Source organism: Sphingomonas sp. (genome assembly GCF_025353885.1).
Lineage (GTDB): Bacteria > Pseudomonadota > Alphaproteobacteria > Sphingomonadales > Sphingomonadaceae > Sphingomonas_O.
On sequence record NZ_JANXNX010000096.1, the window covers coordinates 1 to 49726 of the forward strand.

The following is a 49726-nucleotide window of genomic DNA, read 5'->3' on the forward strand; positions in this document are numbered from 1 at the left end:
CCTTTCCGGGAACATAAGGCGTTGGACCAATGACCGATCAGCCTCCCGTATCGATCGACGACCAGATCATCGAGACCCCGGAAGGGCCGATGACCTGGGCGGCGTGGAAGAAAAAGAACCCGGTGCAAATTCCCTCCCGCCGCACGAAGGGCAAGGATTTGCCCAACAAGGTCAAGCGTTTCACCGAGAAATGAGCAGTAGCGAAGTTCAGGTCGCCGCGCTTTACCGGTTTGCGCGGTTCGACGACCCTACGGCCCTGCGTGCGCCGCTGGAGAACGTGTGCCAAGACGTCAGGGGAACGATCCTGCTGGCACCAGAGGGCATCAATGGCACGATCGCCGGGTCTGAAGCCGCGATTGCCCGTGTGATCGACCACATCCGCGCCCTGCCCGGTTGCGCCGACCTGGAAGTAAAATATTCGACGGCGCCGAAGATGCCGTTTTATCGGACGAAAATAAGGCTGAAGCGTGAGATCGTAACGATGGGCCAGCCCGATATCGATCCGTTGCAGGACACCGGGCATTACGTCGCGCCCCGGGACTGGAACGCGCTGATCACCGACCCCGACACGGTCGTCATTGACACGCGCAACGATTACGAAGTTTCGATCGGCAGCTTTCCGGGTGCCATCGATCCGAAGACGCAGAGCTTCGGTGAGTTTCCCCAATGGTTTCGCGAAAACCGCGCGTCGGTGATCGCGGGCAAAACCAAGGTCGCGATGTTTTGCACGGGTGGTATTCGCTGCGAAAAGTCCACCGCGTTCCTGAAGGCCGAAGGCATCGACCAGGTCTATCATTTGCAGGGCGGCATCCTGAAATATCTTGAGGATGTTCCCGCCACCGAAAGCCTGTGGCGCGGCGAATGTTTCGTGTTCGACCAGCGAGTCGCGGTTGGGCCGGGGCTGATCGTGGGCACGCATAGTATTTGCCATGCCTGCCGACTTCCCCTGAATGCAGTGGATCGCGCCTCGCCGCTGTATGTCCAGGGGGTCAGTTGTGCGGCCTGCCATGGCACACGCAATGACCGCGAGCGCGCCGGATTTGCAGAACGGCAGCGGCAGGCCGAACTGGCCCAGGCGCGCGGAGACGCACATTTCGGGGCGCGACCGATGCCAGAACAACCGGATTTTACTGACACCGAAACGAACGAACGCTAAAGTCGGGCCTGTCTGCAAGGAGGATTGCGTTCATATGGCATCGACGGCCCCCCGCTCCCCCTCCCCGCGATCACCCTATCGCATTCTGATATGGTTGGCGGTCGCCGTTGCGGTCGTGGCGGGACTGGCGCTGCTGGTTCCAAGGAGCGTGTTTGCGCCCGCGTTGAAGGAACATGCACCCAGCAGCGGTGCCCCGCGCAGTTTCAGTGAGGCCCTGTTGCGCGCCGACCAGAACCTGGATGGGGCGAAGGTGCTGGCGGCAACGCGCAGCGACGAATGGCTGATCGACGAGAAACTGGCGACGAATTATATTACTCGTGCGCGGCTGACCGGATCATTCGAGGATTTTGCGGCGGCGCGGTCGGCGATGGAACAGGCATTCAGGGTTGCCGAACCGAATACCGGCCCGCACCGAACGCTCGCCGCGCTGGAATTCACGATGCACCGTCTCGCCGCAACCGAGGCTGCGCTGGATGCGATTGACAAATATAAGGTCGAACCGGACGAAGGATTGCGATCCGAAGCGGCGGCGATTCGGGGCGATATCGCCTTTTATCGCGGACACTATACGGCTGCGTTGAAACAATATCAGGCGGTAGGTGCAGTCATCGACGGACAGGGCATCGCGTTCCGGATGGCCGTCTATCAGGGCAAAACCGGTGCCATCGACGACGCCATCAGGGGGTTCAGCGTGTTGGCGGCACAACCACTGCTGCCGTCAGCGCAAATGCTGTCTAGTCTGGCGTCGATCCGGGGCGGGTTGGAGTTGCAGCACGGGAACTGGGACAGGGCGACGGGCTACTACATTCGCGCCGACACTGTATTCCCCGGCTATTGGCTGGCACAGGCCCAGCGCGCCCAAATGCTGGCGCTGGCAGGCGACCGGGCCGCAGCGATCCGCATCGACGAGGCCATTGTCAGGCGCGGTGACTATCCCGAAGTCATGGATGCGTTGGCCAGCCTGTACCGTGCCAACGGCGATGCGGCCCGGTCGCGACTGTGGGCGGATCGCGCGGGCGCATCTTGGGCGCGGCGTATGACCTTGTTTCCAGAGGCGGCGGCGGGCCATGCGGCCGAACACGAACTAGCGTTCGGTGACCCGAAAAGGGCGCTGGCGTTCGCCCAGATCGACTTCGCGGCACGACCCTATGCCGCGTCGGCGATCGCGCTTGGGTGGGCATGGCTGGCCAATAACCGACCCGCCGACGCCCTGAAAACGATCTTGCCGGTGCTCGATTCAGAATGGGTTTCGGCCGACCAGCATCTCGTCGCGGCGCAAGCTTATACAATGCTGGGTCGCGGCGACGAGGCCGATGCCCAACAGCAAAAGGCGCTGGCGATCAACCCGCGCGCGACCGATACCGCGACTGCGCTGATCTGGTTCGGGCATTGAGGATCGCGATCGCCCTGCGGGCCATCCTGGCGATCATCGCGCTGGCGTTCGCGCTGCCGGCCGCCGCGCACTTCACGCCAAATTCGGAAATCCAGCTCGATTTCGGGCGGACGCGAGCGGTTGCCGAACTGATCGTTCCGCTGAGTGAGATCAGCTATGCGCTTGGGCGTGACCTGAAAAGCGCGGACCAGACCGAAGCCTATCTTCGACAGCATTTGCGCGTCGTCGCCCCTGACGGCAGGCCGTGGCAGATCGCCTTTCGAAACACGATAATCACTCAAGAAAGCGGCGGACGCGACGTTCATGCCCGCGTCGACCTGACACCGCCGGCCGGTGCCCCCCTGCGGGTGTTCGACCTGAACTACACCGGCGTCATCGACCGCGTCCCGAACCATTTCGTCGTCGTGCTGGCGCGCAACGATTTCGATGCGGGCCGCCTGTCCGACCGTCCCCGGATGATCGGCGGATTGCAGGCAGGGGCGCAGACGCTGCGGGTGGACCGTGGCCCGGGCAGCGCCTGGCGCGGGTTCGTGTCCGCCGTGGGCCTGGGCATGCACCACATCGCGGAGGGGCATGATCATCTGCTGTTCCTGTTCGCGCTTCTGCTACCCGCACCGTTGCTGGTCGCGGCGGGACGGTGGGCAGGGTTCGGCGGATTGCGCTATACAGCACACCGGCTGCTGCTGGTCGTCAGTGCCTTCACGCTCGGCCATTCGCTGACTTTGATTGGGGGGGCGTATCTCGGCTGGCAGTTGCCCAGCAGGCCGGTGGAAGTCCTGATTGCGGTGTCGATCCTCGCGTCAGCGTTACACGCCTGGCGACCGTTGTTCGCGGGCAGAGAAGCGATCATTGCGGGGGGCTTCGGGCTGATCCACGGCATGGCCTTCGCCACACTGATCGGGCGTTTCGGGTTGGACCCGTGGCAAAAGGCGCAATCGATCCTCGGGTTCAACCTCGGCATCGAACTGGTCCAGGTGATGGTCGTCGCCGCCGTGATGCCCGCGCTGATCCTGTTGGCTCGGATGCCGGCCTACCCGAAAATCCGCAACATTGCCGCCGGGTTTGCCGGGTTCGCCGCACTGGCCTGGATTGTCGAGCGCGTGGCGGGCAAGGACAATATCGTCGGGCGCGCCATCGATGCGGGTCTGGGGCAGGCGCCGTGGCTGGTGGCCGCTGCCACGATCGCGGCGGCCACCATTACCCTTGTTGGTCGGTCTAGGTCTTCGGCGTCGCGCAGGTCGTAAGGTTCGCGGCTTTCAGATCGTCGACCAGTTCGTTCTGGAGGTCGACCAGCGATCCCGTGAATTCCCCGCCCCATTTGCCCGGAGCATCGTCGGCTGGGGAATCGTCGTTGAAGGCAGTTTTATTACCCGCATGAACCAGCACGGTAGCCACGGCGGGCTGTCCCATGCGGTCGACCCGGACATACGCCGTCGTCGGGTCGCTCCGGAAATCGAAGTTGGTTCCGGCCGGGGCAGGTATCGGCGGTGTGCCTTGCGGCGCCGCGAGATACGGAAAGTCCGGCCTGAACGGCAGGTCGTTCGCTGCAGGGTTAAGCGGCAACAACGCCAGCGTCCCGGGATTATGTTTTTTCAGGTCGAGCAACAGGACGGCCAGTTCGATGTCGATCACCGGATCGGCCAGCTTGCGACCATTGGGGAAACCCGCGGGAGCGGCAAAGTTGATCGACAACGTGTCGGGAATGACGAGGCTGGCAACGGTGACGCCCGGCGCCACCTCCTGCGACAGACACTTGCTGACCTCATAGCTTGCGGGGGTCTGCATCGGCGTCGGCACTGTGGCAGTGGGCGCGTCATTACCACAAGCAGACAATGCGACCAGCGCGACGAGCGGCGCGGCGATGATGAAAGGACGGTTCATAGCTGGGCTCCGAAACGGGCGGTGGTACCCCAGATCCGGACTTTTCCGGTTCCCCCGGCAACGAGCGCGCGTGGCATCTGGAAAACGACCGAGGTCAGGTTCTGACCGGCAAAGAAATTGCGATTCTTGTCGAACATCAGCGTTCCTGACGACTTGGTCGCCTTGAACCCCTGAAGATCGAAGAAGAACGGGTCGTCATATAGCCCCGCCCGAACCCTGATCGCATTGGTCGTCAGCGTCTGTTCGACCGGCCCGGTCAGCGGCACAGTTTCACCCGGCAACCCCTCGACCTTAATACCGACGTTGCCCTGAGCGTCCCGGCCGAAACGAAACTTAATCGCGAAAGACGGATTGGCGAGCGACCCATCGTTGGAGATGTTCAGCGTATAGAGCACGTCGCGATCATAAGTGCCGGGCAAGGTCGTCGCCTGCGGTCCTGCAAAGTCATAGGCGACGATCAGGTCGGTATCGGTGTGCCAGGCATAAATGTCGGTGATGTCCGCTGGTTTGTCGGGGGTCGTGTCGACCGCCGGATCGGTGCGCTGGGGTGGATCCAAGTGATCGGCCGCACGAGCAGGTTGGTCGGTCGGTGTCAGCAGCAAAACGCCGCCGAGAGCGACGACGGCCCCGCCTGAAAACAATTTACGCAATAAGGTCATGATATCGGTTCCCGTTCGATAACAAAGACATTTCCACCGATTGCGGAAGCGCCGTCGCAAGTGATTCGCGGACCCAATGCTCACCGGTCTGTCACGTCATCAGCCTTTCGAAAGACCAAAACGAATCGCGGTGTGCTGACGCCGTTGTAACCGCGCGAAATCGCATTCACCATGCCCGTTTTGAATTTGCCGCCGTCTGAATGTTCGACATGACGGTCAAGCGGTGTAGATAGGCTCGCATAACAGTCCGATTCGACGGGCTTCGGGGCGCGCACATTTCAATGACGGTAAGGAGCCAAGCTCCCGCCGTTCCGCTTGAGAAGCGGGGGAGATCGACGTGCCTGACATAAATGATTTTCGGCGTTTACTGGCTCGCTCCGTTACCGGGGCATCGATGGTGGCCTGGGCCGTCGTCGGGGTGACCTCCGCGCCCGCCGCGGCACCCAGCCTCCTCGACAGCTTTCGGCTGGGCGACGGCGGTGGCGTTCTTTGCCAGGTCCAGACGCGCAGCCACGATCCGGCGCTGGGCAACATGTTTGACCGGGCCTGGGCGATCGTCTGTCGCGACGCCGCCAAGCCGGTCGGAACGTTGCGGGCATTACGCAATGCCGATGCCGACACCAAACTCGCAGCCAACCGTGCAAACGACGTCAACTGTGCCGGAACCTCGACCGCAATCATCAACGGTCTGGGAAGTGTTGCCGTTCAGCAGTGCATGCTGAAAGGCGCGGCCGTTGGTTACAAGGTTTATTCCTATCGCAAGGGTCCGGTCCTGTGGGTCGCCGAAGGTTTGGAGGGCTACGACTCGGCCCTGCAACTGGGCCTTCGCACCGTGGTCGCCGACCGCATTGTGGCGGGCAAGGTCACGGTGGCGACGACTTCGGTCGACGATCCGGTAGCCTTTGCCCGCGTTCAGGCCGGCACGCTCGACCCCGACCAGGCGCTTGCGGAAGGGTATCGCCGTAACAACAGCGGCGATTATGCCGCGGCCGCGGAGTTCTTCGACACGCTCCAGAACCGCGCAACCAAGGGATCGGCCGAAATCGATCATGCGGGCGAATATCTGATCAATCGCGCGCTGCAGAAATCCAATCTCGGTGATTTTGCCGAGGCCGATGCGCTGTTTGCGCAAGCCGACAAAATACCGACAACCGACAATGTTCAGGTTCGGCTGCGCCGTAACTTCGGGGCGCTGCACCAGTTGAACCAGCAACACTATGAAGCAGCGCTCGCCGTGCTCGACCGACCGGTTGCGCCGGTCGGACAAGCGATCGGCCAGCCTGGCAGCGCGATCGAAATCGGCGCTCAGGTCGCGGCAGAAATTAACAGCGGCGTTCCGGTCGCGCAACGGCTGGGCGCCACCGATTCCTCGACCCTGACCCCCGATGAACGGGCGCAGATCATCGATGCGCAGGCGCTGCAAATCCGGGGCACGCTGTCGCGGCTGGAGGGCAAGCCGGTCGAGGCGCGCGCCGCCCTGGACAAGGCGATGGTGCAGGCAGTGTCGGTGCGCGATGGCCGCGTCCTGTCGATCACCCGATTGCGCGCGCAGATTCTTGCGGAGACTGGTCTTGCGCTGGAGGCATCGGGCGATGTCGGCGGTGGCGAAGGCCGGATGCGCGCGTCGCTCGCGCTGCTGGAAACACGGTATCCGTTGACCGTCGCTGTGAATGGCGCGCGTGCGCGCCTGGCTGCCTATCTGGCGCGCCACGGGCAGATTCCGGCGGCGATGGCCGAGTTTCATACCGTGGTCCAGACCGCCGCTGACACGCATACCCCGGTGACCGGGCTCGGCAATCTGCTAAGCCCCTATTTCCAGATCCTTGTCGATCAGATGCCGCAGGCCCCGGCGCTCTCAAGTGACTTTTTCCTGGCGACCCAGACGCTGGTACGGCCCGGTGTCGCCGATACCCAAGCCATTTTGTCGCGCGAATTGAGCGAGGGAACCGGCGAGGGTTCGCGCCTCTTCAGGCAGGCGCGGACACTGGAGCGCGACATCGAGCGCAGCCGGATCGAACTGGCCAATCTTGTTGCATCGCCGCAGCGGACGCCTGCCGTGGACACCGCGATCGCCGCGACACAGGCGGACCTGAACCAGTTTAGCAGCGAACAGGTGGCGACCCAGGCGCAATTGGCTGCCTATCCCCAATATCGCGCGCTGACGCCGAGCGCCCTTTCGCTGGTTGAATTGCAAGCGGCGCTGAAACCGGGTGAAGCATATTACAAGGTCACTGCCGTCGGGCGGTCGGTCTATGGGCTTTATGCCACCAGCGGCTATGCGACGGCGTGGCGTGTGCCGCTGACGCCTGACGAGCTGGGCCTGACGGTCGACGCTTTGCGCGATACCATCGTCAAGGACGAAGGAGGCCAGCTCAATACCTACCCGTTCGACGTCGATGGATCGCACCGGCTGTTTGTCGCTCTGTTTGCACCCGTCGCCGACCGGCTGGCGAGCGTCCGCCATCTGATCTTCGAACCCGATGGCGCAATGCTGCGCCTACCGGTCAACCTGCTGGTCACCGATCAGGCAAGCGTCGATCGCTACAACGCGCGCACTCGTGCAGCCAATTCGGATCAATTCGATTTCACCGGAATTGCATGGCTGGGCCGGAAAACCGCAATCAGCACCGCGGTTGCCGCCCGCGCCTTCCGCGATGCGCGCAGCGCACCCCCGTCGACTGCGAAGTTGCAATATCTGGGCTTCGGACAAAACGCTCCGATCAGCAGCGCGGTCCGGTTCGGATCGTCGCGTAGCGTCAGTGGTGTCGGCAGCGTCGATTGCAACTGGCCCCTGACCGAGTGGGACAAGCCGATCTCGGCGATCGAATTGCGAGAGGCCAGCGCGCTAGTCGGCGCAAGCCGGTCGGGTATCGTGACCGGCGCAGCCTTTACCGACACCGCCGTGATGGCGCGCAAGGACCTTGGCGACTATCGTATCCTGCATTTTGCGACCCACGGGCTGGTAACGGCACCGCGCCCCGAATGTCCGGCACGTCCTGCCCTGCTGACCAGCTTCGGCGGTGGAGAGTCGGACGGATTGCTTACTTTCCGCGAGATCTACGACCTGAAAATCGACGCCGACCTGGTGATCCTGTCCGCCTGTGATACGGCGGGCAAGGCAACCGTGGCTGCGACCCGGGAAGCTGGCGTTACGACGGGCGGCGGCAACGCGCTCGACGGCTTGGTGCGCGCGTTTATCGGAGCGGGCGGACGCTCGGTCCTCGCCAGCCACTGGCCGGCTCCAGACGATTTCAAGGCGACCGAAACGCTGATTGCCGGGCTGTTCCAGGGCAACCAGACTGCCAGCGTTGGAGAGGCGCTCGAAGCCGCTGAAAACAGGCTGATGGATGATGTGAAGACCTCGCACCCCTATTACTGGTCGGGGTTTGCGATCGTCGGCGATGGCGGGCAGCGATTGATCACCGCCCGTTGATAAATCGATGGTAACGACCCCCCGTCCGACGGGCGGTGCACGACGGCGACATCAGGTTGCGCGGCAGCTTGGGCCGATGCGACTGATCGCGACGGGTATCTTCATCGTGCTGGCGCTGCTGGTGGCGCGGTTTAGCTGGCACACGCCGTTCATCCTCGATGCCGAGGGCGTGTTGTTCGATTTTCGCAGTGCGCTGGCGTCGCCGATGATCGACCAGGACAAGCGCATCGCACTGGTTGTGTATGACGAAGATACTCTGCGCCTGACGGGCAAACGATCTCCACTCGACCGTCTGGTGCTGGCGAAGGCGTTAAAGCGGCTCGACACCATGGGTGCCAAGTCGATCGGCATCGATATTCTGATCGATCAGCCACAGGCCGAGGACCCAGTGCTGATCGACGCGTTTCGCCGCATGAAGACGCCGACCTGGCTTGCTTACGCGTCCAGCGCGACTGCCGAGGAAAAGACGACCTATTCGCAGCAGAAGTTCGTCGAGCAACTGTTGCGCGACGTGGCGCCCGGCAATGTCCACGCGACGAGTATCAGACTGGAAGCCGATGCTGGCAATGTGCTGCGGCGTTGGCCACCCCGGATCAATGGGTTGCCGCCAACGATGCCGAATGCGGTCGGGCCACCCAATCCGGCCTTCGGCACCTACAACGGCAGCGTGCAATTCAGGCAGCCGCGTGACCCCGAGCGCGGCGTGTTTTCCGTCATTCCGATCCAGAGTTTCGCCGACGATGCGATGTTTGCCATACCCGAAGCCGCGGCGATGTTCGGGGACCAGATCAGGGGGCGTCATGTCCTGATCGGTGGTCATATCCAGGACATCGACCTGTTCCTGACCCCGCTGACACGCTTGACCGGCAGGCAAAGCTGGGGCCTCGACATTTTCGCGCACATGCTGGCGCAACAACTCGACAACCGGCTGCAGACCCGCATTCCGTCGTGGGTGTTGTGGCTGGCTGCTGTCGCGGCGGTCGGATCGGGGGTGCTGACGGCGCTGGGGAGCATACGGGCGACACCCCTCGCCGTGCTGATGGTGCTGCAAATAGCACTGATCGGCTACCTGCCCTTTTATCTGCAGCAAAATCTGGTGGACACCTATGGACTACCGATGTTCGGATGGGTGGTCGGATGGATACTGGCGTTCACGGCAGTGGGAACCGCTGCGCGCGCGGTCGGCTCGGAACAGCGCAAGTTTGCGCAATCGGCACTCGGCAAATACCTGCCCCGTGACATTGCCGCCGAAATATTGCGCGATCCCGACGGGCTAAAGCTGCACGGTGAAAAACGCGAGATATTCGTGGTGTTTACCGACCTGGAGGGGTTCACCAAATTGAGCCATGCGATCGAACCTGAAATGGTCGCGACCCTGCTCAATACTTATCTGGAAATGCTTTCCGACATCGTTCTCGACCACGGCGGAACCATCGACAAGTTCGTCGGCGACGCTGTTGTTGCGTTCTGGGGCGCGCCGATTGCCCGTCCCGACGATGGCGAGCGTGCTGGGCGTGCAGCCTGGGCGATGTACGAGGCAGGAGAGGTATTTCGCAAGACCGTCCCCGATGGCGTTCCAGCGATTGGCCGGACGCGCGTAGGTCTTCATCACGGCGAAGCGATCGTGGGCAACTTCGGCGGCGAAGGGCGCATTCAATACACCGCGCTGGGCGACAGCATGAACACGGCCGCACGGCTGGAGGCAGCCAACAAGCAACTCGATTCGCGAATGCTTGTCAGTCGTGAGGCCGCCGAACTGTCAGGGCTGGACTGGTATCGCCCCCTGGGGCGTATCGTGCTGCGGGGACGCTCCACGCCGATCGACGTGTTCGAACCCGCGCCGCATATTAGTCCCGAGGAGCGGGCCGAGCTTACCAGAATCGTTACGCTCGCGGTAAAGAATGACGCACAAGCCATTGAAGACCTGAAACAATATTCCGTGCTGCATCCGGATGATGCAGCAATACGTAATTTGGTGTATCGAACCAGCAACCAGTCTGACGGAGGTTATTATGTCCTGGACTAATAAAACGACTAAATTCGCCACGACCATATTGACACTCAGCATTGCCGGAAGCGCGATTGCGGGGACGATCGTTATCCGCGCCGATGGCCCGTCGAAGGCCATGTATCAGCCGGGCAAGGCACTCACCGGGCGCATCGCGTTGAAGTCGGGCGACACCCTTGTCGTGCTTGATGGGCGCGGGACGCGGACGCTTACCGGACCGGCCAGTGTGGACCTGAGCGTCGCGCGGACGGCGTCTGCTGCTCCGTCGGCAATGACATCGTTGATCCGCAACGCGGGCGCGCGGCAGGTCCGCACCGGGGCGGTACGCGGTGGCAACAGCGTGCAGGCGAGCAGCCCGAACCTCTGGTACGTGGACACCACCCGCGGTGGTAAAGTTTGCCTGCCCGATACCACTCAGGCGACCCTGTGGCGCAAGTCCATGAACGAAGCCGCGACATTGACCCTGACCCGAAGCAGCGATCGTAAGGCCGTGCCGCTGAACTTTGCGATCGGGCAAAGCGTGCGGTCATGGCCAGTCGCCGAACTGCCGATTGCTGCCGCCACAGACTATTGGCTGAGTGGACCCGGCATCCCGACACCGCTCGTCGTCCGTTTTGAAGCGATCGGAAATACTGAAACCACGCCCGATGCCGTTGCCTCAGCACTGATGAGCAAGGGTTGTTCGCATCAGCTGGATATGCTGGTTGCCGCCGGGACATAGACTGTAGTCAGCGGTTGTAAACCGGCCTGCAGACTGGTAGCAAACGCCCATGCGACGGCTTAACGCCGCGCATGAAATTCCTCGGGGGTCGTCGGGGTAGATCAGCAAGCAACACGGCGACGGGCCGGGTTTGCGGGGTCGGACTTGGACGACACCGATAAGGGGATATCATGCGGTCAGTTGCGTCTTCTTCTTTGTTCGTGGTTTCGATGCTGTCGGTATGGCCGGGTGCCGCTTTGGCGCAATCGGCGGTCGGCGCTCCGACCCGCGAGGAAGTGCAGCGCGCTCCGCTGGCGACCGCGCCCCCGCCTGGTGCAAGGATTACGGTCGAGGGTGAGGTCGAGCGCGCGCCCTGCCCGCTCGCCGATCCCGCCTACAAGGACATTACGGTCACCATATCTGGGGCCCAATTTACCGGCCTTGGCGGCGTCCCGGTCGATCTGGTGCGCCCGGCCTATGCGGACCTGATCGGCAAGACCGTGACGATTGCGAGTGTCTGCGAAATCCGCGATCGGGCGGCGACGATTCTGCGGCGCGCCGGTTATCTCGCGGCGGTCCAGGTTCCGCCGCAGCGAATCGAAAACGGCATCGTGAAATTCGACGTGCTGATGGCCAAGCTGGTCGGGTTTCAGGTGCGCGGTGACGCCGGAAAGTCCGAACCGGTAATCCGACGTTATCTGACCGCGATCCAGGATCAGCCGGTCTTCAACATATTGACAGCCGAGCGTTATCTGCTGCTGGCGCGCGATCTACCGGGCTTCGATGTCCGGATGACCCTGCGGCCTGCGGGCACGGCTCCCGGCGAAGTCATCGGCGAAATCCAGGTGGTTCGCACGCCGATCGAGTTGGACGTAAACGTGCAGAACCTTGGTTCCCGCGAAGTCGGGCGGTTCGGCGGGATCGCGCAGTTGCGACTGAACGGCCTGCTGGGATGGGGCGACCGCACGACGGTGGGCTTTTTCTCGACTGCCGACTTTAAGGAACAGCAGGTTGCACAGGTTTCGGAGGAAATCCGCGTTGGTCGCGAAGGACTGACCCTAGGCGCAGACTTTAACTACGCCTGGACCAACCCGACCATCGCAAATTTCACGTTGCGGTCACGGACGCTCGCGGCAACGTTGCGCGCGCGCTATCCCCTAATCCGTCGTCAGACCCACAATCTTTTCCTCAGTGGCGGGCTGGACTTCGTCAACCAAGCGAGCCGCCTAGTCGGTACGACCGGCGCACTGCCACTTTCGCGCGACCGTCTACGTGTCGGCTTTATCCGGCTGGACTACCAGGCGATCGATCCGGCGAGCGTTGCCGGAACTACGGGCTATTCGATCAGCGAGCCGCGCTGGGCAATCGGTGGATCGGTCGAGGCGCGACAGGGTGTCAATATCTTTGATGCCAGCCCCGATTGCCGGAGAAACCCCGTTGCCTGCACGACCGGTGGCGCCACGCCGCCGAGCCGCCTGATTGCCGATCCTACCGCCTTTGTGGTTCGCGGAAGTGCCGACGTCACCTTTCGCCCCTTCCCTATCATCAGCTTCAGTCTCCAGCCTCGAGGTCAGTATTCGCCGCACGCGCTGTTGAGCTATGAGCAGTTTTCCGCGGGCAACTACACGATCGGGCGCGGTTTCGATCCGGGGACATTGCTGGGCGACTCGGGCGTCGGCGTCCGCGGTGAAGTCACCGTCGGCAGCATGGTACCCCGGTCGCGCAATGATCTCGCCATCCAGGGGTACGGATTTATAGATGCGGCGTGGACCTGGGATCGCGACCCCAACTCTTCCGTGCGCTATCCGGAAAAGCTACAGTCCGGCGGCGGCGGTGTTCGCCTAGCGTTTGGCGATCGTTTCCAGGCTGATGCAGGGGTCGCTACACCCTTTCGCGCCGCTGGATTGCAAACCCGGCGCGGGGATACGCGCTTCCTGATTTCGCTTACCGCCAAATTGCTGCCGTGGGGTCGTAACTGATGAACCGTCCTTTTGTAAAAAGCGTGAACCGGACCGACCCAGCAGGCAAGGCGCGCATTTCTCGCTACCAGTTGCTCGCCAGTTGCGCTGTCGCCATCACGTTGGCGGCCACTGCTCATGCACCAAAGGCAGCGGCGCAGGCTTATCTCGATCGCGCGTTGCAGGGATCGTCCACGGTAGTCGCGGGCAGCGCAACGATCACGCGCAGCGCCACGCTCGACACGATCAATGTCAACTCGCCGCAAGCGATCATAAACTGGAATCCCGAAACCGGAGGACCGCTTGCCCCCGGAACGATCAACTTCCTGCAAACCGGAACAACCGCCACGTTCAATGGCACAGCCGATTACATCGTCCTCAACAGGATCATTCCGACCGACCAGACGCGTGCGATTTCTATCAACGGAAACGTGAATTCGACAATCACCATTGGCAGCAGCCTGTCGGCGCCTGGCGGATCGGTCTGGTTCTATTCGCCCGGTGGCATCGTCGTCGGTGCGGGCGCGGCGTTCAATGTCGGCAATCTTGTCCTGACTGCGGCCGACATCGAACTCGGTTACGGCAGCGACCTGTACAATACAGCGGGGTCAAAGACGATCCACTTCCGCGGTGGCGATACCAATTCCCAGATTAACATCATGCCGGGTGCGAGTATTACGCAGACCAAGGCAAACTCGTATCTCGCCGTATTCGCTCCGGTGATCAATCAGGGCGGCACGGTCCAGGTCAACGGCCAGGTCGCCTATCTGGCGGCCACTCAAGCCGATGTGACCATCGACCTCGGCCTTTTCGCCGTCAACTTTATCGCGGGTTCGACCGGTGGCAATTCGATCACCCACACGAATTCGACGACCGGCGCCACGCAGGACCCCGCAGCATTTAACAATATCTACCTCGCGACGATCGCAAAAAACGATGCGATTTCCAGCCTGCTGGTGTCCGGAACACTCGGTTATACGCCCGCTGCCAACGCCGGGATCGTCAACGGACAGGTCGTGCTGTCTGCGGGCTACAACGTCAGCAATGCCGATCGCGCCGTGTCGCCGATCACCACCAAATTTGCCGGCACCGGCGTTGGCAACATCACGCTCGGTAATTCACAGTTCACGGTCAACACCACCGCACAGGCAAGCAATGCCTTTGTCGCGAGCCCGGCACTTGGCGGTGTTATTAATTTCGTGGCAAATGCAACGCTTGGCGGTGCGAAGTCGGCAACGCTGACCGCGAACCGGAACGAGCGTATCCAGTCCGGTGGTTCGCTTTTGCTCAACGCCTTCGACGGCGCGGTCGGCGGGACTGCCACGGCAACCGCCAGCTTCGAACTCGGCTACGGCGCGACTGCCGGTGTCATCAATGTCGGCGGTGGATTCAACCTCGATACCACCGGACTCGGGATCGGCGCGGTAGGAGGAACAGCCACGCTGAACGTCGACGGCGGCCAGGTCTATGCCGGTACGATCAACCTGTTTGCTGACGCACGTGTCGGCGGCACCGCTGGTGGTAATGCCACCGCTGGGTCAGCGCTGCTAAACGTAACCGATTCGCGGTCTTACATCCAGGCAATGGGGCTTGGACTCAACGCGAGCGCTGTGGGCGGGGACAATGTGGCGGGCGCTGGCGGCAGCGCCACCGGCGGCACGGCGGTCGCCACAATTTCGGCCGGTACGATCGCGCTGGCACCGTCGCTCGGCGTGTACGCCCTTGGCATTGGCGGAAGCGCCAGCACGGGGGTTGGTGGCAATGGAACGGGCGGCACGGCATCGGTAGCCGTCAATGGCGCGACGCTGACCATCGGCGACGGCCGGATCGATGCCAGTGGCATTGGTGGTAATTCAGACAATCAAGCGGGTTTCGGAAAGGGCGGCAGTGCAGCGCTTTCGGTATTGAATTCCACGACACCGGGCCAAGGCCTGATCGCCAACGATCTTTTCATCACGGCAAATGGTGCCGGTGGTGAATATGGGTACGGCGTAGCGTCTGCCTCGACGGCTGGCCCTGGCACTGGCGGCATTGCATCGTTGACGGTCGACAGTGGTTCGTTTGCGGTTCGACGCACGACCGTCAGCGCCGGAGGGTTCGGCGGTTACGCCTCCGACGGCGGCGTCGCTGGCAACGGCAAGGGTGGCACAACCAGTTTCAAGGTGACGGGCGGTAGCGTTCTCTCGGTGGAAAGCGCCAGGTTCCTTGCCGAAGGTGGTTCAATCGGCGTCTATTCAGGCGCGCCGGTCGTCTTCGCGGCAAACGGCGGGCGCGGTGATGGTGGCGTCGTCAATGTTGATTTGCTTGGCGGCACGACGACCTTTGCATCGGCCAACAGCACTCCGCTGTTCGACGTATCGGCTGATGGATACGGTGGGAACGCGTTCAGCACCGCGGCGAACCCAGGGCTAACTGCCGGCGCGGGCACCGGCGGCACGATCAAGTTTACGGTCGGCGGCGGGACCGTGAGTGCGCCAACCACGTCAATCCACGCCGACGGGTTCGGTGGAACGGTTGCGCAGTCTTTCGACTTTGCCACCGTTGGCGGCGCTGGCAAGGGCGGAAGCGTCACCTTCGATGCTCCCGCTGGGAGTTACGCTGGCTCCTTTACGATCACCGCAAATGGCGAAGGCCAATCCGGCGGTAGCTCGGGCAACGCTGGTAGCGGTGTGCCGGTTGGCGCGGGCGGAGCCGGCATCGGCGGCGGCGTCGACTTCACCGCAGGCGGCGCGAATTTCAACACTGACAGCCTGCAACTCCAGGCCCTTGGGAATGGTGGTAACGGTGGCGGTGTCGAAACCGGTTACGGCAGCGTGGGCGGTAGTGGCGGCGCCGGCGGAAATTCGTCAGGCGGTAAGGTGACGCTGGCCATCACCGCCGGCAGCTCACGCTTCAGCTCGATCTCGGGCACGGTGCGCAGCGCTGCTGGAAGTGGCGGCAATGCCGAAGTCGGCTATGGCGCGTTGAATGTGGTCGGGGGCAAGGGCGGCAACGCCTTGGGTGGCGGCAGCGTCGCGGTCGCAATCAATGGCGGGGTGACGCAGGTCAACCAAATCTCGGTTGATGCAGGTGCCAGCGCTGGCAGCGGCAGCTTCATTCAGACGGGATATTCGAATTTTGAAACGGCAACGGCAACGGCAGCGGCAGGTGGTAATGCTACTGCCGGGATCGCCACGGTCACGCTGGCAGGCCAGGTCGATAATCTCGACAGCGTCTCCGTCACCAGCAATGCGCGAGCGGGAAGCGGCGGAAACGGCGATCTGGGCAGCATCGGCGGCAATGCTATCGGCGGCTCGTCGCGGCTGATAATCGACGGCACCGGCGTTCGATTGGGATCAGTCGATATTTCCAGTGCGAGCTTTGGCGGCGCAGGCAATTACGCGAAAACTGGCTCTGGCAGCTCTGGCGGAAACGCTCTCGGCGGTGCAACGAGTTTTGAACTCACGAATGGCGGCTCGCTGACCTTTACCGATACCCGTCCTAGTTTCTCGATGAACTCCAGTGCCGAGGGAGGGTTCGGAGGCTCCGTCGGTGAGGCATTTGCCGGCGGCAACGGCGGTAATGCGCAAGGCGGACAGATAAGCATTATCGCGACCACGGCTTCGCTCGATTTGACCGGTCCAACGCGCAATCTCGTCGCAACCGCAACCGCAGGCTCGGGGGGCGACGGCGGATCTGGCGATGGCCCGATACCGAGCGCTGGTGGGGCTGGCGGAAACGGTGGCGATGCATTGGGAGGCAGCATTGCCTTGCGCTCGACGGGGGCGGACGCGTCGTTCAATCTCGGCGATGCGGAATTTGGCTATGGCGTTGCCGGATACGGCGGCGTCGGCGGATTGGGTGGCGCGGGAGGACGGGGCACCAACGGTATCGACGGCGGGATCGGCGTCAGTGGCACCAATGGCGGTGACGGGTTTAGCGGCGGATTGGGGGGCGACGGTGGCCGGGGCACCGGGGGTTTCTTGAACATCGAAGCCAGTGACTCGGGTTCGTTTTCCTTTGGATCGCAAACGCTTGAGGCATCGGGCTACGGCGGCGACGCGGGAGTGGGTGGACCGGGCGGCAACGGCGGCTTCGGCGGGGCAGGCGGGAGCGGCATCGCCGGAGCGCTTGGCCAGAATGGCGGCGCGGGCGCCAGTGGCGGAAACGGCGGCTTTGGCGGCAACCAAGGCAATATTGGCCGAGCCGGGCCAGGCATCGGTGGCGTTGTCGTCTTGAACGCGTTGGGTGGCAGCCTGTCGGGCGGCGACCTAACGGTCAAGGCGGCCGGAAATTCAGGATTCGCGAGTCCTTTTTTCGGCGGTGAGGGCGGCGGGGGCTTTGGAGGCTCCGGCGGAGCGGCAGGAGCAGGCGGCGCGCCAGGTGGGCAAATCGGAGGCAATCCGGCACCGACCACCGGTCCCCGTGGCACAGACGGACAGAATGGCCTGAACGGATCCAGCAGTGAGTTCGGCTCGATAGACCCGAACAGCAGCGGCGGCGCCATTGTCTTTGCTACCAGCAGCAACGGGGACTTTACTGGCTCGATGAACTTCGGCCAGGTTGACGCCACTGTGGAGGGGGTCACCAACACCCCATTCGGTGCGCAGCGTAACGGCAATTTCGGGACCATTGAGTTTAACAACATCGGTCCCAACCGGATTGACCAGACCATCCAATTTGCGGGACTGAACGCCACGGCTGGCTTCTCCAGTCAGGAAGACAGCAGCGGTTCGATTAAGTTTCAGTTGGACAATCCGCTGCTGGTTTCCGGCGACGTCACGCTCAACAGTTCGGGGACAATCGGCATTGCGGCAACGGGCGGCGGATCGCTGCAGGCCCTTGGTGCCGTTTCAATTGCGACGGGCAGCGATATCGCTATCAGCCATGCCACCCCTTTCCTGAGCGATACCCTGCCCGCTTTCGTCACGCTTCGTGGCGACAGCATTTCGCTGACGTCAGGTACTGGTATCAACGCCGGCGGCAGCAGCATTGTCGGACTGAACGACATTTTCATCCAGTCCTACGAATCGGTCGCTCTCGGACAGGTGAAGTCGGGAGGTGAACTTAGGGTTTTCGGACGCGGCCTGACCTTCGATTCATTATTGTCCGAAGGCGACATGCGCATCGTTGCTTACGCTGACGATCTCGTCGGCGGCAGTGCGACGGCCACCAACGGCAGTTTCCAGGCAGAAGCAGGATATGGCAGCATCAACCTTGGCACCGTGACCGCAGGCAATGCCGCCACGCTGTTTACGCGCGGTGCGGTCACTCTTGGCGCCGGGAAATCAGGTTATAACTTTATCATCGATGCCGGAACGACAGTCGATGCGACCCGGATCACGACGACCGGCATAGGCAATCTGGACGACACCGCCAATGTCCAGATAACCGCTGGTGGCGCCGTCAACGTCGGGCACGCCGAGGCCTTCAACGATATTCTGGTCAACTCGGCGAGCTTTGCAACTGGCGGCAACACGCTGATCGCAGGCGACAACATCAACATCGCCACTTTGGGCGACTCGGCGCTTGGCGTTTCGACCGCAAACGGACGAATCGATGTTACCGCAGGGGGCGCTATCGCTTTCACGTCCATCGGCGCTGGCAGCGATGTAAACCTTTCGGCCGCAAACGGTGACATCGCCGGCGGTGCTGCAACGGCAGGCGGATCGATGTCGTTGCAGAGTGTTAGTGGCAGTGTCAGTTTCAGCGACATACGCGCTGGCCTCGGCATTACAGTAACAACACCTGGAACGATTACGGGCGCCAGCGCCCGACTGGATGGCGGCACACTGCGTTTGAACGGCGGTCGAGGGATCACCGTATCGACCGTGGCTTCGGGGGGACGCGTCGAACTGCGCGCACCGAACGGTGCGATCATTGTCGACACCGACCTGTCTGCAGGCACTCGCTTGTTCGCCTTGGGGCAATCCCTCCGGTTGCAATCGAAGGGCGCACTTTCGGCGGAGAGTCTGATCGCAACCCAAGGCGGCATCGATGTCACGACGTCGGGCAATTTGCTGACCGACATTACCAACGCCACCGGTGACGTGTTCCTGACCAGCACGGGCGGCAACGTTGCTGTCGATCATGTCGGCGATAGCGACAATGGTCTGCCCACGCCTTCGAACCTCGCAATCACCGCGTTCGCAGACGTCATCCTCGGCGCCAAGGTGACCACAAGCGGTCGCCTGGTCGTCCAGTCGGGCGTGCTTGGCGCGACCGGCCAGTCACCCGGGGTGACGACGATCAACGGTATTGCTTCGGGTGCGACGATGAGCTTCGGGTCGACCGATATCGTCATCTCCCCGAACGCGCGGGTTGGCACGGCCGGGACGACCACTTCGGTCGCATTCCTCAACCGGTCGATCGCCACGACCACGATCGGCGGCAGCGCCACGACCACCGGCTATGTGCTGGACAACGCCGAACTGCAGCGCGTGTTTTCCAACAATCTCGGGGTGTTCCGCAACCTTCCGCCTACTCCGGCATCGACGGGAAGCCAGACACCTGCTCGAGTGATGTCAAACGCCGCGCCGAATGTCATCATCGACACACTAACTCTGAACGGCGGCACCGGTGGCGCGTTCTCCGGCGGGACCTTCGCGATTAAGTCCGATGGCAAGGTGCAAATTGTGGGTGCCGTCGCACTAACAAACCTGACGACCGGCAATCGATTCGAAATCAACGCGGCTGATGCGATCGAAGCATTGCCGACCGGTTCGGTGACGATGACCGGCTCCACGAACGTGTTGACCGGAACTCTGGCACTGAATTCCGCCGATATCTTTGCCGGATCGTCGGCGGCGCTTGCCGACATTGCTGCTGCCGCCGATCTTGGAGCGGCCAGCACCCGGATCGACCGGAACGATACTACCCCCGCGAGCGACAATGGCTATTTCGCCGCAGGTGGGATCATCGCGACGGTCGACAACAATATATATATCCAGAACACCGGCGCTTCGACGATGGCCAACACCGATTTCGATGCGCGGCGCGGTTTCACCGTCGGCGCTGGAGGCTTCACCGTCGTCCAGAATACACCCGGGGTAATCAAGATAGCCGTGAACGGTCGCCAGGTCGTCAGCACCGCTCAGGGCGAATTCTTCACAGGCTTCGACCTCGTTCCGCGGATCAACATCATTGGCTACGATAGCGCGTCGGCCAATGGCTCGGTTGTACAGACGCGGGGCAGTTTCGATCCGCTGTCGACGATCAACGGTTGCCGGATTTTGGCGACGAGCTGCAGCGGTGCCGGCGTGATCGTGCCGGACCCAGGCACCAGCATCGCGCGCGACACCATCGAACACGCGGTCGAACAATTCCAGGCTGAGGGACAGTTACTGCCGATTGCGCTCGTCCAGTTCCAGGATTTCAAGGGCTTCATCGACCAACCCGTCATCGACGAACCTGTCACGGGTGCCGGCAACGACGATCTGTACTCGCTCGATGACTCGCAGCTTTGCGATCGCGACCAGAAGCCGCCGTGTAAATAGCAGTCGGCCTCTTTAGCCGGTTGACGGGGGCGGCGCGATTGCCGCAACGCCCCCTTATGACAGCTATACCGATCCGCCTTTTCAATAGCATGACCCGCTCGATTGAAGCCTTCGTGCCGATTGAGCCTGATCACGCCCGCATCTATTCGTGCGGACCGACCGTGTATCACTACGCCCACCTCGGCAATCTGCGCGCTTATGTGTTCACCGATACCTTGCGGCGGACGTTAGAATATAAGGGGCTGGAGACGACCCATGTCATCAACATTACCGACGTTGGGCACCTGACCTCCGACGCGGATGTCGGCGACGACAAGATGGAGGCGGCCGCCGCGCGTGAACAAAAGACTATCTGGGACATCGCCGCCCATTACACTGCCGCATTCAAAGCCGACGTCGCGGCACTCAACATCCGCCAGCCGACGCGCTGGTCGATCGCCACCGACCATATCGAGGACATGGTGAATTTCGCCGAAAAGATCGCGCCAGAGCATTGCTACGAATTGCCGACCGGCCTGTACTTCGACAGTAGTTCGGTGGCCAACTACGGCAGCCTCGCTCGCGCGCTTACCGACGAAGGCGAAGGTCGCATCGCCGGGGTCAGCGGTAAGCGCCATGCGTCGGACTTCGCGATCTGGCGCAAATCAGCGGTTGGCGAACAGCGCCAGATGGAGTGGGATTCGCCATGGGGCAAGGGCGCGCCGGGCTGGCATCTCGAATGTTCGGTGATGAGCATCAAATATCTGGGACCGCAATTCGACATTCATACCGGCGGCATCGACCATCGCGAGATTCATCATCCGAACGAGATCGCCCAGAACCAGGCTTACACCGGCACGGCGGCAACGGGCGCTAACTGGTGGATGCACAATAACTTCCTGATCACGCGCACGGGCCAAAGTGCGGCAAAAATGTCGAAGTCGGAGGGCCCGATCGCGACGCTGCAGGCGCTTGTCGATCGCGGCATCCATCCCCTCGCCTATCGCCTGATGTGCCTGTCAGCCCATTATCGCAGCGAGCTTGAGTTTTCGGGTGAAAATTTGATGGCCGCGCTCACCCGCCTGAAACGGCTCGTGATGGTGGTGGTGCCCCTTCGCGGGAATGAGGATGAGGTGATCCTTTCGCCCGCCGCAACCCTGCTGCTCGACAGGTTCGACGAAGCGATCAGCGACGATCTGGCGCTGCCCCGCGCGCTGCCGTTGATCGAGGAAGCGGCCACCACAAAGGCATTTAGGCCTGCCGTCCGACTTCACCTGGTAGAGCGCATGGATGCGGTCCTCGGCCTACGCCTCGACAGCATCGACCGCCTCGACCTGCGATTAAGGCCGGTTGATGCCGCATTGACCGACGACCAGGTTGAGGCGCTGCTGGCCGCGCGAAAAGAAGCGAGGGCCGCCAAAGACTTCGTCGAATCTGACCGCATCCGCGACGCTCTCGTCGCTGCCGGGATCGAGGTCATGGACGGAGATGCGCTGGGCTGGGACTGGAAGCTCGACCTGACATGACCACGGCCGTACTCAGCGCCATGGTGCGTCCCTTTGTCGAGCCATATCTGCCCATCGACATCGATGTGAACTGGTTCGCAACCAAGGCTGAGGCGCTCGAATACGCGCCGGGCGCGGAGATTGGCTGGTTCGACCTGTACAAACGACAGGACATGCTGCCGATCATCCACGCCGCAACGAAAATGAAGTGGCTGAACTCGCTCTACGCCGGGGTCGACGGCCTTCCGCTCGATCTGCTCGCCGATCGCGGCGTCGTATTCACCAACGGCGCGGGCATCAACGCGATCACGATCGCCGAATATGTCGTCATGGGGATGCTGACCATCGCCAAGGGCTATCGGCAAGTCGTCCAGGCACAGGACCGGCACGAATGGCTCAGGATCCCCCCGGGCCGGGCCGAACTGGCAGGCAGCAAGGCGTTGCTGATCGGCTATGGCGCAATCGGCAAGCTGATCGAAAAACGATTAGCCGCATTCGACGTGGACATTAGCAAGGTGCGGCGAACCACCGGTGACGCGACCACGCTGGGCCCTGACGACTGGCGGGCGCGACTGGGCGAATTCGATTGGATCATTCTTGCCCTGCCGGCCACGCCTGAAACGGAGCACCTAATCGGACGACCGGAGCTTGATGCGATGAAGCCGACTGCGACGCTGCTGAATATCTCGCGCGGGTCAGTCATCGATCAGGACGCGCTGGTGGATGCGTTGTCCAGGCGGCGGATCGCTGCGGCGTTTCTGGATGTTACAACGCCCGAACCGCTGCCGCCCCACCACTCGCTGTGGACACTCGACAATGCGCACATCACAATGCACCTTTCGGGTCAGTCGCAGGACAAGATGGCAGCGCGTGCGGCCGCCTTGTTCCTTGAAAATCTGAACAACTATCTGGGCGGGAAACCGCTCGCAAACGTCGTGGACCTTCGGCGCGGATACTGATACCAACCCGCTGCTGATGCGGGAGCCTACCCGCCCGGGTCGCTGACAAGTTATTCAACTGGGGGATACGCGACTCATGACCAAGGCTTCGGACCTTTTCATTCAGTGCCTCGAAGATGAGGGCGTCGAGTATATTTTTGGCGTGCCCGGAGAGGAAAATCTTGATTTCCTCGATTCCCTGTCGCGGTCGACCAAGATCAAGCTGATCCTGACACGGCACGAACAGGGCGCTGGTTTCATGGCCGCCACCTATGGGCGTCACACCGGCAAGACCGGCGTGTGCCTCGCGACGCTGGGCCCCGGCGCAACCAATTTCGTGACGGCGGGCGCCTATGCCCAACTCGGTGGCATGCCGATGATGATGATTACCGGGCAAAAGCCGATCAAGAAGTCGAAGCAGGGCCGGTTCCAGATCCTCGACGTCGTTGCGATGATGGGACCCATCACCAAATATACCCACCAACTGGCAAGCGCGGACAATATCCCGAGCCGGGTGCGTGAGGCGATCCGGCTTGCCGAAGAAGAAAAGCCGGGCGCGGTCCATCTAGAACTGCCCGAGGATATCGCCGACGAGCAGACCGATTCCACCCCCATTCCGCGCAGCATCGCGCGCCGTCCCTCTGCGGATGCAAAGGCGGTCGCCGCTGCGGTTGAGAAGATTCAGGCGGCCAAGGCTCCGGTGCTGGTGATCGGCGCGGGCGCCAACCGCACGATGACATCGAAGATGCTGCTGGAGCTGGTCGAAAAAACCGGCATCCCTTTCCTGACCACCCAATTGGGCAAGGGCGTCATCGACGAACGTCATCCGAAATTCGTCGGGTGCGCCGCGCTCAGTGCGGGCGACTTCGTTCATCGCGCCGTCGAAGCCTCAGACTGCATCGTCAACATCGGTCACGACGTCATTGAAAAGCCGCCCTTCTTCATGCGCCCGGGCGGCCCGCACGTCATTCACATCTCGTCGAAATCGGCCGAGGTCGATCCCGTTTACTTCCCGCAAATCGAAGTCATCGGCGATATCGCCAATGCCATCTGGCAGATCAAGGAATCGATCGTCGTTAATCCCGCGTGGCAGTCGGACGTCATGTTAAAGGCGCGGGCCGCCGAAGTGGCGCACACGGCCAGCCTGTCGGGGGATCAGCGTTTCCCGATTTACCCCCCCCATCTGGTCGAACAAGTGCGCTGCGCAGTGCCAGACGATGGCATTATCTGCCTGGATAATGGGGTTTATAAAATCTGGTTTGCGCGTGGGTATACTGCGTACAAGCCGAACACCGTGTTGCTCGACAATGCGCTGGCCACGATGGGCGCGGGCCTGCCCAGCGCGATGATGTCGTCGATGGTCTATCCCGATCGCAAGGTCATGGCGATCTGCGGCGACGGTGGGTTCATGATGAATTCGCAGGAGATGGAAACGGCGGTTCGGCTGAAGCTGAACCTCACCGTGCTGATCCTGAACGACAATAGTTATGGCATGATTCGCTGGAAGCAGGCGAACATGGGCTTCAAGGACTGGGGCCTGACCTATGGCAACCCCGACTTTGTGAAATATGCTGAAAGCTATGGCGCGTTCGGTCACCGGGTCGAAAGTGCTGCCCATTTGGACGAATTGTTGCGGCACACTATGGCGACGCCGGGGGTTCACCTCATCGACTGCCCAGTTGATTATTCAGACAACGACCGCATCCTCAATCACGACATCAAAGAACTGGCAAAAGCGGTTTGAAGAGCCGGGTAAACGGAGACTGAAATGGCCATATTAAAAGACGTTTACCCACTCTATCTTGCAAACGAAGCCAGGCAGCCGAATACCGATCTTGAAGTTACCGACAAGTTCACCGGTAAGGTCGCGTTCCGCTGTGCGCAGGCCGATGCCGCGACCATCAATGCTGGAATTGCAGCCGCGGTCGAGGCTGCGGAACCCATGGCACGCATGGCCGCCTATGAGCGGCAGGCAGTCCTGATGCATTGCGTGACGCGGTTTATCGAAAGGTTTGGCGAACTGGCCTATGCGCTGTGTGTCGAGGCGGGCAAGCCGATCAAGGACAGCGAGGGTGAGGTCGGGCGGCTGATCGACACGTTCCGCATCGCTGCCGAAGAGTCGGTTCGCATCACCGGCGAGGTCCAGCCCCTCGACATCGCGGCGCGGGCAAAGGGCTATCAGGGCATCTGGAAACGCGTTCCTATCGGACCGTGCAGCTTCATTTCGCCATTCAACTTTCCCCTCAACCTCGCCGCGCACAAGATCGCGCCAGCGCTCGCGGTCGGCTGCCCGTTCGTCATGAAACCTGCGAGTCGGACCCCCCTGGGGGCGCTCATCATCGGCGAGGTGCTGGCCGAAACCGACTTGCCGAAGGGCGCCTTCTCGATCCTGCCGGCCCATCGTGACGGGGCGGACCTGTTTACCACCGACGACCGGTTGAAACTGTTGAGCTTTACCGGATCGCCGGCGGTCGGATGGGACTTGAAGGCAAAGGCGGGCAAGAAGAAGGTCGTTCTCGAACTGGGCGGGAATGCCGCCGTCATTATCGACCATGATGCCGACCTGGACGACGCGCTGGAACGCGTGATTTTCGGGGCTTTCTATCAGTCGGGACAGTCTTGCATTGGCGTCCAGCGCATCATCATTCACGAGCGTGTTTACGACCAATTTCGCGACATGCTCGTGGCAAGGACCCGCACATTGGTTTCGGGCGACCCCAAGGACCGCAACACGTTCATCGGTCCGATGATAGACGTGAACGAGGCCACGCGGCTCGATAACTGGATACAGGAGGCGGTGGCCGCTGGCGCAACGCTGTTGTGCGGCGGTGGACGACAGGGGGCGATGCTGGAGGCGACGCTGCTCGAAAACACGCCGCGCGACACCAGGGCTTATCGCGAAGAAGCGTTCGGGCCGGTCGCGCTGTTGTCAAAATTCAGCGACTTTGACGCGGCGCTGGACGAGGTCAACGACAGCAAGTTCGGATTGCAGGCTGGCATCTTCACGCGCGATCTTTTCAAGACGCTTGACGCATGGGACCGGCTCGAGGTCGGGGGCGTGGTGATCAACGACGTGCCAAGCTACCGCGTCGACAACATGCCCTATGGCGGCGTCAAGGATTCGGGGCTGGGCCGCGAGGGGGTGAAGTTCGCGATGGAGGACATGAGCGAAATCCGCAATCTCGTGATCCGTCGTACCGAACGGGCTTAGGCGCCGCGTCCGGAGTGACGCCGGGCGACGACTGGGGCTTCACAGACTGGGCCGTAAATCTATGCGGCTGGCCAGATCAACCCAATTCCCGCCTTGCCACGGAGGTCGTTACGCCGTTAAAGTCCCCGCAAATAAGGGGTCGCACGCTAGTTTTCAGGTCTAATCGACCGACCCCATGCGGGGCCGGACGGGGGGTTATGCGGTGCGGGAGTTTTTCAGTGTAACGATGCGCCACCGCGCGGCAGCCTTTTGGGCGGCGCTGCTGTGCATTGCGCTCGCCACATCGGCTATCACATTTGCGTTTATCGGCGCACCGGTAAAGGCAGCGTTGCCCAACGACAATGTCCACATGGGTGTCGCTTCGTGCGGCGGCACCACCTGCCACGGCCGACAAGAGGCGGACGGCAAGGTCGTTCGCCAGGACGAGATATTGCGCTGGCAGGAACCTTCTTCACCGACCGGCGCTCATTCGCGCGCCTATGCAGTCTTGTCCGAACCTCGCGGGCGTGAAATCGCGGCCCGTCTCGGCATCGGCCCCGCAACCTCTGCCGGAGAATGTCTCGGCTGCCATGCCGACGCCCCCCCGGTCGGCAAGCGCGGCGCACAATTCCGCATGAGTGACGGTGTAGGCTGCGAAGCCTGTCACGGCGGCGCTTCGGAATGGCTGGCGAGCCATCGCGCGGTCGGCGGCACCCATGCCGCCAATGTTGCGCGCGGCATGGTCCCACTCGATCGCACGCAGGTAAAAGCCGCCGTCTGCCTTGACTGCCACTTCGGCTCTGCCGATGGCGGGCAGTTCGTGACCCACCGCATCATGGCCGCCGGGCACCCGCGCATCAGTTTCGAACTCGACCTGTTCTCGACGCTCCAGCAACATCATAATGAGGATGCCGATTATGCCGCGCGCAAGGGCCGCACGAACAACGTGCGCGTTTGGGCCGTGGGGCAGGCAATGGCGCTCGATCGGGCCTTGTCACTCTACGCAAACCCGACCTATGGGACTGAGGGCGCATTTCCGGAATTTTACTTTTACGACTGCCACAGCTGCCATCGCCGGATCGAGGATACCGACAACTTCAAGCCGACCGCGCAGGCAAATCCCGGACGACCGATCGCGCCGGGCACGCCGCCGTTCAACGACGAAAACATGATCATGCTGTCAGCGGCGGCACGGGTGGCGGCCCCTGTCCTCGCTGCACGCTTCGATGCCGACAGCAAGGCCTTTCATCGCGCCAACACTGAAAGCCGAGCCGCAGCGCTTGCGGCGGGCAGTCGACTGCGCTCGACCGCACAGGCGCTGGCGGCGGCGTTCGGGTCGGCCAGCTTCGACCGTGCAAAGACTATGGCAATCATCGAGACGATCTCGGGAGAGGCCATCACGCCGCGCTTCACTGATTATACGGGCAGCACGCAATCTGTCATGGCGGTGGACACATTGCTGAACGCGATGGTCAATGCGGGCCAGGTTCCACCGGGATCGGCACAGGCAATCCGTGGCGACATCAACCGTGCTTACGCGGCGGTAAAAGATCCCAACGACTATCGCCCGCTCGATTTCCGCCGCGCCTTGGGCAGCGCGGTCCGGACAATCCGGACACTGCGATGATGATGTTCCAGCGCACCGCCAGTACCCTGGCCATATCGGCTTTGCTGCTGGCCTCCTGCGGCGGCGGGACCGATAACAATGGATCTCCCGCCGCGACGCCGCCCGCCTCGCCCTCTCCTCCGGTCGCGGTCTATGCGGTTCCAGCCCAGGAGTCGCTGTCGGTCACCGACGTGCAAACGGTGTTGGCAGGGGCAATATCCGAAGCACAGGCGCGGTCCGCCCCTGCCGTCATCGCCGTGACCGACCGGGTCGGCAACGTGCTTGCGGTTTTTAATATGACCGGAGCGCGTCCCACCGCATTCACCGGGTCCGCTCCGAACGGCGACAACATCGATGCGCAGAACCTGCTCATTCCGGCGGCGGCGGCGGCTATCGCCAAAGCGGTCACTGGCGCCTATCTGTCGAGCGGGGGCAACGCGTTTTCCACGCGGACGGCTTCGGAAATTGTTCAGGAGCATTTCCCGCCCGCGCCCTCGCTGACGGCAGGGCTTGAGAGCGGTCCTCTGTTCGGGGTGCAGTTCAGTTCGCTGCCCTGTTCCGATCTTTCGGCGCGGTTCGGTGCCGCCGGGACGGCTGCGCTGATCGGCCCGAAGCGGTCGCCGCTCGGCCTATCCGCCGACCCGGGCGGCTTTCCCCTTTACAAGAATGGCGTGCTGGTCGGCGGGGTCGGCGTCATGACCGACGGCGAATATGGTTCTGATCCCAACATTATCGATATCGACAGCAGCGACGAAGAATTTATCGCGCTGGCCGGCACTGCGGCTTTCAATGCTGCGGCCAACATCAGGGCCGACCGCATTACGGTGGACGGCACGCTGCTTCGATACAGCGACGCGACCCCCGCAGGTTTCAAGCGAAGCGGTGCGGCTCCCGCTTTTGCCGCACTTGCGGGATTGGGAACATTGGTTGCGGTGCGCGGATATAACCTCGCCACGATCATCGCAGGCACTGCCTATGGCACCGAGGCATCGGGGATACGCGCCTCGACGTCCGCCGAATTTGCCAACCCCGACGCCTTCGTCCTGACCGATGGCGCAGGGACCGACCGGTATCCTGTGCGTGGCGGGACCGATTCTGCACCGATTACCATCGCCGAAGCGCGCGCTCTTCTCGAGGAAGCCTTTACGATCATGAGCCGTGCGCGGGCGCAGATCAGGCAACCGCTCGACAGTCGCGCGCAAGTGTCTATCTCGCTGGTCGACACCAATGGTGCTGTACTGGGGCTGGTGCGCGCACCCGACGCGCCGCTGTTCGGCACCGATGTCGCGCTCCAAAAGGCGCGCACCGTGATGTTCCTGTCGAGTGCAAGCGCGGGGACTGAACTGCAAACCGACCCGTCGCAGGATGTCCGAGACTTTGTTCCCCGGTTTCGCACCTTCCTGAACGACCCCGCTGCGCTTACAGGCAAGACGGCGTTCGGCGATCGATCGATCGGCAACCTCGCCCGGCCTTATTTCCCCGATGGTGAGATCGGTCGTCCCAACGGCCCGCTGTCGCGGCCCATCGGACAATTCAGCCCCTTTTCAACGGGCCTCCAGTCGGCACTTATCCTCCAGAACCTTGCCGAACATTTTCTGTTTATCGCCGGCAATCCCAATGATACGGCGCAACGCTGTACGCGAATAACCAATTCGACCAAGCTCGCCAACGGCATCCAGATCTTTCCGGGCAGCGTCCCCATCTATCGCGGGTCGCAACTGGTCGGTGGGCTTGGCGTATCGGGCGACGGCATCGACCAGGATGACATGATTTCGTTCCTCGGAGCCTTGAACGGCGGACTTCGCGTCGGCACCGGTATCGGCAACGCAGATAAGGCCATTCGTGCGGACAGACTGGTTATCCCGCTTTCCAACAGTCCCGGCGTCCGTTTACGATTTGTGTCCTGCCCGTTCGCACCGTTCCTCGACACATCGGCGCAAAACGTCTGCGAGGGTCGCTGAGTGGCCATCGTCGCGCCATTTCTGCCGATGCTGGCTTTGATGTCGGGCGAGGCACAGGCAATGTCACGGATGGGCAAGAGCGACGCCGTCCGCGAACGCCGACTGCCGCACTATTTGAACCAGGAAGCGCCGACACCGACCCCGGCGCAGGCCGCACCCCCCGCTCCCCCTGCGGAACCGATATCGCAAGACCCCGCGATTTCGGCCGACGGTGCGCTGATCGACGGCCGACGTCGTCCCGGCCATGAAAAGGCCCTGCCCGACCGCGTTACGCAGGAAAATATCGGGGCAGTCCGCCCGCCCCCGCCTGAGGCATTTCCGACCGATGAATTCCCGGTGCCCGACCGCTGGCGGCTCGTCCAGACCCTGTGCCCGCAAGGCAGCCTGTATCCCAGCCTGTTGAGCGTCTGCCATTCGGTTCGCGACCCCTATCACCAGAACATCCTGAAGGGCGATCGCCCGGTCTGTCTCAACACCGTGGAAGAACAGGCACGACGCAAGGCCGCTGGCATTGCCCGCTGCCTAACGCCGCGCTTCTTCGGGCTGCACAAGGATGACTGGTTCCTCGCGCTTACCGGCGTTCTGGACACGGTGATCGAGCCGCGCAGCTTCCCGACGCCTGTGGGTGTGCAGACGACCGGTCGCCCGGACAGCCTGGACGTTTTCGGGCGCGGCCAGTCCATCGTCGCCTCGCAGACCTTGATTGCGGGCTTTTCGTTTATCAAGGGATCGACTGCCTACAAACCGCCCGAGATCGAATATCGCGTCGTGCTGGCCTATAATGCCAGCTATGTCGACGTATCGGAACGACGCGTTCTCGACGTGCGGCCAAGCGTCCACACGCATCGGTGGGATCATTTCCTCGGGGTGCAGGAAGCGTTTGTCGATTATCACATCAGGAATACATCGGACCGCTACGACTTCGAATCGATTCGCATCGGGGTGCAGCCTTTCCAGGCCGATTTTCGCGGTTTTCTTTTCAACGACAACCAGCTCGGTATCCGTTTCTTCGGCAACCGCGACAATAACCGTTTCCAATTCAACCTCGCGGCCTTTTGGCGACTGGAAAAGGACACCAACTCGGGCCTGAACTCGGTGATCGACTCGCCTCGGCATGACTGGGTTGTGGCAGCCAACGTGTTTCGCCAGGATTTTCCCGTTGTCGGCATGACCAGCCAGATATCGCTGACCTATAACATGAACCGTGAACGCCACCGGATAGAGATCGATCGCAACGGATTTCCCGCCCGTCCCGCGTTGCTCGGCGACTTGCGCGGGCGCGAGTACGACGTAGGCTATGTCGGCTATGCGCTCGACGGCCATGTCGGGCGGATCAATCTCACGGCGCAGGCATATGGCGCATTTGGGCAGGACCGGAACAGCTTTTTCACTTCGCAGCCCGCCAAGGTCCGCGCCTATTTTCTGGCGGCCGAACCCAGCATCGATACCGATTGGGCGCGCATCCGGGTTTCGGTCCTGTATGCGAGCGGCGACAAGAATCCTTACGACAACAAGGAAACCGGGTTCGACGCAATATTTGAAAACCCCATCTTTGCAGGCGCGGACACCAGCTATTGGATCCGGCAGTCGATCCCGTTTGCGGGTGGCGGGCGCAATGTCTCCATCAGCACGCGCAACGGGGTCCTGAACAATTTGCGATCGTCCAAGGAACAGGGTCAGTCCAATTTCAATAATCCGGGCACTGTCCTGATTGGAGCGGGCGCCGATTTCGACGTCACGCCGACGTTGCGTGTAACGACCAACGTGAACCATTTGTGGTTCGCCAACACGGCGACCTTGCAGGCGCTCCGGACAGAGGGAAGCATTCCCCGATCGATTGGCTATGATGTGTCCGCCGCCGCGATATTTCGTCCAAAAGCGATCCAGAATGTCGTGTTCCGCCTGTCGGGTGCAGTCCTGCAGCCGGGCGCTGGGTTCAAGGACTTGTTCGACAGTTCACGCCGCGACGACCGGTTTTACTCGGTGCTGTTCAACACGATCGTTAGTTTCTGATGCGCTGGTTGGCAATCCTGCTGCTATTGATGGTGCCAGCGTCGGTGCTCCGCGCGAGCGACGCCGAAAAGGCGCAGAACATCCACTACGGCTTCACGCCCCCCGCCCCGCCCGCACAGACACTCGAGGAAGCCAAGGTCAAGAGCGCGGGTTGCATATCCTGTCACTCCGCCTCCGATGCATGGTCGATGCATAAATCTGATGCAGTCGTGCTGGGCTGTACCGATTGTCACGGCGGCGACGCCAGTGCTTCGCTGCCCGACGCCGAAAAGACCGATAAGTTCGACGATCCGCGCTATGTCGCAATCCGTAATCGCGCGCACGTCATGCCGCGTTTTCCCAAGGCCTGGAACTGGCCGTCACCCGCCAATCCGCGCCAGAGCTACACCTTACTGAATAAGGAGGCGCCCGAATATGTCCGCTTCGTCAACCCGTCCGACTACCGCGTGGTTCGCGAAAGTTGCGGCGCCTGTCACCAGGATACGATTGAGGCCGCCGAACGGTCGATCATGGCTTCGGGCGCGATGCTATGGGGCGGTGCGGCGTATAATAACGGCATCATCCCATTCAAGAATTACGCCTTTGGTGAAGCCTATACGCGCACCGGTGAACCCGCCAAGATCATGTCGCCGGGCGAACCGCACGGCACTGTAACGTCCGACCAAGCCGCGCGCGGCGCTTTGCCGGTGCTATACCCCTTGCCGACCTGGCACGTCATTCCCCCGGGCGATGTGTTCCGTGTCTTCGAACGCGGTGGCCGCAATATCTCGACCCAATTCGCCGAGATCGGCTTGCCCAATCCGACGGGGAGCATCCAGCGCCTCGACGAACCCGGACGGCCCGACCTCAAACAGTCGAACCGTGGCCCCGGCACCGGCTTGCGCGTCGCGATTCCGGTCTTGAACATCCACAAGACGCGCCTCAACGACCCGTTCATGTGGTTCATGGGCACCAACGACCAGCCCGGCGATTATCGCCAGTCTGGCTGTGCCGCGTGTCACGTCGTCTATGCCAACGATCGCGAGCCCCGCCATTCGTCGATCTGGGCGAAATACGGGCGCGACGGCCAAACCGCGACGGTCGATCCGACGATCAAGGATCGGCTCGAACCAGAGGAGCACGGGGACCATGCGGCGGCATCGCGGCATGGCAGCTTTGCCGTTCACGGCGACGCATCGCGTGAGCCCGGCCAGAAGGAAAAGGGCCATCCGGTCGAGCATGCCTTCACGCGGGCGATCCCGACCAGCCAGTGCATGGGCTGTCACATGCACCAGCCGAACATCTTCCTGAACTCGTTCCTCGGCTACACGATGTGGGATTATGAGGCCGACGCGCCACGCATGTGGCCAAAGGAGCAGCAATATCCGAAGGCCGACTTTGCCCGCCAGGTGCTCGACCGTAATCCGGAAGCCGCCGCTGTGCGCGGATCGTGGGCCGATCTCGATTTCCTACGCAACGTCTACGACCTGAATCCGACGATGAAGGACACTCAGTTCGCCGATTATCACGGCCATGGCTGGAACTTCCGCGCGATCCTGAAGCGTGATCGCGAGGGCAATCTGCTCGATGCCGAGGGCAAAATCGTGAAAAACGACGACCCCGAGAAATGGCGCAAGACTGGCGAACCGAAATTCGTTCCTATCGGCACCAGCCCCGGCAAGTCCGTCCACCTGATGGACATCCACGCGGAGAAGGGCCTGCAGTGCGCCGACTGCCATTTCGCTCAGGACAGTCACGGCAACGGCCTGATCTACGGCGAAGTCGCCAACGCGGTCGAGATTGGCTGCAAGGATTGCCACGGATCGGCCAGCGCCTATCCCACGCTGCTTACCAGCGGCCCGGCTGCCCGACCGACGGGTGGCAACCTGTCGTTGTTGCGCAATCCGGACGGCCAGCGCCGCTTCGAATGGGTCACCGATGCAAGTGGTCGGCGTGTCCTGATGCAGCGCTCGATCACTGATCCAAAGCTCGAATGGCGCGTCCATCTGGTCAAGGATTCGGTCGACAGAACCTCACCCGACTTCAACATTAAGGCCGCGCGCGCGAAACTGATGGGGAACAGCGAGACGCAAGGCTGGGGGCCAGGGATCGCCCCCGCCGACCGCGCGCACACCGACGACAAGATGGCCTGCTTCACTTGCCATCTCAGCTGGACGACGTCGTGCGGCGGTTGCCATCTGCCGATCGAGGCGAACTGGAAAACATCCAGCCACAAATATGATGGTGAGGAAACGCGCAACTTCGCGACCTATAATCCGCAGGTCGCGCGCGATGACATGTTCCAGCTGGGCAAGCACATGACGACCAAGGGCAACATCATCACCCCGGTCCGATCTACTTCTGCGCTGGTGCTGTCTTCGACCAACCTCAACCGCGAGCGCATCTATATCCAGCAGCCGCCAATTTCAGCCATAGGCTTTTCCAGCCAGGCGTTTGCGCCGCATTTCCCGCACACAGTCCGCCTTACCGAAACCAAGACCTGTTCGGACTGCCATATCTCGGCAAATGACGACAATAACGCCATCATGTCGCAACTGTTGTTGCTCGGCACCAACTTCGTCAACTTCGTGGGCATGAACGCCTGGACCGGCCTCGAGAGCGGGTTCGAGGCGATCCGCGTCACCGAATGGGATGAACCGCAAGCGGTCCTGGGCAGCTATTTGCAGCGCTATGCCTATCCCGACTATTTCAAGCTCCACGTCGAAAAGAACAAGCGCGAGCTGATCAATTGGACGCGCGGCAAGACGTTCGACAAAAATCTTTCGGGCGAGACCGAGCCGCACGAACAGTTCCGCAACGTCACGCAAGGGACACGCGACGGTGTCAGCTGCCTGCAACTGCGCGGCGAATATATGTATGTCGCCGAAGGGCGCGGCGGCTTTCGTGTTTATGACGTCGCTTCGATCGGGAACAAGGGTTTCTCCAACCCAATTGTCGCCGCACCCTTTTCGCCGCTCGGTCAGAACGCGCACATTGCCTCAACCAATGCGACGTGCATGGCACTGCCGACCGGGCAGCCGATCAATCCCTTGCGCAACACGCCTGAAATGCGCGCGCTCAATCAGGAACAGCCGTTCCACCCAATCTACAATTACGCGGTCATCACCGACAGTGTCGAAGGGCTGATCCTGACCGACATCACGACCATGGCCGATGGTGAGTTCCGCAACAATTTCCTGAAACGCGCCGTGACGTGGAACCCCGACAATGTCCTGGCAGGCGCGCGACACGTCACGCTGGCCGGACATTTTGCCTATGTTACAGCCAGGGTCGGCCTGGTCGTCATCGACCTCGACGATCCGCTGCATCCCAGGCTGGCGGCAACGATCCCGCTGACCGACGCGCGCGCCACCGCGCTGCAGTTCCGCTATCTGTGGGTTTCGGACGCGCAAGGGTTAAAGCTGTTCGACGTGACCAACCTCGCCAGCCCGGTGGCGGTGCCGTCGGGCAGTGTCGCGCTCGCCAATGCATCGCGCATTTATCTCGCGCGGACCTATGCTTATGTCGCGGGCGGAGCGGAGGGGCTGGTCATCGTGAACATCACCAGGCCCGCGTCGCCGGTCATCTACAAGAAGGAGACGTTCGGCGGCCAGATGAACGACGTCCATGACGTTGTCGTCGGCAGCACCAATGCGTCGCTGTTCGCCTATGTCGCCGACGGCAAGAACGGCATGAAGGTGATCCAGCTGACCAGTCCCGCCAGTCAGCCTAACTTCTACGGGTTTTCACCGCAGCCCATGCCCGAACTGATCGCCTGGGCAAGGACGCCCTCGTCCGCGCTCGCCATGTCGAAGGGTCTCGATCGCGACCGCGCCGTCGACGAGACCGGCGACCAGATCGCCGTCTTCGGTCGCGTCGGCAGCCGCCCCTTCACGCGCAAGGAAATGGAAAAGCTGTTCCTGATGCGCCGGGGAATACCGTATAAGGTCGTCGATACGCCCAGTTTGGCAGATTGGGTCGGCGGCTGAGCTGAAGGTGGAACCCGGTGTTCAGTCCAGGCGTCGGGATTGCTCTGGTCGGCCTGACAAAATCGCCCCGCCTGCACTCGTAAATCCGGCTACGCCCGGATTAGGCGATCGCAAATCGAAAGGCACGAGCCTTCGCAACCGCACTGCGACGATTGGTCTAGCCCGCCGCAGCCCCCGGCCGTTCGCCCAGCAGGCTGCGCACCAGCGGCTGCATTCCGGCATCGAACTTTGCCAGCATCACATGCTCATCGGCATTATCAAAGTGCGTGATCAGCTGGTCGCCGTTCCACCAGTGCAACGCGAACGCTGGCGGGTCGGCGATAATCATCGGGCGGTTGTCGGGCCGCTCGGCATCGATCGGTTGGAGGTCGAGCGCAACCTGCGGCGCCGTCGAGGGACAAATGGCAATCGTCGTCCCTTCCCATTGGCAAGTGATCGCACGATGAAGGTGGCCGCAGATGACCGAGATGACCTGCGACTTGCCCTTGATGCACTGGCGAAACACGCCAACCCATGGCTCGTCGGGATGGGTGTTCATCCATTCAATGCCAACCTCGACTGGCGGATGATGCATGACGATGACGGTCGGGCGATTGACCTGTTCGGCAAGCCGCTCGTTCAGCCAGCGAGCGCGCACTTCGCAAAATGCGCCACCGTGCCGCCCCTCGTCCAGCGTATCGAGCACCAGCAGGCGCAATGGCCCGGCTTCTACTTCATATTGGCAAAACCCGTCGACAAATGGAATATCGGGAAACCAGGTCGTAAAGTTCTCGCGCAGGTCATGGTTGCCGAGACACGGCCAGACCGGAAAGTCGACCTGCGCCAGGGCGTTGCGTAGTCTCCGATAACTTTCGCCGTCGCCCCGATCAACGATGTCGCCGGTCGCCAGCAGCATGTCGGGTCGCGGGCGCATCGCGTTCAAATGCCGCAGCACCTGATCGAGCCGTTTGCGATTGAATTCCGAAGGATTGTCAGGCTCGAAGCCCAGATGAATATCGGTGACCTGGGCAATCAACATCTGCCTGAACATCCCCCGGCCCACATCGTTCGGGCTTGTTTTACAAGACCCCAATTGTCGGACAACGTCAATGTTTCGGAAGCGAAAGTATCGTGGCGGGATACTGGCATCTTCAATGCGTCACGCCTTTTCCACTGGCTGACGGTTGCACGAACCGGTCTTGTCCCTTGGCGCGATTGACCGCAACCTTGGTTCGCCAGGGGGCAGCTGCATCCATGTGATAGCTGTGGCACATCGCGCATGATGACGGCACAGCCGCACGACTGTTCTCACCGCCATGACATTCGCGGCAGGTGGCAATTCCCGGCAGCATGATCGGGCTGGTCGCGGTTGACGTCGCCGCCTTGTGGCAGGTTTCGCACTTTTCGGTCTTGTGTGCGTCATGGTCGAACCAGCCCTTCTGCAGAAAGCGCTCGGGCTGGACGACGGCCTTTATATGCCAGCCAGCAGACCCTGCATCGCCCGTCCGGTCAACGACGTGGCAGTCATAGCATGCGCCGCCCTTGGTAAAGACGGCATTGATCGCGGCATCGGCCCCGCCGCCATAGCTTCGCAATCCGCTGGAATAGTCGCCCTGCGTTTCGTTGGCAGCATAGTCACCAGGGCGCCGACGCTCGATCCCGCCCAGCGAAATCGGACGGACCGGCCCGGTTGATCGGAAAAACGCGCGGAGGTCGGCGACGACTTGCGCTGGTTGCCCGTGCCGCAACGTCCGCACCGTCCCGCCGATGCGATCAAACGCGAGGCTGTGGCACATCTGGCAACTACGCTCCATCTCGACTGGCTGGAACCGAACGCCATCGGCCGTCGGCGTATGGCAATCCTTGCACGCCAGCGCATTGCCCCAGCTCTGTTCGGCCTTCATCGTCTGCGCCATCCGGGCAACGCCGTTGGTCGCCGACAAATGCACCCCATGCGGAAACTTAAGTCCCGAATTCTGAATTGGCCTGGCATCGAGCGAAATCCGTTGGAACATTGGACGCCCACCCTGCCCGGAACTGTCGGTCACGATGGCCGGACGGAACTGCGGATGCGCGGTGCCGAAATCACCGACATTTGCAATCTTGGTGTCGGTCAGTCGCGATTTCAGCGTGGCGTGGCAGTCGGTGCAGAACGCCTGAGCGGTCGCGGGCATTGGCCCTGCCCCCTGATGCTCAGTATGGCAATCGACGCAACGCTGCCCGGTCGGCACCCCGAACGCCGACTTGAAACCGTTCTCGATACGCTTGCCGAAGTTCGGTGCGGCCATCGCGTTGATCTGGCGCTTTGGATCGGCATGGTCGTGGATGCCCGTGTGGCAGGCGACACATTTATTGTCCTCGACCGACACGAAGGCCTTGTCATGACAGGCCTGGCAATTTTTTTCGAGCGATCGATGCGCCTGGCTCAGCGGTCCCGACGACCACATCTGGTCGGCATGGAATCCGGCGGGCCGTGTCTTGGCGTCGTGCCACGTTGCCCAGGAATAAACCGGCCAGGCGAGACACGCGAGCAGGATCAAGATGAAGAACGTCCATGCTCCAGTCCGCTTGCCGGGTAACAGCCCGACCAGCGAAAACGCTGTGCGCTCGTCCTTTTCGCCCGTTGCGTCGGACACGGCTTCGGTCCGTTCGATCGCAATCGTCGCGTCGCCGTCTTCCATGGCGAGCGTCAGCAAATGGCCGCCAAAGCGCAACTCGGCCCCCCGGTTGGTATCGATTTCCGCGCGTTTGGTCGACCGGCCATCGACGGTAAAGCCAAGTCCACCCACAGTCTGCGCCAGCACGCGGCCATTGGGTAATTTGGTCAACGCGGCATGAAACGGCTCGACCGCCAGATCGGGCAGGTGGATGTCGTTGGAAGCGTCACGGCCAATGCCGATCGTCTCCTTTTCGATTGCCAAGGGCCGAATTATGACGCGTCCGTCGGCGGTGCGCGATATGGTTCGGATGATGAAGGTCATGGTTCCACCCTCACCAGTAAAAGAATACGGAAACGATGTGCGCCGTCAGCGCGGCGATCAGCGCGAACGTCATCGGCACATGGATGTACAGCCAGATCTCGAGCAGCGCGCGGATACGAAGATGCCGCCGGACTCGCGCCAGCATCGCCTCCTTCTTCTCGAGCAGGGCATCGATGCGTTCGAGCGGCTCCTCACCCAGCTTTGGCAGATACACCGTCTCTCGCCGGATCTCCGCCTGGGCAAGCCGGGTCGCGCATTTTGGATAGTGGCCGCTCAGTCGCGCCCATAATCCGCCACCAAAGGGGTCCTGCTCCAGCGAGCTTCGCACCAGTTCGGCATGCCGCTGATCGACCGGCTGCGCGGCCTCGTGCAACTGCCGGTCGATCGACCGCAGCCCCTCAAGCATCTGCGGTTCGGTTGTTTCGTCGCGGTTGTTCGACAGCGTTCGCGGCAACCATGAATAGGCGGTAATGCCGAACAGCCCCGACAAGATCACCACCATCATCAGCACATAGGCCAGCGTGTGGATATTCCAGCCGAACTGGAACCCGGTGTGCAGCGTCGCGATAACGATCAGGCTCAACCCAAGATAGACGTGTGCGGACGTCCAGCTTTTCAGCGACCAGCGCCCGCTGGTCATTGCGCGTTTTCGCACGCCCAGCATCGTCAGCCATAGGATCAGCAAGGCGCCGATCGTGCCCAGCGTATAGCCATACCACGATCCCCCGCTCGGTCGCGGCTTGGCATCCACGCTGATATAGACCAGCAGCGCGATCAGCGAGACGACACCCGCGATCTTTGCCCAGCGAAACCCGTTGTGGCGCAAAAATCCGTCATGGATTGCCGAACCGCGTAACCGGTTCTGGACAGAAACCCGCGTCGCCATCAGGCGTCGTCCCGTTCAAGCCGGGCAACCGTCAGGAACTCCTCCGGTGCCACGCGGATTGCTGCTCCGGTCGGGCAGGCGCGCACACAGGCCGGACCACCCTCGATCCCCGAACACATATCGCACTTGATCGCCTTCTTGGCCTTTTCGACCGTCGGATCGGCGTTGGCATAGGACCATTTCTTCGGCGGCTCACCCGGCCCCGGCCCCATTCCGAACAACAGCCAGTTCAGCAACGAAGGCTTTTTCGGCGGCTTCGCATCCATGCGGATCACGCCATAGGGGCAATTTCGCTGGCAATTCCCACAGCCGATACAGGTATCGTCGATGAAGACTTCGCCATCGGGTCCACGGTGGATGGCGTTGGGCGGGCAATCGGCCATGCAATGCGGATGCTCGCAGTGGCGACATGATGTCGGGACATGAAGATGGGCATAGGTGCGGCCCGCCTCACGATCGAGGCGCGACAGGCCCTCGTGCGAATCGGCGCAGGCTTTCTCGCAATTGTCGCACCCGACGCAGAGGTTTTCGTCGATCAGCAGGACGTCGGTCGCCTCGCCCACCCCCTGTTCGACCAGGAAGGTGGCGACGCTGGAATACATGTCGACCACGCCCGAGAAACTGTCCTTCTTGGCTTCGATGAACGCATTGACGTCTTGCCGCGCAGCCATGTCGCGGCGGGCTTTTTCCAGCAATTGCGGTTTTTCACCAAGCAGGGTGCGGAACGTGTCGCCGTTTAACTTGATGACTTCGGATTTGATCGCCGCTTTGACCGTCGCCGTGCGCTTGCCGCCCGCGAGCAGCGCCATTTCGCCGACATACGAACCCGCAGGCAAATAAGACAAAAACACCGGCTTCCCGCCAATCTTTTTCTCGACGACCATCGAACCGGTGCGGATGACGAAGATGTCCTCGCCCTCGTCGCCTTCGGTAATGACGTTCTGCCCGGCCTTGACCTGCACGACCTCGGCGTTCTCGACGACTTCGGCGACGTCTTCCTTGGTCAGGCCCGACCCGAACATCTGCAGCAACTGCCGCTCGATCGAGATCCGCGTAATGGCGCGCTTGGCAGCGGGAACTGAAGACTGCAGTTTCAGCGCGGCAGTGCGCGAAACCTCGACGCAGATCGCGTCCTCGGCGGCAATGATCGTGGCCCCGCGCCGTCGTCCCGAAATCAGCCCGACCTCACCAAAGATTGACCCGGTTTCGATGGGCACCGTGATGGCGGGGTTGGTCGGGTCGACCTGGACCAGCACCGATCCGCTGGCGATGGCGAACAACGATGATCCGGGGTCGCTGCGCGAAAAGATCGTGTCGCCCCGGCGATAGAAGCGCGCGTTCGAATCGAGCATGAACTCGCGCATCTGCAGTGGCGACATGCCTTCCAAAATCGACACGTTCGAACGCAACAGTTCGAGCCATTCGTCGACCGACCGCTTGCCCGGCAAGTCACGGAACTTGGCTTCGAGGATCGGCTCGTCGGCGGGTTTCAACGAGGTGTTGCCGTTGACGAACTCGACCACGTCATGGCCCTGGTTCATGCAATGCTTGATCAGCGGATATCCCGCCAGCGCCCCGATCACGAAGATGCCGGGTGCGGTCGTTTCAAACACGGGCGACAGTTTGGGAAAGGCCAGCCGGTCGCCGCTGGTGAATTCAATCCCCGATTCTTCGACAAACGCGCGTGGCGGCGCCGAACCCATGCGGGCGATGATGCGGTCGCAGCGTGACTTCACCTCGCCATCGCGCGTTTCCAGCGTGATCTCGCCAACCGCGACCCCTTGCGTATTGCACTCGGCATAGATCGTGATGCGCCCGGCGTCGCGCGCGGCCATCAGCGCCTTGACATTGGCATCCTTGGCGGTCGAAAACTCGGCAGACCGGTTGACCAGCGAGACGATATTGCCCTGCGCGACATCGGCGGCGAGGCCCAGCGCATTCTCGATGCCGGCATCGCCGCCACCGATGACAAAGATATGCTCGTCGTTATATTCTGCCGGATCGTCGAGTTGATACTGCACGTGCGACAGGTCGCCGCCAGGCACACGCATCAAGTTCGGATTACCCTGCGTCCCGATCGCAAGGATGACCGCTTCGGCCATGATGCTGGTGCCGTCGGACAGCGTCAGCCGATAGGGCGGCGCATGACGCTGCATTTCGCGCGTTTCGCTGCTGCCGTCGCGCGCCCGGACCACAATCTTCTGGATGCTGCCGGGGATTGGATCGCCCGTCCCCTCTATCTTTTTGACCTCCGCTTCCTTGCGGACGGTGACGCCATTGCGCTCGGTCTGCAGGTCCCAGGTGTCGAGCACCGCCTCGCGCTTGCCCGCACCGAAATCGAGGTCCGAACGCAGCACCAGCTGGCTCGGCGTCGCCATGACGTGCTTGCCCTTTTGATATTTGTAGATCGTGTCGGAGAGGTGCGAGGTCTTTTCCAGCAGGATGTGCGACAGGCCAAGCTGCGCGGCGCGCGACGCAGCGCTCAGCCCCGCGGGCCCCGATCCAACGATAGCGATCCGGAAAATGTCAGACACGGATCAAAGCCCCCCAAGCAACATAGATAAACACCCGCGCGCCTCGGTAACGGGCGAGCGATCTGCTTGATTTGGTTGCGACCCCGTGCCTAGTCTAGCATCGCCGCCGGATTGCGCTAGACCGCAAAACGAATTGAATTGGGGTGGGGAGCGTTAAACATGGCGTCGGCGGAATCGAAGACGAGTCGGATCGTCCTGATGGGTGCCGGATTGATCGCGGTGGCCGGGATCGGCACCGCAGTCTGGCGCGCGCAGCACAAGACCGTGCCACCTGCCCCGGTCGCCACCGCGACGCAGCCCGACGCCGCGACCATGATCGCACAGCTTGAGGCAAAGCTGAAAGCCAATCCGAAGGATGCCGAGGGCTGGCGGACGTTGGGCTGGTCGTTCTTCAATACCCAGCGGTTCGCCGAAAGCGCGACTGCCTACAAACGCGCGACCCAGCTTGCGCCCGAAAAGGCCGAATACTGGTCGTCACTTGGCGAAGCGCTCGTGCTGGCCGGACCCGGCGCGGTCGATCCCGACGCGAAGGTTGCGTTCGAGACTGCGGTGAAGCGCGACCCCTCCGACCCTCGCGCGCGCTATTATCTGGCGGTCGGCAAGGACATGGCGAGCGACCACAATGGCGCGATTGCCGATTGGCTGGCCCTGCTCGCCGCCTCGCCGTCCGATGCGCCCTGGGCAGCCGATGTGCGCAAGGCGATCGTCGACGTCGGGGCCAAGAATAAAATCGAGGTCGCTACCCGGCTTTCGGCGGTGAAGATGGGCCTGCCGGTTGCGGGCGTTCCCAGCATTGCCACCGCCGCGATTCCCGGCCCCACGCCCGACCAGATGCGCGCGGCTTCGGGCATTCCCAAGGGCCAGCAGGACGCGATGGTCGACGGGATGCTGGCCAGCCTTGCTGGGAAACTCGCCGCCAATCCCAAGAACGTCGATGGCTGGATCATGCTGATGCGGAGTCACGTCACGCTCGGGCAGACGGTCAAGGCGCGCGCCGCGTTCAAATCGGCGACTGCGGCCAACCCCGGCGATGCCCCGCGCCTGACGGCTGCGGCAAGGGAACTGGGTATCCCGACCTGACCCCGACCTTGCCAATCACGGCTCTTTCGCCCAAAGCGCAGGGCATCATGGCTACCGACTGGACCCCGACGAGCTGGCAGGCACACGAAGCCCGCCAGATGCCCCGTTATCCCGATGCGGATGCGTTCACGCGCGCCACCGATATGCTGGCCAACTTTCCACCGCTGGTTTTTGCCGGCGAAGCACGCGACCTGACTGCCGACCTTGCCCGCGTCGCGGACGGCAAAGCGTTCCTGCTTCAGGGCGGCGACTGTGCCGAATCCTTTGCCGAATTCCACCCGAACAACATCCGCGACACCTTTCGCGTCATTCTTCAGATGGCCGTCGTGATGACGTTTGCATCAAAGCTGCCAACGGTGAAGCTCGGACGCATGGCGGGCCAGTTCGCCAAGCCGCGATCGGGTGACTTCGAGGAGCAGGGCGGCGTTTCACTGCCCAGCTATCGTGGTGACATCGTCAACGACATCGCGTTTGAAGCCGCCGGTCGTGCGCCCGATCCACAGCGGATGGTTCAGGCATACAACCAGTCTGCGGCAACGCTGAACCTGCTGCGCGCGTTCAGCAACGGCGGCTATGCCAATCTGCATCAGGTCCATGCGTGGACTCACGATTTCATGGGTCGCAGCCCGTGGACAAAGCAATATCGCGACATCGCCGACCGCATCGGCGAGGCGCTCGACTTCATGGCGGCCTGCGGGATCAATCCCGATACCGTGCCGCAACTGAAGACCACCCAGTTCTATACCAGCCATGAGGCGCTGCTGCTCGGGTACGAGACCGCGCTGACCCGGCAGGACAGCCTGACTGGCGACTGGTACGACACATCGGCGCACATGCTGTGGATCGGCGACCGCACCCGGTTCGAGGGGAGCGCGCACGTCGAATATCTGCGTGGCATCGGCAACCCGATCGGCATGAAATGCGGTCCCACGCTCCAGTCCGATGAACTGCTGCGGTTGCTTGACACGTTGAATCCGGGGCGCATTCCCGGTCGCATGACGCTGATCACGCGCTATGGCCATGACAAGATCGAGGCGGGCTTGCCTGCGCTCGTCCGCGCCGTCCTGCGCGAAGGGCATCCCGTGGTGTGGAGCTGTGACCCGATGCACGGCAACGTCATCAAGGCATCGAACGGCTACAAGACGCGCCCCTTTGAACGCATCCTGGCCGAAGTGCGCGGTTTCTTTGCCGTCCATCGTGCCGAAGGAAGCTTCGGCGGCGGCATCCATATCGAGATGACCGGCCAGAACGTCACCGAATGCACCGGCGGCGCGGTCGATGTCACCGAACTAAGCCTCAGCGACCGGTATCATACGCATTGCGATCCGCGTCTCAACGCCGGGCAAAGCCTTGAACTCGCGTTCCTGCTGGCAGAGATGCTGAACCAGGAACTGGCCGAACGGCGTCGCGTGGCCGCCTGACGACCGTCGGCCTAGCGCCGCATAACGTGATGCGGGTCCGGAGAGCGATCCCCCGTCGCGTTCAATACCGGCACCGACGTTAACTGGCATTCGGGTTGGCGCGGTGCCGACCCCGCCGAAATATCCCTGTCCTACAACCGCCACTCGCGCGCAGGGTCTCGCGCATGAAAAAACCAGCCAGTCTTTCGCCCTTTCGTGCCGCGCTTATGGCCGATCCCATCCTCTTTACCCCGGTGCCCGTGGTCCGGCCGACCGCGCGCGGGTGGAGCGCCGATGTGCAGGTCGCCTTCATCGCCGCGCTGTCGCGTTGCGGGATTGTCACCGCCGCTGCCCGCAGTGTCGGGCGGACCGCGCGTTCGGCCTATGTGTTGCGTGCCCATCGCGACGGGGGCGAGTTCTCCCGCGCATGGGATGCGGCGCTGAAACTCGGCCAGGACGACGCGCATTTCGCGATCATTCGCGAATGTTTCGAGCCACAGCAGGTGCCTATCATCCGACGCGGCGTCGTCATCGGGACCCGCGCGATGCTGAACGAGAAACTGGCAATGGCGGCGGTGCGCAACCGGTTCGACAACAAGGCGCGAATCAAGCGGATGCCACCGCACGAAATCTGGGATTCACAGACACCGGCGGTGCCCCGCGAGAAGCAGCCTGAGGTCGAAGTTAAAGCCAAGCCAAAACCCAAGTCCAAGCCCGCCGTCATTCCAAAGCGCCCGTTGATCGGGCCGCGCATTCGCCTGCTGTAAGTAGGAAATTTTATGTCCGATTTACTGCGATTCCTGCGACTCTAGACCTTCACAGCCGTCGTCCGTCCGCTCCGCTCCAGCTTGCCCCAGCCAACCCACGGACCGCTGAGCGCTGCCCCGACCGCCCGGATCACGACCGAATACATGACCTGCCGATAGACGAACCTTTGCGCCACCAGCAGATGCGCCGGATAGCGGGTTTCGCGTTTCTCCAGCCAATAGGCGATCCCGCCGCACGCGACGTCGATCGCAGTAAATAACAACCAGTAAATCGCCATGCGCAGGACATCGGATTGCGTCTGCGCCCAGCCATGCTGGTGGACCTTGACCACGGTATTGATCGCGCTGAGCACGAGCGCCAGGTCGATGATCGGGCTGATCATTGCAAAGCCGATCTGGAAAATCCACGCCTGCGGGATGCCGACCAGCGCCAGCCCAGCAGGCTTGCGGTCGCGGATGATGGCGCGGTGTTTCCACAGGCATTGCAGCGTCCCGAATGCCCAGCGGAACCGTTGTTTGGCCAGCGCGCGCAGCGTCTCGGGCGCCTCGGTCCAAGCCACCGCCTCGATGTCATAACCGACCCGCCAGCCCGCCCGCTGGATCGCGATCGTTAGGTCCTGGTCCTCGGCCAGCGTGTCGACCGGATAGCCACCGACCGCATCCAGCGCCTGCCGCCGCCACGCCCCCACCGCGCCCGGCACCACAGTGATCGCATCAAATTGCGTCAGGGCGCGGCGCTCGAGATTTTGGGCGGTGACATATTCGATCGCCTGCCAGCGCGTCACCAGGTTGACCTTGTTCCCGACCTTCGCATTGCCAGCGACCGCGCCGATCAGGGGGTCGGCAAACCACCGTGCCAGCCGGGCAACGGTCTCTGCCTCGAATTGGGTATCGGCATCCAGCGCGATAATGACGTCGCTGTTGACCAGCGCCATGCCCTGGTTCAGCGCGCGCGCCTTGCCGCTGTTTGCCAACGTCAGCAACCGGACGCGGGGGTCCTCGCCGAACTCGCTGGCCACCACCGCCGACGTGCCGTCGGTCGATCCGTCGTCGATCACGATCACTTCGACCAAGACATCGGTACTGGCCAGCACCCGTCGGATCGAACTCGCAATCACCTTGGCCTCGTTGAACGCCGGGATCAGGACCGATACGAAACGTGTCGGATCAATGGGCGGCGCCACCGGGGCGTCCTTGTCAAAGCGCGACCTGATCGCGAGCCCCGCCATCAGCACCGCCCGCGCAATCCCCAGCGCAATCGCGAGGAAGAATACCCATTTGATCATCGCCATGAATGCGGCTGCGAACAGGAATACGCCGACGTCGGCCCGCACAGTCAGCAGATCGAGGCCTGTCAGCTGCGGCATGATCGCCTGCGGGCTGACCCCGGCCATCGTCGACAATGGCACGAAGCTATACCCCTTCGCGCGCAAACGATCGATGATGACGGGCAGCGCCGCGATCGTCTGGCTGCGATCGCCGCCACCATCGTGCAGCAGGATGACGCCCTCCGATTTTTCCGCGCTACCGTCTTCGACCTGCGCGATAGTTTCGTCGATGATCTGCTGAACACCAGGCCGCTTCCAGTCGCCCGGATCGACGTGCAGCCCGACGTTCAGGTAACCGTCCTGTTGTGCCAGCAGCGCCGGTATCAGTTCGTCAGTAGTCGTCGGTTCGGCATCCCCGAAATACGGCGCTCGGAACAACCGCATTGCCCGCCCGGTATAAGCTTCGACCAGACGCTGCGTAAAGTTCAGTTCGAGCCGGATTCCGGTTGGCGACACCTGTGCCATGTTCGGGTGGGTATAGCTGTGGTTGCCGATCTCGCTACCGCCGCGGAGTTCACGGTTCAGCAGTCCGGGCTGCGACAGCGCGTTCTCGCCGATGACAAAGAATGTCGCGGGCACTCGCTTTGCCTCCAGTATGTCGAGGATCTGCGGAGTCCAGACCGGGTCCGGCCCGTCGTCGAATGTCAGTGCAACCTTGCCCGGCAGGTAGCCGCTTCGCCGGACCACGAATGGTGTCGGCAGGTGGATGAACTGCTGGTCGCGAATGAGCTTGGACCGGTCGAACGAAACGTGCCGGACCCCGTCGGTTGGCGTGGCTTCGATCCGCAGCAACTCGCCATTGCCCTCGACATCGACGTTGCCGACCGGGCGAATGGTCGAGAGATTGGGCAGTTTGCCCGACTGGAAAGAGGCGAAAGCGGGCCATACCCCGGGATCCTCCGAACCGAGCCGCCATAGCGCCACGCCTGCGACGCCGACGCTGTCCGCCGCGCGCAACTGGTTCCACGCGCTTGCTGCATCGAGCATCCATATCGTGTGGACCGAACCGTTTTCTTCGTAGGAGAAAGTGGAATTCCCGCTCGCACGATCGAACGTGACCTTGGCATCACTGTCGTTAGCCGCCAGCCACGCCTCTTCGTCCGTCAGGTTTTCGGCAGTCCCATCATGCCAGTCATAGCCATAGTTGCCGATCGCAACGATGGCCTTGTCAGCGGGCACCTGGCGTAGCGCATTCTTCAGGTGGTTCACGAACCACATCTGCGACGCAATAGGCCCGGCGGGATAGCCCGGTGAATGTTCGTCATAGTCCATCAGGAACAATCGGTCGGCCACCTTGGCAAAGGCATCGAGCCGCCAGTCGGGGTCATCGACCGGCACCGCCAGCGTTACCAGCCAGCCACGCGATGCGAACGCCCTCTTGGTTTCGCCGATGAAGCGAAGATAATCGGCCTGCGCAGTTTTTGGCAGTTCCTCAATGTCATAAACCACGCCCGAGCCGTGCTGCCGCAGCACCAGCGCTTCGACGCGCTGCAACATCGCCGCGCGCCGCAATGGGTCGTGGAGGACCTGCGCCATCCCTGCGCCATCCCATTTGTCGTTAGCCGCATTCTGGACCATCGGTAGCACCTTTGGCCGGTGCGATGCCGCCATCAAGATGCGTTCGAGACCCGGATCATTCTCGACATGGACCTTCCGCCCGGCATCCGTGAAACTTGCCAGCGTCGGCACTAGCCAGTCGAGTTGGCCGATGTGGCGTTCGAGCGACGCCTTGCTGTCCGGATCCCACGGCACGTAAAAAGCGACGGTGATCTGGTTGACGGCAGTCGCAGCGGGGGTCGTGCTAGGCAACCAACTGCCGATCTGGCGACGCAAATGCCTGATCTGCTCGGGGATCGGTCGCGGCTGCCCGCGTTCGCGGATCGGCGTCAAAGCAGAGGGTATCGGTACCGAAACGACCGATGCGGCCAGCCCGATTGCGGCCAGCACGATCAGTGCCAACAGAAACGCAACCGTACGCAACGACCATTTTCGCCGCCGCCCGCTGGCGTCATAGAATATTGGTTGCTCCATCGTCATTCGTCCTTGCCCGGTCTTACCGTGATCGACCAGCCTTTAAGAGCGGCATCGGCGCAACGGGACTACACCGATGCCGCTCACAAGTGTGCCGGGTCGCTTGGGAGCGGATGACCCGGCCCCCGCTGAATGCACCGGATTTGGTGACGACGCCGTGGCCCGGACATGACAAAAACTTCATTTCGACGATCGCGACAATTCTTGACCGTATGGCTTAGGAGGCATAAGGGCGCGACACGCTTCGAAGGCCCCTTCGTCTAGCGGTTAGGACGCGGCCCTCTCACGGCTGAAACACGAGTTCGATTCTCGTAGGGGTCACCAACTTTTTCGTCCCTCAGCCTTCAATTGCGGTGGCCTGATTCAGCACCTCAGTCACTGATCGGTGACGAACGGCGGGCGGCTGAACCCTTTTTCCGCCCAGTATTGATACTCAACAGCGTTCCGGGGGTGGAACGTCCTGGGGGCACCGGACGTTACCGCATCTTCAGTCCAAGGATATGTCGATGCGCCACTTTTTCCCCGCACTCCTGACGCTCGCTATGATCGGAACTGGCGCGCCCGCGATGGCGGCCGCCGCCTCCCCTGCCGCGGTTCGGCTTGCGGATGGCGAAGTTGTGCGACAGGCGCGCCTCACGCGGGAAGCGGTGCAGCAGGGCGATGCGGCGACGATCGCCGTTGCGCGGGCCAAACTTCAAGCAGCGCGCGCTGCCGCGTGGGGGAAACGTCATCCGGCACGGGCACCAGCGGCACGCGTTGCGGTCAAATAAACGGGAGCGATGGTTTCCGGTTTGCTAACCTTTCGGTGCCACAAAGGCGCGAAAGCGAGCGCAAACCATGTGGCCTGCCCTGCGGCGGAAGAGTGAAAAGACGGCAAATCCCTGGCGCAAGACCCTCATCTGGGCTGCGGCCGTCGG

Annotated in this window: 28 protein-coding genes and 1 tRNA gene; 22 read left to right on the forward strand and 7 right to left on the reverse strand. The window is 62.2% G+C overall.

The genetic code is table 11. From position 1 onward, the window contains the following. Positions 1-29 precede the first annotated feature (29 nt). The 4 genes from Q0R02_RS10215 to Q0R02_RS10230 are packed head-to-tail and all read left to right on the forward strand — an operon-like array spanning position 30 to position 3793. Positions 30-194 (forward strand): hypothetical protein, encoded by a 165-nt coding sequence (locus tag Q0R02_RS10215; RefSeq protein WP_293883118.1) that lies wholly within the window; start codon positions 30-32, stop codon positions 192-194. After that, the gene (locus Q0R02_RS10220) at positions 191-1156 is read left to right on the forward strand and encodes a rhodanese-related sulfurtransferase (RefSeq protein WP_293883120.1); all 966 of its coding nucleotides are present in this window, start codon (positions 191-193) and stop codon (positions 1154-1156) included. The genes Q0R02_RS10215 and Q0R02_RS10220 overlap by 4 nt, the downstream gene beginning before the upstream one ends. Before the next feature lie 34 nt (positions 1157-1190). After that, positions 1191-2549 (forward strand): hypothetical protein, encoded by a 1359-nt coding sequence (locus Q0R02_RS10225; RefSeq protein ID WP_293883122.1) that lies wholly within the window; start codon positions 1191-1193, stop codon positions 2547-2549. Then, complete coding sequence (locus tag Q0R02_RS10230; protein WP_293883125.1) at positions 2546-3793, forward strand: HupE/UreJ family protein; 1248 nt, start codon at positions 2546-2548, stop codon at positions 3791-3793. Before Q0R02_RS10225 ends, Q0R02_RS10230 begins: the two co-directional genes overlap by 4 nt. On the opposite strand, the gene Q0R02_RS10235 is transcribed toward Q0R02_RS10230, so the two are convergent. Beyond that, on the reverse strand, positions 3765-4430 hold the full coding sequence (locus Q0R02_RS10235) for a DUF4331 family protein (protein WP_293883128.1): 666 nt from the start codon (positions 4428-4430) through the stop codon (positions 3765-3767). The two genes, Q0R02_RS10230 and Q0R02_RS10235, sit on opposite strands and share 29 nt — an antisense overlap. After that, a complete protein-coding gene (locus Q0R02_RS10240; protein ID WP_293883131.1) occupies positions 4427-5089 on the reverse strand; it encodes a DUF4331 family protein in 663 nt (220 codons plus the stop codon). The genes Q0R02_RS10235 and Q0R02_RS10240 overlap by 4 nt, the downstream gene beginning before the upstream one ends. Positions 5090-5483: 394 nt before the next feature. Here Q0R02_RS10240 and Q0R02_RS10245 point away from each other — a divergent pair, with 394 nt between their 5' ends. The 13 genes from Q0R02_RS10245 (at position 5484) to Q0R02_RS10305 (ending at position 35823) form a co-directional block, all read left to right on the forward strand. Then, positions 5484-8522, forward strand: a complete 3039-nt coding sequence (locus Q0R02_RS10245) for a CHAT domain-containing protein (protein ID WP_293883134.1) — start codon at positions 5484-5486, stop codon at positions 8520-8522. A 7-nt stretch (positions 8523-8529) separates the two neighbouring features. Then, positions 8530-10548 carry an adenylate/guanylate cyclase domain-containing protein gene (locus tag Q0R02_RS10250; RefSeq protein WP_293883137.1) on the forward strand — a complete coding sequence of 673 codons (2019 nt, stop codon included), beginning with the start codon at positions 8530-8532 and terminating at the stop codon, positions 10546-10548. Beyond that, positions 10535-11251, forward strand: a complete 717-nt coding sequence (locus Q0R02_RS10255; protein WP_293883140.1) for a hypothetical protein — start codon at positions 10535-10537, stop codon at positions 11249-11251. The genes Q0R02_RS10250 and Q0R02_RS10255 overlap by 14 nt, the downstream gene beginning before the upstream one ends. 170 nt (positions 11252-11421) lie before the next feature. After that, positions 11422-13209 (forward strand): ShlB/FhaC/HecB family hemolysin secretion/activation protein, encoded by a 1788-nt coding sequence (locus tag Q0R02_RS10260; RefSeq protein ID WP_293883143.1) that lies wholly within the window; start codon positions 11422-11424, stop codon positions 13207-13209. Continuing rightward, positions 13209-20663, forward strand: a complete 7455-nt coding sequence (locus tag Q0R02_RS10265; protein ID WP_293883145.1) for a hypothetical protein — start codon at positions 13209-13211, stop codon at positions 20661-20663. Before Q0R02_RS10260 ends, Q0R02_RS10265 begins: the two co-directional genes overlap by 1 nt. Positions 20664-20719: 56 nt before the next feature. After that, entirely contained in the window at positions 20720-22168 is a 1449-nt protein-coding gene (gene cysS / locus Q0R02_RS10270; RefSeq protein ID WP_293883147.1) for a cysteine--tRNA ligase, read from the forward strand. Next, positions 22165-23106: a D-2-hydroxyacid dehydrogenase gene (locus Q0R02_RS10275; protein WP_293883149.1), complete on the forward strand. Its 942-nt coding sequence runs from the start codon at positions 22165-22167 to the stop codon at positions 23104-23106. Before cysS ends, Q0R02_RS10275 begins: the two co-directional genes overlap by 4 nt. Positions 23107-23182: 76 nt before the next feature. After that, positions 23183-24829, forward strand: a complete 1647-nt coding sequence (locus tag Q0R02_RS10280) for an acetolactate synthase large subunit (RefSeq protein WP_293883152.1) — start codon at positions 23183-23185, stop codon at positions 24827-24829. Positions 24830-24853: 24 nt separating this feature from the next. Then, positions 24854-26296, forward strand: a complete 1443-nt coding sequence (locus tag Q0R02_RS10285) for an aldehyde dehydrogenase family protein (RefSeq protein ID WP_293883155.1) — start codon at positions 24854-24856, stop codon at positions 26294-26296. Positions 26297-26645: 349 nt separating this feature from the next. Further along, positions 26646-27902: a multiheme c-type cytochrome gene (locus tag Q0R02_RS10290; protein WP_293883193.1), complete on the forward strand. Its 1257-nt coding sequence runs from the start codon at positions 26646-26648 to the stop codon at positions 27900-27902. Positions 27903-27904: 2 nt separating this feature from the next. Then, complete coding sequence (locus Q0R02_RS10295; protein ID WP_293883194.1) at positions 27905-29842, forward strand: heme-binding protein; 1938 nt, start codon at positions 27905-27907, stop codon at positions 29840-29842. Then, complete coding sequence (locus Q0R02_RS10300) at positions 29843-31855, forward strand: hypothetical protein (RefSeq protein WP_293883157.1); 2013 nt, start codon at positions 29843-29845, stop codon at positions 31853-31855. Then, on the forward strand, positions 31855-35823 hold the full coding sequence (locus tag Q0R02_RS10305; protein ID WP_293883161.1) for a hypothetical protein: 3969 nt from the start codon (positions 31855-31857) through the stop codon (positions 35821-35823). Before Q0R02_RS10300 ends, Q0R02_RS10305 begins: the two co-directional genes overlap by 1 nt. 157 nt (positions 35824-35980) lie before the next feature. Here the strand turns inward: Q0R02_RS10305 and Q0R02_RS10310 are convergent, their stop codons facing one another. The 4 genes from Q0R02_RS10310 to Q0R02_RS10325 all read right to left on the reverse strand — a co-directional run bounded on the left by Q0R02_RS10310 (position 35981) and on the right by Q0R02_RS10325 (position 42203). Further along, positions 35981-36841, reverse strand: a complete 861-nt coding sequence (locus Q0R02_RS10310; protein ID WP_293883196.1) for a phosphodiesterase — start codon at positions 36839-36841, stop codon at positions 35981-35983. 112 nt (positions 36842-36953) lie between these two features. Continuing rightward, a complete protein-coding gene (locus Q0R02_RS10315; RefSeq protein ID WP_293883164.1) occupies positions 36954-38783 on the reverse strand; it encodes a cytochrome c3 family protein in 1830 nt (609 codons plus the stop codon). Positions 38784-38793: 10 nt separating this feature from the next. After that, on the reverse strand, positions 38794-39669 hold the full coding sequence (locus tag Q0R02_RS10320; protein ID WP_293883166.1) for a hypothetical protein: 876 nt from the start codon (positions 39667-39669) through the stop codon (positions 38794-38796). Then, positions 39669-42203, reverse strand: a complete 2535-nt coding sequence (locus tag Q0R02_RS10325; protein WP_293883169.1) for a cyclic nucleotide-binding domain-containing protein — start codon at positions 42201-42203, stop codon at positions 39669-39671. The genes Q0R02_RS10320 and Q0R02_RS10325 overlap by 1 nt, the downstream gene beginning before the upstream one ends. Before the next feature lie 159 nt (positions 42204-42362). On the opposite strand from Q0R02_RS10325, the gene Q0R02_RS10330 reads away from it, so the two are divergent. The 3 genes from Q0R02_RS10330 (at position 42363) to Q0R02_RS10340 (ending at position 45450) form a co-directional block, all read left to right on the forward strand. After that, entirely contained in the window at positions 42363-43283 is a 921-nt protein-coding gene (locus Q0R02_RS10330; protein WP_293883172.1) for a tetratricopeptide repeat protein, read from the forward strand. Between the two features lie 47 nt (positions 43284-43330). Then, positions 43331-44704, forward strand: a complete 1374-nt coding sequence (locus Q0R02_RS10335) for a class II 3-deoxy-7-phosphoheptulonate synthase (protein ID WP_293883175.1) — start codon at positions 43331-43333, stop codon at positions 44702-44704. Between the two features lie 164 nt (positions 44705-44868). Continuing rightward, a complete protein-coding gene (locus tag Q0R02_RS10340) occupies positions 44869-45450 on the forward strand; it encodes a hypothetical protein (protein ID WP_293883177.1) in 582 nt (193 codons plus the stop codon). Positions 45451-45491: 41 nt separating this feature from the next. Here the strand turns inward: Q0R02_RS10340 and Q0R02_RS10345 are convergent, their stop codons facing one another. Beyond that, positions 45492-48809 (reverse strand): glycosyltransferase, encoded by a 3318-nt coding sequence (locus Q0R02_RS10345; RefSeq protein WP_293883179.1) that lies wholly within the window; start codon positions 48807-48809, stop codon positions 45492-45494. Between the two features lie 249 nt (positions 48810-49058). On the opposite strand from Q0R02_RS10345, the gene Q0R02_RS10350 reads away from it, so the two are divergent. After that, positions 49059-49133 (forward strand) — tRNA-Glu (locus Q0R02_RS10350). A gap of 182 nt (positions 49134-49315) precedes the next feature. Beyond that, entirely contained in the window at positions 49316-49579 is a 264-nt protein-coding gene (locus Q0R02_RS10355; RefSeq protein WP_293883182.1) for a hypothetical protein, read from the forward strand. The last annotated feature ends 147 nt before the right edge of the window (positions 49580-49726 follow it).

Coding starts and splice junctions, on each gene's coding strand:
- Q0R02_RS10250 (WP_293883137.1), top strand. CDS start 8,530: ATGGTAACGACCCCCCGTCCGACGGGCGGTGCACGACGGCGACATCAG.
- Q0R02_RS10310 (WP_293883196.1), bottom strand. CDS start 36,841: ATGTTGATTGCCCAGGTCACCGATATTCATCTGGGCTTCGAGCCTGAC.
- Q0R02_RS10260 (WP_293883143.1), top strand. CDS start 11,422: ATGCGGTCAGTTGCGTCTTCTTCTTTGTTCGTGGTTTCGATGCTGTCG.
- Q0R02_RS10295 (WP_293883194.1), top strand. CDS start 27,905: ATGTTCCAGCGCACCGCCAGTACCCTGGCCATATCGGCTTTGCTGCTG.
- Q0R02_RS10335 (WP_293883175.1), top strand. CDS start 43,331: ATGGCTACCGACTGGACCCCGACGAGCTGGCAGGCACACGAAGCCCGC.
- Q0R02_RS10320 (WP_293883166.1), bottom strand. CDS start 39,669: ATGGCGACGCGGGTTTCTGTCCAGAACCGGTTACGCGGTTCGGCAATC.
- Q0R02_RS10290 (WP_293883193.1), top strand. CDS start 26,646: ATGGGTGTCGCTTCGTGCGGCGGCACCACCTGCCACGGCCGACAAGAG.
- Q0R02_RS10255 (WP_293883140.1), top strand. CDS start 10,535: ATGTCCTGGACTAATAAAACGACTAAATTCGCCACGACCATATTGACA.
- Q0R02_RS10235 (WP_293883128.1), bottom strand. CDS start 4,430: ATGAACCGTCCTTTCATCATCGCCGCGCCGCTCGTCGCGCTGGTCGCA.
- Q0R02_RS10245 (WP_293883134.1), top strand. CDS start 5,484: ATGGTGGCCTGGGCCGTCGTCGGGGTGACCTCCGCGCCCGCCGCGGCA.
- cysS (WP_293883147.1), top strand. CDS start 20,720: ATGACAGCTATACCGATCCGCCTTTTCAATAGCATGACCCGCTCGATT.
- Q0R02_RS10215 (WP_293883118.1), top strand. CDS start 30: ATGACCGATCAGCCTCCCGTATCGATCGACGACCAGATCATCGAGACC.
- Q0R02_RS10355 (WP_293883182.1), top strand. CDS start 49,316: ATGCGCCACTTTTTCCCCGCACTCCTGACGCTCGCTATGATCGGAACT.
- Q0R02_RS10305 (WP_293883161.1), top strand. CDS start 31,855: ATGCGCTGGTTGGCAATCCTGCTGCTATTGATGGTGCCAGCGTCGGTG.
- Q0R02_RS10330 (WP_293883172.1), top strand. CDS start 42,363: ATGGCGTCGGCGGAATCGAAGACGAGTCGGATCGTCCTGATGGGTGCC.
- Q0R02_RS10280 (WP_293883152.1), top strand. CDS start 23,183: ATGACCAAGGCTTCGGACCTTTTCATTCAGTGCCTCGAAGATGAGGGC.
- Q0R02_RS10265 (WP_293883145.1), top strand. CDS start 13,209: ATGAACCGTCCTTTTGTAAAAAGCGTGAACCGGACCGACCCAGCAGGC.
- Q0R02_RS10285 (WP_293883155.1), top strand. CDS start 24,854: ATGGCCATATTAAAAGACGTTTACCCACTCTATCTTGCAAACGAAGCC.
- Q0R02_RS10340 (WP_293883177.1), top strand. CDS start 44,869: ATGAAAAAACCAGCCAGTCTTTCGCCCTTTCGTGCCGCGCTTATGGCC.
- Q0R02_RS10225 (WP_293883122.1), top strand. CDS start 1,191: ATGGCATCGACGGCCCCCCGCTCCCCCTCCCCGCGATCACCCTATCGC.
- Q0R02_RS10315 (WP_293883164.1), bottom strand. CDS start 38,783: ATGACCTTCATCATCCGAACCATATCGCGCACCGCCGACGGACGCGTC.
- Q0R02_RS10220 (WP_293883120.1), top strand. CDS start 191: ATGAGCAGTAGCGAAGTTCAGGTCGCCGCGCTTTACCGGTTTGCGCGG.
- Q0R02_RS10345 (WP_293883179.1), bottom strand. CDS start 48,809: ATGGAGCAACCAATATTCTATGACGCCAGCGGGCGGCGGCGAAAATGG.
- Q0R02_RS10240 (WP_293883131.1), bottom strand. CDS start 5,089: ATGACCTTATTGCGTAAATTGTTTTCAGGCGGGGCCGTCGTCGCTCTC.
- Q0R02_RS10275 (WP_293883149.1), top strand. CDS start 22,165: ATGACCACGGCCGTACTCAGCGCCATGGTGCGTCCCTTTGTCGAGCCA.